The organism is Pseudomonadota bacterium (assembly GCA_039818985.1).
Taxonomy (GTDB): domain Bacteria; phylum Pseudomonadota; class Alphaproteobacteria; order Sphingomonadales; family Sphingomonadaceae; genus Alterisphingorhabdus.
This window is the reverse complement of record JBCBSU010000002.1, coordinates 1-57,671: the sequence shown is the minus strand read 5'-3', so window position 1 is coordinate 57,671 and position 57,671 is coordinate 1. Positions and strand designations below refer to the sequence as shown.

Here is a 57,671-nt window from a genome sequence, read left to right as displayed (position 1 = left end):
CGCTGCCGTCCAGATTGACCAGCCACACATGCGCCAGTGTGCGATCGGTCATGATGTCGTTGAACCGGCGCAGATATAGCGCCTGCTGCCCATCCGGCGAAATCCGGGGATCGTCGGCCCATTCCAGTTCGAACACATCCTCCGACGTAAACAGGCGTGGCGCCTCCTGAGCTTTTGCAGCGGCAACAAGGCCCATAAACAGAATGGCGAAGGTCAAAAGTCGTTGCATGGGAAACCCCGAAATTACCGATATGGTTTTCGGAGATTGTGCGATAACATGCCGCTTTGCAACGGAAACTATGCAAGCGATCTTGCGAAAGGTCTGGCGCTGTTACTGTCCGCGCACCGTCAGCACATCGGTAAGTGCCGGATCGAGCGGGCGCTGGTAAGAACGGGAAAATCAGGCTGTGTCCGAAATGTCTGCTCGCTCAGTCCTTTGCTCTCAAAGAGGCTGGTGTAACAGGAAAGACAGTTTGACATGCAACACTTTCATTGCATAATGTAATCCATGACTGTTCCCTTCGATCCGAAGCTGAGTCGCGTTTTTCGCGCGCTCGGTGATGATACGCGCCTACTCATTCTCGATGAGCTGAGAAAGCGCAATGACCAGACTCTGTTTGAGCTGTGCGCAAGACTCTTCGAGGAGCATGCGATCACTCTAAGTCGTCAAGCCATTACGCGGCATCTCAACACTCTGGAGCGAGCTGAACTTATCCAGACCTCGTGGCGTGGCAGGTCGAAGGTCCATTCTTTTACCGCATCGTCAGTGACCGACGCGGTCCACCCCTGGTTAGAGCCATTTTTTGAAGGAGGCCCAGAATGAGAATGTACGCCAAAAGTGTTGCTGTTGACGATCAGGCCAAAGCTCTTGATTTCTACACCGGCGCGCTGGGTTTTGTGCTCAAGCATGACATTCCCGTCGGCGAGCACCGCTGGATTACTGTTGTTTCGGCTGAGGAACCCGAAGGGGTGGAACTCTGTCTGGAACCAAATGCGCATCCTGCCACGCGTGAATACCAGAAGGCTCTTATGGCTGACGGCATTCCGTTTACGGCATTTCAGGTGGACGATGTTTCTGCGGAAGTGGAGCGTCTTGAGGAACAAGGCGTCAGATTTACCCAGCCGCCTCTAAAGGCCGGTGGTGCGAAAATTGCGGTATTCGATGATACCTGTGGCAACCTAATCCAGCTCATGGAGCTGCTATGATCGTGTTGTATGATTCAACATCCCGCGCTTCAAACTTTGGCGCTTCATAGACGTCCGGGGAGCTGCTTTACCAGGAGTGTAAACGAATGAAAGATATCCCGGGAATCGACGAAGACGGCAATCCCAAAAATGGCCCGTTTGAGCTCTACTTCAAGAACGGCCATGTTTCTTGTCAGGGTGAGTTCGACGGCGGAAAGAAATCAGGTACGTGGAAATACTTCCTCAATAATGGCCAGATGCAGTCTTCTGGCAGCTACAAGGACGGAAGGATTGTTGGCCAATGGCAATGGTTTTACAAAACCGGTGAACCACGCGCGACGGGTGGTTTCGACGATGAAGAACAAAAGCACGGTGCATGGAAGCGTTATCATCCCAATGGTCAGCTCTGGGACGAAGGCCGGTTCGAGCACGGAAAAAAGAAAGGCACGTGGAGAGTTTATGATGAGGACGGCGCGCTTCTAAAGACGCAAGAGTTCAGTTAATGACGGCTGCAAACTGAACATGCCTGCTGCTCCGGGTTCACGATATTTTCTGGATGAACCCCGGGTGCATATTCCGTCTTTTCCCTGACCCGGTTCGGATATCAATATCAGAAAGCGGCCGGGAGCCTGTCACTTCCCGCGAACCATCAGCACATCGGTTGGTGCCCAACCCAGCATCTCGCTGGCGCGACTGCCGATAGTGGCCTGGGTGAAGCCCGAGCGACCATGGGTACCGAGCACCAGCAGGTCCATATCCTCGCCCAGCAGCATGTCGTAAATGCTCTGATGCAGATTACCCTCGAGCACGGCGGAGGTGATGCGCGCCCGGTCGGTCTCGGTCAGCTCGAGATCGTCCAGAAACTGCTGCATCTCGCGCTCGGCATCGCCGCGCATCTCATCGGAAACGCCGTCGGATTTGAGCCAGGCCGAATAGGCAACATGAAAGGCATGGGCGAGGGTGATATGCGCCTTGGGGAACAGGGTGAGTGCGGTTTGCACCGCGTTTTTCGATGATTCGGAAAAGTCCACCGCGACCATGATCTTGCGGTAGGTGTGATGCGCCCGTTCCTTGACTACCAGCACCGGTGCCTCGGCGCGGCGCACGACATAGTCGACTGCGGTACCGAGAAAGAAATCGGTGACATTATTATGCCGCGCCGCGCCGACAACGATGATATCGGCATCGAGGCCCCTGGCAGTCTTGGCGATGGTCTCGGGAACCTTGCCATGGGCCACCACCACCGAACAGGCATCCATGTCGGCGCCATAGCTGCGCTTGAGCTGTTTCTCGACACTGTCCTGGTCGACGCGTGACTTGTCGGCATTGGCGAACAGCACAGCGCGCTGCGCGTCCCATTCCTCCGCCAGCATGGCGGCGCGCAGGAATGGTCGGTCGCTGCGCGCGGTCAGATCGGATGCTATCAGGATTGTCTTCGCCATTTTGTCCTCCACAGCGCCCCGGCAGCTGCCTGGCGCCTTGCCCGGATGACGGGAAGCGCGCCTGTGCTGACACCCGCTTCTGTCATCATTGGCTGACATGTGTAATCGGCTGCGCCCGATTTTGTAACCCGAAAATCAACGCAATAGATGCAATCTATCCGCTAGCCGCATGGTGCTTGAAAAACATGGCTGTCAGTAGCGGGGAACGGATATTCCATTGCCATAAATGGGTCTTAAGAACCTTGCAGGATCGTCGCCCCTATTGTGTGTGCGGCGTAATGTGTATGACGGCTCGCCAATGAGGAAAATGTCCGGATAGTCCATGCATATCGAGTTACTGGATTCGCTGATGGTCAAGATCGCGCTGATCGGCGCGCTCGGCATAGGCGCGCAATGGGTGGCGTGGCGTACCGGCCGCCCGGCTATCGCGCTGATGCTGATTGTCGGCATCGTTGCCGGGCCGGTGCTGGGCATTATCAATCCGGAAAATGATTTCGGCGCGCTGCTCGATCCCATTGTCAAGCTGGCGGTTGCGGTGATCCTGTTCGAGGGCGGGCTCAGCCTCAATTTCCGGGATTTGCGCATCGCCGGATGGGCGGTGTCGCGGCTGGTGCTGGTCGGAGTGCCTGTCGGTTGGGCGCTGGGCACAGCGGCGGCCTATTATATTGCCGGGCTGTCCTTGCCGGTGGCGGCGCTGTTTGGCGGTATATTGGTGGTCACCGGGCCAACGGTGATCGGGCCGATGCTGCGCAATTTGCGTGTCGGCGCCCGGGTGCGCGACATCCTCAAATGGGAGGGCATCGTCAACGATCCGATCGGCGCGCTGCTCGCCGTCGGCATCTATGCCTATATCACCTATGACAAGGGCGGCGGCGCGGCCAATGTCGCCTTTGACGTGCTCGGTGCCAGCTTTCTCGCCGGGGTGATTGGCGGGGTGCTGGGCTATGGCATGACCTGGCTGTTCCCACGCGGCTATGTGCCGGAATATCTCAAGGCGCCGATCCTGCTGATCGTGGTGATTCTCGGCTTTGTCCTCGCCGACCTGATCATGCACGAGACCGGGCTGATCACTGTCACCATCATGGGCGTGGTGATGGCCAATCGGCCCTATTATGCCAGCCGCGCACTGCACCGATTCAAGGAGGACCTGTCGGTGCTGCTGATCTCCGGTGTGTTCATCCTGCTGTCGGCGCAACTCGACTGGGAGACGCTGCAGAAATTCCAGCTGCAGTTCATCCTCTTCCTGCTGGTGCTGTTGTTCGTTGTGCGGCCGCTGACCGTGTTCACCAGCCTGTTGTTCAGCTCTGTGCCGTTGCGTGAACAGGCCTTTATCGGCTGGATCGCGCCGCGCGGCATTGTCGCGGTGGCAATTACCGGGCTGTTCGCCAAGCGACTGGTCAATAGCGGTTATGAAGATGCCGAGGCGCTGGTGGCGCTCAGCTTCGCCGTGGTCATCGTCACCATCTTTGCGCATGGCTTTTCCGCCCGCTGGGTGGCGCAGCGGCTGGGCATAGAAGAGGGCGATGGCAAGGCGGTGATGCTGGTCGGTGCCAATCGCTGGACGCTCGAACTGGGCGCCTTCCTCAAATCGCTCGATATTCCGGTGACCATCTCCGACACCAGCCGCTTTGCCCTGCGCGGGGCGCGTCAGCGTGAACTCGACATCCATGATGGCGATATTCTCGACGAGGCGCTCGACGACAGCATCGATATCGGTGCCTATCAGCATCTCATCGTTGCCACCGATAATGACAGCTATAACCAGCTGCTCAGCTCCGACCTCGGTCCCGAGGTTGGCTATGACCGGATCAGCGCGGTCAGCGTTGACAGCAATGCGCCCGATGAAAGCGGCGAGCGCGCCATGCGCGGACGAATATTGCTCGAGAACGGCACCAGCTATGCCGATCTGGTTGATCGGGCGCGCGCCGGCTGGGTGTTCAGCCGCACCCGGCTGACCGAGAAGTTCAGCTATGATGATTTCCGTGCCAATCTGGGCGAAGGCGAGGAACCGGTGGCGATTCTCAAGCCCAATCAGAAGCTGTTATTCTTTTCGGCCCAGGCGCGTCCGGTGATTGAGCAGGGTGACCAGATCATCAGCTTCGTCAAACCCGACAGCCCCGAAGAGATCAAGGCGTCACGCGAGCAGGAGAAGGGCAGCAAGCCCGAAGAGCAGGGGTGATCGCTCAGCCTCGGCGCGGACCAAATAGCGCACTGCCCACCCGCAAATATGTCGCGCCTATTTCGGTGGCGGTGACATAATCGCCCGACATGCCCATTGAGCGTTGGGCGAGGCCATGATCATCGGCCAGCTTGTCGAGCAGTGCAAAATAGGGTGCCGGTTCGCGGCCGGCAGGCGGGATACACATCAGCCCGATAACCGGGATATCATGGCCCCGGGCCGTATCCAGAAGCGCGGCGATGTCACTGACTGCGCAGCCGCCCTTCTGGTCCTCATCGCCGATATTGACCTGGATCAGGCAGGGGACATGTTTCTGCTGTTCCGCCATCGCTTTGCCCAGCGCCTTCGCCAGAGAAGGCCGGTCGAGCGAATGGATCATGTCGAACAGGCGCACCGCATCGCCAGCCTTGTTCGATTGCAACTGGCCGATCATGTGCAGCCTGATATCGGGATGCTGCTCACGCAGAGCGGGCCATTTTCCCGCCGCTTCCTGCACCCGGTTCTCACCGAAATCCTTATGGCCCTGGGCGATCAGCGGGGTGATCGCCTCGGCAGGATGGGTTTTGCTGACCGCGATCAGCATGGGCGGGTTGTCGGCACGATTGGCGCGCTGGCATGCTGCGGCAATATCTGCCTGCACCGAGGCAAGGCGCTCTGCGGCGCTGTCGCTGCTATTGTCTTCGCTCATGCTGCCACCCTATAAGCACGACCATGCCGGCTTTCCAGTCACCTTTGCCGACTCGTGGTGAAGACCTGCCCTGGCTATGGCTGTTTACCGATGCGCGCGCGCAGGCCAGGCTGGATGGCGCTATTACCGCCTTGCCCCCCGGCAGCGGCATTGTGTTTCGTCATTACCATCTGCCCGAGGCCGAGCGCCGTGCCTTGTTCACCAATTTGATGCAGCGCCATGCCGCTGCGGACCGGATATGGCTGTGGTCGGGGAACGCTAGGACAGCACAGGCATTGGACGCCGATGGTGTTTACGCCCCGGCACATGGGCCACAGGCCGGCCCGGTCGCGCTGCGGCGCGGCCTATGGCTGGCTGCGGTGCATGATCTTGCCGAACTGGCGATGGCGGCGCGTCGCGGCGCCGATGCCGTATTTATCTCGCCGGTCTATCCGACACGCAGCCATCCGGGTGCCGCGACACTGGGGCCGATGCGCTTTGCCGCGATTGCGCGCCTCGCCCGCTGCCCGGTCTATGCGCTGGGCGGCGTAACCCATGCCAACCATGCACGGCTGGCACGTTTCAGCAGCGGCTGGGGGGCTATAGATGGATTGTCAGAGAGAGGCGGCTAGCAAAAAGCCGAGGTCAGAAGCGGAACTGGGTTCCGACATAAACGGCTTGGCTGTCGGTCTGCTTGCCGGTCAGCGGTGCCAGCCGGTCACGTTCATCGCGCAGGCGCACACCTGCGGTGACGTTGAGATTGCCGCTGACGCGATAGCTGCCGCCGACATCGACCGAATAAGCGGTGTCGCCTTCAAATGTGCGCGGGCTGCTGCCGACCTGGGTCGAGGAGTCGAGCTCAATGCGCGGATTGAAGCGGCTCTTCTTGCCGCTATCGCCGCGCCCCGGTGCGCTGCCCAGTTCCGAAAGATCGGGAACATCGATTTTCTTGACCGTGTCGGGAAGGGCAAAAGTCTGCCAGCCCTTGGCGACGCCGAGGCTGTAGCTGGTCGGGGTGATCTTCACCGGTGCGACACCTGCACCGACTTCGGCAGCGGCTTCGCGGATCGCCACGGCTTCGCTTGCCTCGCTGAGGACACGTGCGGCAACGGTTACGGCGCGTTTGCCGGTGCCGTCTTCGGCGGCGGGTGTGAAGCGGAAATTGCTGCTGACCTTGAGGTCGGCAAGTTTCAGCGATGATACCAGTGTGTCATCGATAGAAGCCGGAGTGAAGGAGCCGATGCCGCCGCGTGCGCTGAGCGGGATGGGTTCGGCGTTGAAGCCATTGCCCGAAGCGAAGCTGACCGAGGGCATGGCAGCAAACACGCCAACAGCCAGCGCGCCTCCCATAAATGCCGTTCTCAGTCTGTAGGACACCTTGTCAATCTCCTTGATCCCGCCATATGGCAATGCGCCTGCAAATGCATCCGCATATTACTGCATTTCGGCGATTCATCACGATATGTTGCAATTCCTCCACAAATTTTGCGCAGTTTTGCGTCATCCGGTGATTCGGCCTTGCCATGCGGCATTAAACCATCATGGCTTACATGATGATGAATGATATGGCATCACTGCCGGGCGATAGGTTCAGGCTATCGATTATGGTAAATCGCGGCGTAATATTCGTTGCCTTAAAGCAACGCGGACAAGGTTCAGGATAAAGCCATGTTGACGCTTGTGATTGGCCGGTGCTGATCGTAAAGCGATGCCGTGGGACAGACAGTGAAGAGAGGGAATTTCATGTCGCAGCCAAAAGCGATCAGGCGGGGTATCGGCAGAACAGCGATGGTGCTGGGTTGTTCGATGGCGCTGCTCACCGCATGCGGTGGCGGCAATGATGACCGCCCGGAGGCCAGCATCGCGCCGTCGCAGGTGACCACCATCGGGGTGAACAGCTATTTGTGGCGCGCTTCGCTCGATACGGTTTCCTTCGCGCCGCTGGTCCAGGCCGACAGCGCTGGCGGCGTGATCGTGACCGACTGGTATTCGACCCCCACCAACCCCAATGAGCGGGTAAAGATCACCATTTCGATTCTCGATCAGGATTTGCGCGCCGATGCTCTGCGTGTTGCCGCTTCGCGCCAGGTCGCGCAGCAGGGTGGCTGGATCAATGCGCCGATCCAGGCGGCGACGGTGCAGAAGCTCGAACAGATCATCCTGACCAAGGCGCGCGATCTGCGTCGCACCGCCCTTTACGACGAGTAACCCGGCCCCGCGGCAAGGATCCGAGCCAATGACAGAGATGGACAAGCGGTTCAATCCGCTGGTGGCGGATGGCAAGTGGCAAAAGGCCTGGGACGAAGCCCAGACCTTCCGCGCCGACAGCGCCAGTGACAAACCCAAGCGCTATATATTGGAGATGTTCCCCTATCCTTCGGGGCGCATCCATATGGGCCATGTGCGCAACTACACCATGGGTGATGTGCTGGCGCGTTTTGAGCGGATGCGCGGGCATGAGGTGCTGCATCCCATGGGTTGGGATGCCTTTGGCATGCCGGCAGAAAATGCGGCGATGGAAAAGGGCGTGCATCCCGGCGGCTGGACGCGGCAGAATATTGCCACCATGCGCGACCAGCTGAAGCGTCTGGGCTTTGCCTTTGACTGGAGTCGCGAATTGGCGACGTGTGAGCCGGACTATTATGGCCATGAACAGGCGCTGTTCCTCGATATGATGGAAGCCGGGCTGGTCTATCGCAAGGAAAGTGCGGTCAACTGGGATCCGGTCGACATGACCGTGCTCGCCAATGAGCAGGTGATTGACGGTCGCGGCTGGCGCTCGGGCGCGCTGGTGGAAAAACGCAAGCTCAACCAGTGGTTCTTGAAGATCACCGACTTTGCCGAAGACTTGCTTTCCGGGCTGGATAGCCTGGATGGCTGGCCCGAAAAGGTCCGCACGATGCAGGAAAACTGGATCGGCAAGTCACAGGGACTGACCTTTGATTTTGCGGTCAAAAAGCCCTCTCCCCTTCAGGGGAGAGGGAAGAGCCGCGAAGCGGCGAAGGGAGAGGGGGAGTCTGACTTAGGCACTGCACAAGCGGATAGCCCCCTCCCCCCGACCCCCTCCCCTAAAGGAGAGGGGGAGAAAATAACCGTCTTCTCGACCCGGCCCGACACTATCTATGGCGCCAGCTTTGTCGCCATTGCCGCTGACCATCCGCTGTCGCTGAAACTGGCGCAGGGCAATGCAGCGCTGCACGAATTTGCCGAGGAATGCCGCCGCTCCGGCACCGCTGCGGCCGAGATCGAGACGCAGGAAAAGCGCGGTTTTGATACCGGGCTGAAAGCTACCCATCCGCTTGATACGCAATGGAAACTGCCGGTCTATGTCGCCAATTTCGTGCTGATGGACTATGGCACGGGCGCGGTTTTCGGCGTGCCGGCGCATGACCAGCGTGACCTTGATTTCGCCCGCAAATATGCCCTGCCGGTCAAGCGCGTGGTCAGCGATGGCGACAAGACGGACCCGCATTTCGAAGGCGATGAAGCCTATGCCGGCGCTGGCACTATCGTAAACTCCGATTTCCTCAATGACATGTCGATAGAAGACGCCAAGGCCGCAGTCATTACCCGCGCCGAGGCGGAAGGGTGGGGCAAAGGCTCCACCGTTTGGCGGCTGCGTGACTGGGGCGTCTCGCGCCAGCGCTATTGGGGTACGCCGATACCGATCATTCATAGTCCCGATCACGGCCCGGTGCCTGTCCCCAGAGACCAGTTGCCGGTGACACTGCCCGAGGATATCGATTTCGACACCCCCGGCAATCCGCTCGAGCGACACCCGACATGGAAGCACACAAGCTGCCCGATCAGCGGCAAGCCTGCGCTGCGCGAGACCGACACGCTCGACACCTTTGCCGATTCCAGCTGGTATTTTCTGCGCTTTGCCAGTCAGCCCGATGACAAGCCGTTCGACGCGGAGGAAGTCGCGAAATGGCTGCCGGTGGGGCAATATATTGGCGGCATCGAGCATGCGATCCTGCACCTGCTCTATGCCCGTTTCTGGACCCGTGCGCTCAAGCAGATCGGTCTGATCGATGTGGATGAGCCTTTTGCCAGCCTGTTCACCCAAGGCATGGTGACGCATGAGACTTATCAAATGGGTGATGGCAGCTGGCTGTCGCCCGATGAAGTGCGCCAGGACGGCAGCGACTGGATCCATATCGAGAGTGGTGCGCCGGTTGAGGCCGGACGTGTGGTCAAAATGTCCAAGTCGAAAAAGAACGTCATCGATCCCGAACCGATTGTCGACCAATATGGTGCCGATGCGGTGCGCTGGTTCATGCTGTCGGACAGCCCGCCCGAACGCGATCTGCCCTGGTCCGAGGCCGGGATTGAAGGCAGTTGGCGTTTTGTCCAGCGCGTCTGGCGCATTGCTCAGATGGCGGATAATGCGGCTCCCGGTGAAGCAGGCGCTGATAAAGCGCTGCTGCGCGTCCTGCACCAGACGATTGCCGGTGTGACCGAGGATATCGGTCAGCTTGGCTTTAACAAGGCGGTGGCCAAGCTCTATACTTTGGCAGCGGCGATTGAAAAGGCGCAGCCTTCGCCGGATCGCAATGAGGCTATACGCGCGCTGGTGCTGATGGTTGGCCCGATGACGCCGCATCTGGCTGAAGAAGCATGGGCACTGCTCGGCGGCGAAGGCCTGATCGCCAATGCTGCATGGCCGGTTGCTGATATGGCGCTGGCGGTGGATGATGAAGTCACCATCGCGGTGCAGGTCAAGGGCAAGCTGCGCGATACCGTCACTGTCGCCAAGGGTCTGGGCAAGGAAGAGATGGAGACGCTTGCACTCGCCAGCGAGAAGGTGCAGCGTAGCATCGATGGTGCCGAGATACGCAAGGTGATTGTGGTGCCCGACCGGCTGGTGAATATCGTGATATGATGCGGCGTCATCGCGCCGCTTTCTCCACTTCGTCATGCTGAACCTGTTTCAGCATCTGCGGGCAAATACGGTCCATGACGAATGAGATCCTGAAACAGGTTCAGGATGACGAGTGAATGTTATGGCGACAGGATAAATGATCGACATGTTTCGCGCTTATGCTTTTCTTCTGCTGCCATTGCTGCTTACCGCCTGTGGTCTCCAGCCGCTTTATTCGGGTGGCACCCAGGGTGCGGTGGCGCAGAATCTCGGCCAGGTCACGATCGCGCCGATCGAGGGCGATGCCGGCTGGCTGGTGCGCAACCAGCTGACCGACCAGCTTGCACCGGTCGAGGGTGATGTTGCCCGCTATCAGCTGGTGGTGCGGCTTGATGATCAGATTGAAGGTTTCGGCCTGCTCGCCAATGATCAGATTACCCGCCAGCGCCGGACGCTGCGCGCGCGCTATCAATTGATCGAAATCGCCACCGGCAAGACAGTGATCGACGCCACCGCCGGGTCCGATGCCGGTATCGATGTCGTCAGCAGCGAATATGCCACCATTGCGGCGGAGAATACCGCGCTGGAGAATCTGTCGCGCGAAGTCGCCAGCCAGATCGTCACCCGGCTCTCGCTGTTCGCCAGAGACCAGTAAGGGGCGCGTGCGGTCATGGCCAAGGTCAAGTCCGACAATTTCCTTTCAGCGCTGCGCAGCGCGTCGCCCGATATCCGCCTGTTCCTGTTTTACGGCCCCGATGAATCGGGGTCCGCCGCGTTGGTCGAAAAAACCTGTCAGCATATTGCCAGCGATGCCGAGAAGGTCGAACTGACCGGGCCGCAGCTCAAGGAAGACCCGGCGCTGCTGGCGCAGGAAGCGGCTTCGCTGTCGCTGTTCGGCGATGCTAGGGTGATTTTGGTACGCGGTCAGGGTGAAGACTGCTTCGCTGCCATCCAGGGTTTGCTCGAGGCTGAAATCGTGGCCAATATCTGCATTGCCCAGATTGGCGGCATCACCGACCGTTCGCGCACCGCCAAGCTGGTTGCCGACGATGACCGCGCGCTTGGCTGCATCAGCTATATCCCCAATCTTGCCAATGTCGCCGCCACGGTGCGTGAAATGGCCGAGGCGCGCGGGCTGGCCATGCCGCGTGAAATTGCCGAGAAGATTGCCGGCTATACCCGGCTCGACCGGCGGCTGGCGGCGATGGAGGTGGAGAAGATTGCGCTCTATCTCGATGCCCAGCCAGGCCAGCGGGCCAGTGTCGACATGCTGGTGATGGAACAGCTTGCCGCCGAGACCGAGGACGACGCGCTGGCGCCGGCGATCCAGACCATATTGTCCGGGCGCATGGCCCAGCTTGGCCATGAGCTCGACCGGCTGTCCGATGGCACGTTACAGCCGGTGCTGCTGATCCGGGCGCTCGAGGCGCGCTGTGTCCAGCTTGCCAGGGTTCACCGGCTGATCGCCGATGGCAAGGATGCGAAATCCGCGATGCGCAGCGCAGGGATTTTCTGGAAAGAGGAAGGCATGACCCAGCACCAGTTGCGCTGCTGGCCGCCGCCAGCGCTCGAACGGTTGGCCGAACGGCTTCTCGGCGTGCATGCGCAGGTGATGCGCAACAGCCAGGATGCGGTGCGGCTGCTGATGCAGGAATGCACGATGATTGCGATGGCTGCGGCGCGCAGTCGCTAGAACCGCCTATTCATATTCCGCAGTGATCGGGATGCGGCCGCGATAATTGCCGCCAATACCGCCTGTGACTTTCAATGTTCCGGCGAAGGCAAAGGTCAGCGTGCCGTCTGGCCCGATACGCGGGCGCGGCGAAAGATCGGTTTCCAGCGATACCAGCTCGGCGACGCCGCCGGTCTGGCTTGTCAGACGGATGCGGTGCGGCATATCGACCCGCACCGTACGACCGGGCTCGCCAGTGATCCGCGCCGAGCCGCTCAGCGCCAGCCCGCCAAGATCGACCAGCCCGCCATGGATATTGGTGGTGCCGCTATTCGGATCGATCCGCGCCTCGCCGCTGCTGCCGCCGGAAAAGGCGAGGCGGCTGAACTCGATATCGGCCTCGATGGTGATCCGCAGTGGGATTTGCCGCTGGTCCTGCACGCTTGTTTGCCGCTGGTCCTGCGGGCAAAGCCGACATTGCGCCGCAACCGGTTGTGGCACAGCCGAGGCCAGCAACAGCACAGTCAAAAGGGCAGTTAAAGATCGCGTTTTCAGCATCATGCCTTGCATTAGCGGCCATCGGCAAAAATAGGGTTAATGCGGCCTAAACCATGCACAAGCGCGGGGACAGTTTGGTCGCTGCGGCTTGCACTTTGCCGTCCTGCGCATAGGGTGGGCGGAGGGGATGACAACAAGGCATCGGTTTTGACGGTTTTTTCAGCAGGCCAAGGCGCTTCCATCGTCCAGCTTGGCATTTTTGCCGCGATCATGGTGCTGCTTGCGGGCATTACATGGTGGCATGTGCGCGGGCATCATGCCGGGGTCGATGGTGATTCCAGGGATGTATTCCTCGCCGGTGGCGGTCTCAACTGGGTGTTTGTTGCCGGGGCGATAACCCTCACCAACCTTTCCACCGACCAGCTTGTGGGCATGAACGGCAACCAGATGCTGCTGGTGGCGTGGTGGGAAATGGCCGGCTTTGCCGGGCTGCTGATCCTCGCCTTTGTCTTTGTGCCGATCTATTATCGCAACAACTGCACCACCGTGACCGAGCTGCTCGAGCAGCGTTATCGCCAGCGTAATATACGCACCGTCATTTCGGCGATGTTCCTGTTCGGCAATCTGCTGATCTATCTGCCTGCGGTGATCTATTCCGGTGCCCTGTTCCTGCGTTCCTTGTTCGGCTTTGCCGATGATGCGCTGATCCCGATCGCGGCGGCGTTGGCGGTCGTCGGCGGCGCTTATGCCATATTGGGCGGTCTGCGCGGTGTTGCCGTGCTGGATACCTATAGCGGCATCGGCATATTGGGCATGGCGCTGGTGGTGGTGTTTCTGGCGCTGCAGGCAGTGGGCTTCGATTTAACCGATGTTCCCGCCGAACGGCTGACGCTGATCGGCGACAATGACTCGCCAATTCCCTTCCACACCCTTTTCACTGGTATGGTATTCATCCAGATATTCTACTGGAGCACCAACCAGAATATCACCCAGAAGGCACTGGCTGCACCGACGGTGCGCGAGGCGCAAAAGGGGGTGATGGCGGCTGCTGCCATCCGGCTGGCCATCGTCCCCGCCATTGTCGTGGTGCCGGGCGTAGTGGCATTCAAGCTGTTCGGCGATCAGGATGACAAGGCCTATGGTCTGCTGGTGGCGCAAATCCTGCCCGACTGGACCAGCGGTATCTTTGCCGCGATGATTGCGGCGGCGGTGCTGACGACATTCTCCGCCGTGCTCAACGCCACATCGACGCTCTATTATGTCGACTTCCACAAGCCGTTTATCAACGACAGGGCCAAGGCGGGACGCCTCAACTGGATTGTCGGAACAGCCGCCACGGCGCTGGCGATAGCGCTGGTCCCGGTTTATGCCGGCGCCAAGAGCATCCTCAATCTGTTGCAGGAACTGAACGGCCTGCTGTCGATGCCCATCCTCTCGGTCTTTGCCGTGGGCCTGCTGTTCCGCAATGTCGACGCACGCGCCGCGATCATCGGCCTGATCTGGGGTCTGGCGCTCTATGCGTTGCACACATTTCTGCTGTATACAGACAGCATCGCCCTGGGTAGCCAGCAATATATCCTGTGGGGCGGTAAGACATTCTATCGCATGCTGGGCCTCGACTGGGTCCATTATATCGATGTCATGGTGGTGGTATTGTTCAGTTCCATAGCCGTGGCGTTGCTTGTCAACCGGCTGGTGTTTGGCAACTGTGCCATACCGTTCTGGAAAGTCACCACAGGAGAAAAGGAGGTGCACCCGGCATGAGCGAGACGATATTGGTGATCGACGAGGGCACGACCTCGACCCGGGCGATGCGCTTTGGCGTTGATGGCCGCTGTCTTGGCAGCAGCCAGCAGCCGCTGACCCAGCATTATCCGCAATCCGGCGAAGTCGAGCATGATGCCGCCGAGATCTGGCAGCATAGTCTGGCGGTAACGCGCGCCGAGATAGAGGCCGCGGGTGGGGCGGAGAATATCAGTGCGATAGGCATTACCAACCAGCGCGAGACGATTGTCTTCTGGGACAGGCGAACCAGCGAACCACTGGCCCCGGCCATAGTCTGGCAGGACCGGCGCACAGCATCGATGTGCCAGGCGTTGCGCGATGCCGGGCATGAGCCGCTGGTGCAGCGCAAGACAGGACTGCTTCTCGACCCCTATTTTTCCGGCAGCAAGATTGGCTGGGCGCTGCAAAACTGGCCCCAGCTTGAAGAGGCGGGTGAGCATCTCGCCGTCGGCACGGTAGAGAGCTATCTGATCTTCCGCCTTACCGGCGGGCTGCACATCACCGATGCCAGCAATGCGGCACGCACCGCGCTGATGGATATCCATAGCGGCGAGTGGGATGAGGAATTGCTGGCGTTGTTCGGGGTGCCGCGTGCCATCCTGCCGGATATTGTCGATTGCGCTGGGGATTTCGGCCGCACCGATGCAACGCTGTTCGGCGCGCCGATTGCGATTTGCGGCATGGCCGGTGACCAACAGGCGGCGACCATCGGCCAGGGTTGTTTCACCCTCGGCGACACCAAGGCGACCTTCGGTACCGGTGCCTTTGTGCTGTCCTATGCCGGGATCGAAGCTCCGCTGTCGGCGCACCGCATCCTCACCACCATAGGCTGGCAGGTCGATGGCCAGCGCCATTATGCGCTTGAAGGCTCGGTCTTTGTCGCTGGCAGCCTGATCCAGTGGCTTCGCGATCAGCTGGGCATGATTGTCGAAGCAGGTGAGAGCGAGGCGCTGGCGCGCTCGGTAGCGGATAATGGCGGTGTCACCATTGTCCCCGCGCTCAGCGGCCTTGGCGCACCGCATTGGCGGGCCGATGCGCGCGCCGCCATTACCGACCTCAGCTTTGCCAGCACCAAGGCGCATATTGTCCGTGCCGGGCTGGAGGCGATGGCGCATCAGATGGCCGATCTCAAGGCTGCCTTTGCCGCCGATGGTGTCGACTGGTCACGGCTGCGCATCGATGGCGGCATGGTTGCCAATGACTGGATGGCGCAGGATCTGGCCGACATATTGGCGCTCGAGGTTGATCGCCCGGCCTTTATCGAGACCACGGCTTTGGGCGCGGCGATGCTGGCGGCGACCGGTGCCGGTCTCTATCCCGACCTCGAGGCTGCAGCGGCAATGCGCCATTCGGGCAGTGTCTTCACCCCGGCCATGAATGATGCCGATCGCACGGCAAGGCTGGCGCAATGGCAGACGGCGCTCAAATCCGTTCTGGGAAGGGGCAACGCATAATGCGCTGGGCGGTGCTGCTGGTGGCGCTGATTGCACTTGGTGCGATGGCGTTGGTGATGATGTTCCTGCCCTATCCCAATGCCCGGGCGCGGGCGACCAATGGCATCGAGCACAACCTTGCCCGCGATGGCCGCAGCATTGCCTATTTCACTCAGGGCCAGGGGCCGGCGGTAGTGCTGGTCGCCAGTGCCGGGCGCGAGGCGAGCGATTTCAATGAACTGGCGGCACAACTGGTAGCCAATGGCTATCGTACCATCGCCATAGAGCCGCCCGGTATCGGCAATTCAGCCTTGCCTGATACGGATCTGACGCTTTTCGACCTCGCCGATGATGTCCGCACGGTGCTCGATGCCGAGCTTGCCGACGGCAAAAGCGCGACTGTGCTGGGCCATGCTTTTGGCAACCGGGTGGCGCGGGCTACGGCAGCGCGGCACGGCGATCGTGTCACCGGGGTGATATTGCTGGCGGCAGGTGGCAAGAAGCCGATACCGCCACGCGCCGAACGTGCGCTCAAGGGCAGTTTCAGCCCATTGCTGACCAGTTCGAAGCGGCTGGGCAATATCCGCTATGGCTTTTTTGCCCGTGACAACAGGGTGCCGGAGCACTGGCTGCGCGGCTGGCATATCGCTACGGCGCAGCTGCAGGCCCGGGCGGTGATACTTACCGATGCGGCGGATTGGTGGCTCGCGGGTGATGAACCGATATTGGTGGTACAGGCCAAGGCCGATACCATTGCGCCCATCGAAGATGCCGGCCAGGCGCTTGTCGACGATGCGGCAGGGCGCGCGGAAATGGTGATTATCGAGCGCGCCGGCCATGCGCTGCTGCCCGAACAGCCCGATGCAGTCGCCGGCGCGGTGCTGGAATTTCTCGCGAAACTCGAGGACCGCTAAGCCATGATGGTGATTTGCCGGGACATATTCCCGGTCAGCGCTACCTTTGCCGGTTCAGCGTCTTGACCTTGACCTTTTCATCATCGAGCGAGACGCGCACCGTCTCCCCCGAATTGCCCGGGAAATCGGCAAACATAGCCTCGACCAGATTGGGGACGAGATAGGTCAGATTGTTGCTGCGCGACTGTGCCTGGGCGCGGCCTTCAAAGACGCGCAGATTATCGGCCACACGGTCGATCTTCAGGTCAAGCTCGGAATTATATACGGTGTAGCTGCGGACATCGGTGAAGCCACCGCCAAAACCGCCAAAGCCGCCCCATGGGCCGAACCCGCCCCAGCCGAAGCGGTTAAACCGGCCAAAGCCAAAACCGCCAAATCCCGGTCCGAAAGCGCCAAATCCCGGTCCGAAGCCGGGCGTGGAGCGAATGCGTTCACGACCGCCATCGACAATATAATCAAAGCTGACGACCAGATCGGCGGCGGCCGGGTCCGTAGCGGGAGCATAGCCGCGCCGCTGCAGCTCGCTGGCGACGATACTGGCATATTGACCGAATTCAATGCTGCCGACCAGGCTGGGATCGGCGGGAACCACGGTGAAGCTCTGTCCCTGTGGCGGTGGTAATTGCTGGAACCGGGCCACATCGGCCTTGAACGGGGTGGTGCAACCGGCCAGCGCCAGAGCGGTCGCGGGGATGATGATGCGTAATGTGATTTTCGCCTTGGTCATGATGCTTTCCTGTTCGTGCCGTTTGCTGGGTCGCATTCTCCCATGGATGCCGGTGGCATTCCATCGATAATATTATGATGTCGCATGGCGGTACGATCATCATGTATTTCGTCGACGATAATGCAGCCTTCGTCCTGAATGTCTATTGAATGATACGCATAAAGCCCAGCCTTGGTTGCCTGATTTTGATGCAAAACCTTGCAACGGAATGATAGACTGAAACTATTGCGCTGCCGTAATTTCCGATATGATGACAATCACGCTCAGTCTATTTGCAAGCCAAGGGCGCGATAGGCAGCGGCCAGAGTCGGGGCAGCGCGTTCGCGTGCCGTGGCCGCGCCGCGCTGTAAAATCTCGTCGATTGCCGCCGGATCATGTTTGAGCGCGACGAAACGTTCGCGGATCGGTCGCAATGTCTCGACCACCACTTCCGCAAGCGCCGGTTTGAACGCGCCAAAGCCCTGTCCTGCAAAATCGGCAAGCACCGCCTCCGGGCTTTGGTCGGTCAGGGCCGCCATGATGCCGATCAGATTGGTCGCTTCGGAGCGTCCTTCCAGCCCGTCCATGCTGTCAGGAAGCGGTTCGGGGTCTGTCTTCGCCTTTTTGACCTTCTTGACGATAGCGTCATCCTCATCGGTCAGGTTGATCCGGCTCATATCCGACGGGTCGGACTTGGACATTTTGGCCGAACCGTCGCGCAGGCTCATCACCCGGGTCGCTGGCCCCTCGATAATCGGATCGGGAAGGGTGAACAGCTCGGTATCGAAGTCGGTATTGAACTTGGTGGCGATATCACGCGCCAGTTCAAGATGCTGCTTCTGGTCTTCGCCCACCGGCACATGGGTGGCGCCGTAGATCAGCACATCGGCTGCCTGCAGCACCGGATAGGCAAAAAGCCCAACACTGGAACCCTCGCGATTCTTGCCCGACTTTTCCTTGAACTGGGTCATCCTGTTGAGCCAGCCGATCCGCGCGGTGCAGAATAATAGCCAGGCCAGCTCGGCATGACCGGGTACCCGCGCCTGATTGAACAGCACCGCCCGTTCTGGGTCGACGCCACAGGCGACCAGCGCCGCCGCCATTTCGCGGCTATTCTCGGCCAGTGTCTGCGGCTCGTTATAGACAGTGATCGCGTGCAGATCGGCAAGGAAAAACAGGCATTCCATCTGGTCCTGCATCGCCACCCATTTTTTGATCGCGCCAAGATAGTTGCCAAGGTGCAGATTGCCTGTCGGCTGAATGCCTGAAACCACGCGCATGTAAGATCAATCCCTGTTCTGTTATTCGGTTGTGGCGCTGTCGTCGGCGGCCTTGCGGCTGGTCAGCAGCCTGATCCGGTCGCGGTCGACCGCACCGCCAAACCATGCGGCGAGGCCATAGACGATCAACCCGGTCAGTACCAGTACCGCGAGCGAGACAATCCGCTCTATCGTCGATCCGGTGAAAAACACCGTGCCATAGGGCATTACCGCGATCATCACCCCGGCCATCACCGCCGCCGCCAGCGCGATACGCAGCAGCCGCAGCACCAGCACCAGTGGCAGCCGGTAATGGCCGCGCCAATGCAGTACGCCATAGAGCATCAGCGTGTTGCACCAGGCGCTGATCGCTCCGGCCAGCGCCAGGCCGATAATCCCCAATATCGGGATCAGCAGCAGGTTGAGCGAGATGTTGATGATCAGCGAGATACCTGCGGTGACAACCGGGGTACGGGTGTCCTTGCGGGCGAAAAAGCCGGGCACCAGCACCTTGACCAAAACATAGGCAGGAAGGCCTATGACCAGCGCGGAAATGACATTGGCGGTGGTTGCGCCATCCTCCTGGGTGAAATTGCCGCCGACATAGAATGCACCAGCCACCGGCCATGACGCGACATAAAGGGCAAAGGCGGCGGGAATGGTGAGCAGCATCGACAGCTCGATGGCATTGGTCTGCAACCGGCTTGCGCCGTCCGGATTGTCGCTGGCGATCAGCCGCGACAGCGCCGGCAGGATCGCGGTACCCAGCGCAATACCGATAATCCCCAGCGGCAGCTGGTTGAGCCGGTCGGCCATGGCGAGATAGGTGAGCGAACCCTCGGGCAGGCGGGCGACGAAGAACAGGTCGACAAAGCGGCTGATCTGGTAGATGCCGGCACCGAAAATGGCGGGAAAGATCAGCACGCCCAGTTCGCGCACATTGCTGTTGAGTCGCGGGCGATCGAGGCAGATGGCAAAACCGCTTTTGCGCACCCAATAGCCCAGCCACAGCATCTGGAGCAGCCCCGACACCGATACCGCAAAAGCGAGATAATAGGCGGTGCGCACCGTCATTGCCTCACCCGCACCGGAGAGTGCGCCGGCGACCAGCGCGGTAATCAGGCAGATGTTGAGCAATATCGGTGCTGCCGCGGCGGCGGCAAAGCGCGACAGGCTGTTCAAAATCCCCGCCAGCAATGTCGTCAGGCTCATAAAGGCGAGATAGGGAAAGGCGATCCGCGCCAATATGGTGCTGAGCTCTGCCTTGCGCACGGCATCGTCACCGCCGGAAAAATCTCCGGCGATCAGCCAGATCACGCCGGGCATGGCAACCATGAACAGCGCGGAGAACAGGATCAGCGTCGGTACCAGCACCGAGACGATATCGGTGACGAATTGCTGGGCGGCGACGCGATCCGGTGCGCTATCATCCGCATCGTCTGCGCCGGCATCGCCCTGTTTGCCATGCATGCGGCGGTTGAACAGCGGCACAAAGGCGGCGGAAAAGGCCCCTTCGGCGAACAGTCGCCGGAAGATGTTGGGCATCTGGAAGGCCAGCTGCCAGGCATCGGCGGCAAGCCCGGCGCCGAGTATTCGTGCCAGCAATATGTCGCGGACGAAACCGAACAGGCGGCTGACCATGGTCAGTCCGCCTATAGTTCCGGTGGCCCGAAGCAGATTCATCCTGGCCTCAGCCTCTCACCCTGTCCGGCGAAAAGCATGGGCCGCTGTCAGGCATTGCCCGTCGGCTGCTCGCCGGCTTGCTGCTGCTCATGTGCGGCGCGCTGTTGCAGATACAGTGCGTTGAAATCGATTGGCTCGAGCATCAGCGGCGGGAAACCGGCATCGCGCACCGCATCGGCGAGAATACGGCGAGCAAAGGGGAAGATAATCCGCGGCGCTTCGGCAAACAGGAAGGGCTGGACCTGATCCTCAGGCACATTGCGCATGCCGATCAGCGCGGCATAGGCCAGCTCGACGATGAATGCGGTGCCCTGATCGCCCTTGGCTGTCGCGGTGATCTTGAGTTCGATCTCATGCACCTCGTCATTGAGCTTGCGCGAGCCGATGTTGAACTGGACGTCGATCTGCGGCTGGGTGGTCCATTGCATCGAGTCCGGCGCATTCGGATTTTCTACCGACATGTCTTTGACATATTGCGAGATGATACCGACAGCCGGTGCGGTGTCATTGCCATTGGCGGTCAGGTTTTCGGATGTGATGGTGCCTTCATCTTCGGCCATATTGCTACTTTCCGTCTGTAAAATCTGGTTCCAGGGTGATTGCGATCTGCACAAGCCGGTACAGTCGCCGGGTTGCGGTTCGCTCCGCGCCTAGCAGGCCCGCCAGAGCAGGGCAATATCCCAGCATCCGCCGTCCGTCACCGCCAGCGCCGGGCAGCGACAGCGCGATGGCCATTGATGAGACATTGCGCGAGCATCTGGTCGCAGCCCGGCCCCGGCTGGCTGTTTTCATCGCCAGAATAACCGTCAGAGGCATTTGCAAATGGCGGAAATTTGCCTATCTAGTCCTTAAGCAATGATTTGCGCCTTTCGGCGTGGAATGATTTGTGCGCATAATGGGCCTTGTTCCGGCTATGGTGCCGGGCACAGACAGACGGGTAAAATAATCGTGTCACCGGAAATCATCATTCTTGCCATGATCGCAGCTTTTCTGGGCCTGCGCCTGTATTCCGTGCTTGGTAAACGCACCGGTCATGAACAGGAACAGCCTTCGCGTGGTCGGCTTGACCGCTCGATGCCCGAGCGCACGGTGCCCGAAAATGCCCCCAATGATCGCGAACCGCAGCCGGTTACGGGCCAGGATGCGCAAAATGTGACCGAATTCAACCCGGCTGTGGAAACCGCTGCCGAAGACGGGTTGCGCAAGATTGCCAATGCCGATCGCCAGTTCAATCCGGTGCGTTTCCTTGCCGGTGCCAAGACCGCTTATGGCATGATTCTCGATGCCTTCTGGACCGGCAACAAGGATGACCTTGAGTCGCTTACCGATGAAGATGTCTATGCCAGCTTTGCCCAGGTCATCGATGATCGCGAAGCGCGCGGCGAGACTTTGGAAAACCGGCTGGTGCGGATCGAAAAGGCGGTCATCGCCGATGCCGAGCTGGATGGCCGGATTGCCCGGATCACGGTACGCATCGATGCCGATATCGCCTCGGTGGTGCGTGATCGCGATGGCGAGATGATCGCCGGTTCGCTCACCGATGCGGTGGAAACGCATGATATCTGGACCTTTGCCCGCGATATCCGCAGCGATGAACCCAATTGGGTGCTGGTCGAAACCGACGAAGCCTGACCCGGCTATTGCGCAGAAGCTCTATGCGCACTTCCCGTAACCGCACAGCAAAAGGCCGCAATCTGGCCATCGGCCTGTGCGCCATTCTGGTGGCGGCAATATCGGTTTCTGCCTGTGCCGGACTGATCCCTGCGGGCGTGGCCTCGACGCAGACCCCGGACGATATGACTGGTGACCGTGCCGCCGTGCCGCAAAAGGCGCCGCCGATCATCACAGCCGCTGCGGGCGAGGCAATCACTGCCGAAGTTGAAATACCAGTGCGTGCGCGCGATTTGCCGCTGCAGCTCGGGCCATCACTGTTCGAACTGCCGATCACCGCTGATGATGCGCGCGGCGCGTTGAATGCCTTTCGCACCAGCTGCCCGTCTTTGCTCAACCGGGAGGATCGCTCGGGTCTGACCCGGCGCGCCGACTGGTCGGATGCCTGCGCCGCCGCCAATGGCTGGCGTGAGGATGATGCCGCAAGCTTCTTCCAGATCCATTTCGAGACGATACAGGTCAGCGATGGCAGCGCCTTTGCCACCGGTTATTTCGAGCCGGAAATAGCAGGATCGCGCACCCGGCGTCCGGGTTACGACGTGCCGGTTTATGCCCGTCCCGCTGATCTGGTCGAGGTTGATCTCGGTCAGTTTGTCGACGACTGGAAGGGCAAGCGGGTGCGCGGGCGCGTCGAACAGGGCAAGCTGGTGCGCTATGCCGACCGCGCGATGATCGAGGATGGCGCGCTGGACGGGCGCGATCTGGAAATCGCTTGGGCCGCTGATCCGGTGGAATTCTTCTTCCTGCAGATTCAGGGCTCTGGCCGTTTGGTGACGCCCGAAGGCGAGATTATCCGCATCGGCTATAACGGCCAGAACGGCCATGATTATCTTGGCATTGGACGGGTGTTGCGTGAGGAAGGGCGGCTCGAGCCAGGGCAGGCCAGCCTGCAGGGTATCCAGCAATGGTTGCGCGACAATCCGGAGGAGGGCCGGGTGCTGATGCGGCGCAATGCCAGCTATATTTTCTTCCGTGAACTGAAAGGGCCGGGTCCGCTCGGTTCGCTGGGCTGGCCGGTCAGGGGCGAGGACAGCGCCGCCGTCGATCCGGCCTATGTGCCGATGGGGGCACCTGTGTTTCTGTCAATGGACCGGGGTGAGCCCAATGGCCTATGGGTGGCGCAGGATACCGGCGGTGCGATCAGGGGCGCGAACCGTTTCGATACTTTCTGGGGCGCGGGCAGCCGTGCCCGTGCCATAGCCGGCGGCATGGCGGCGCGCGGTCGGGCGCTGATATTGGTGCCGCTGGGAACATTTGACCGGCTGCGCCAGGAAAGCGGGACCGGGGCAGCGGCGCCATGACCAGCCGGCCGCTTTCTCCAGAAGAAGCGGCGCTGTGGCAACGGCTGATCGCAACGGTGAAGCCGCTCGATGACGGCTCCCGCGCTAGGGTTGCGACGCAGAACCGGCCACATCGCCAGGTAAAGCTGTCGCGTCATGTCCAGCCATCCGACCCCGAGCATTCGCATTTGGGGGATACCCCCGAAGCCAGGCCATTGGCGCCGACACAGCAGGATTTTGCCCGACTGCTCGATGCGCCGCGCCGTTCGTCCGCGATGGGCAAGCCAGTGCCGGTGATCCAGCAGCGCGGTTACAGCTTCCAGCCTGCATCCCAGCCATCGCGCGGCAATCTTGACGGCCATTGGGAGCGGCGCCTCGGCAAGGGGTTGGTGACGCCGGATATGACCGTTGACCTGCATGAACATTCACTCGCCGATGCCTATGCCCGGATGGACCGGGCGCTTGCCGATGCCCAGGCGCGCGGGGCGCGGGTATTGCTGCTGATCACCGGCAAGGCGCGACCCGCCGCGCATGATGACGGCCATCATGGCCGCCCGCGCGGGGCCATTCGCCGTGCAATGCAGGACTGGTTGATGGCGTCGCGCCATGCCGGGGATATCGCCGCAGTGCGCAACGCCCATCCGCGCCATGGCGCGGATGGGGCGCTTTATATCATTCTGAAAAAACGGCGGCGATAATCCGTTTGTAGATTCGCGTCAGCGTTTCGAGATCGGCAATCGCCACGGCTTCATCGACCTTGTGCATCGTCGCGTTGACCAAACCGAATTCGACCACCGGACACAGCCGCGACAGGAAGCGCGCATCCGATGTACCGCCGCTGGTCGAAAGCTCGGCTTCGAGGCCGGTTTCGGCTCTGATCGCGGCACCAATGATATCGGACAATTCGCCCGGCGGTGTCAGGAAGCTTTCGCCCGAAATGATCGGTTTGACCGATGCGCCAAAAGGCTCGACCGTGGCGCGCACGGTGTCGATGATGTCCTGCCCGCTGTGCAGGTCGTTGAAGCGGCAGCTGATCCGTGCCTCGGCACTGGCGGGGATGACATTATGTGCCGGATTGCCGACATGCAGGTCGGTAATTTCGATATTGCTTGCCTGGAACCATTTCGATCCGGTGTCGAGGATCACCCCGTCGAGCGCGTGCAGCGCGTGGATCAGGCGTGGCAGCGGATTATCCGCCATATGCGGATAGGCGACATGGCCTTGGGTGCCGTCGGTGGTGATCCACATATTGACCGAGCCGCGCCGACCGATCTTCATCATGTCGCCAAGCTGGTTGACCGAGGTCGGCTCACCGACAAGGCAGAGATCAGGCACGGTTCCCCTGGCCTGCATATGGTCGATCAATGCCCTTGTGCCATGCACTGCCGGGCCTTCCTCGTCGCCGGTGATGATCAGACTGATGGTACCCTGATCAGCGGGCGTGTCTTCCAGCGCTGCGACAAAGGCGGCAATGCTGCCCTTCATGTCGACGGCACCACGGCCGAAGAGCAGCTCGCCGCGAATTTCGGGGCTATAGGCGTCGCTGTGCCAGCCAGACCCCTCGGGCACGACATCGAGATGCCCGGCAAAGGCGAAATGGCGACCGCCATTGTTGCGGATGGCAAACAGATTCTCTACCGGCCCGCCATTGTCCGGGTTGCTGTCACCCTCGCCCGCGACAAAACGCTCGACCGCAAAACCGAGCGGCACCAGCATCGCCTCCAGCTCGTCAAATACCTGGCCCCGCGCCGGGGTGACGCTCTTGGCGGCGATCAGGCGCTGGGCAATGGGCAGGGCAGAGGGTTCGGTCATGGCGGGCTGCTCAGTTGGCGATGGCATCGAAACGCTCGATTGACCAGTCTTCAGTCACGGCGGCGGCGCACCATTGCTGCATCCAGTCATGCTCCAATATCGCCTCGCTATAGGCCTCGGCAAAGCCGGGCAGGGTGAAGCCATAGGTGCGGAAGCGGGTAACCACCGGGGCATATAGAATATCGGCAGCGCCAAAGGTACCGAAGAGGAACGGCCCCTGCTTGCCGAAGCGGGCGCGAGCCTCTGCCCAGAGCGACAATATCCGTACCGCATCGGCCTGGCATTCGGCGCTGATCGCCTTGTCTTCGAGCCGCAGCCGGATGTTCATCGGCAGCTCCTGGCGCACTGCCAGAAAGCTCGAATGCATTTCCGCTGCCATCGACCGGGCCATGCCGCGCGCGGTTTCATCCTTGGGCCAGAACCGGTCGCGGTGGGTCTTGTCCGCGAGCCAGTCGATAATTGCCAGCGAATCCCAGATCACGGTCTCGCCATCCCACAATATCGGCACCTTGCCATGCGAGGGCGCGAAATCATCGCCCAGCTTGGTCCGGTCCCATTCCTCGCCATAGAGCGGCACCGTTATCTCTTCAAAAGGCAGGCCCGATTGCTTACACGCCAGCCAGCCGCGCAGCGACCAGCTGGAATAATTCTTGTTGCCGATAATCAGTTTCATCATGCTGACCCTAGCTTTCAATCGATGACAGCACAAATTGGCGCAGGTCATCAATCCCCATACGTTTTTCCGACGAGGTGGTGAAGACTTCCGGATAGGCAGCCGGGCGCCTGCGCACCGCTTCCAGTGTCGCCTGCTGCACCTTGTCCAGATCGCTGGCCTTGCCCTTGTCGCCCTTGGTCAGCACCACCGCATAACTCACCGCTGCCTCATCAAGCATATCCAATATGTCATGATCGACCGGCTTTATGCCGTGGCGGCTGTCGATCAGTACCAGCGCGCGTTTGAGCACCGTGCGTCCACGCAGATAGTCGTTGATCAGAAAGCGCCATTTCCGGACGATATTTTTCGGTGCCTTGGCATAGCCATAGCCGGGCATGTCGACGAGGCGGAAGAGTGTTGGTTCGCCAATCTCGAAAAAGTTGAGTTCCTGTGTCCGCCCCGGCGTCACAGAGGTGCGGGCAATGGCGCGGCGTCCGGTGAGTGCGTTGATCAGCGATGACTTGCCGACATTGGATCGCCCGGCAAAGGCGATCTCGGGCACGGTCGGCTCGGGCAGGAACTCCAGTGCCGGTGCGGATTTGAGAAATTCGACCCGGCCGGAGAACAGCCTTGATGCGGCTTCGCTGGCAGGATCGCTCACTTTTCCGCCGCTTCCAGTTCCTTTTTGCGCGCTTTCTCCGCCGCTTCGGCAGCCATCTGCTCTTTCAGCTGCGGATGGCGCGAATAGAACCATTTCTGCTGGGCAATGGTGAGGAAGTTGGAGACCACCCAGTAAAGCTGCAGACCGGCAGCGAACGGCGCCATCACGAACATCAGGATCCACGGCATGATGCCGAAGACTTGCGCCTGGACCGGATCGGCGGGGGCCGGATTGAGCTTGAACTGCAGCCACATCGAAATGCCGAGCAGGATCGGCAGCACGCCGATGGCGAGGAAGCTGACCGGCTCGAACGGTATCAGGCCGAACAGATTGACCGGAGTCAGCGGGTCGGGGGCGGACAGGTCCTTGATCCACAGCGCAAAGGGCTGATGGCGCATCTCGACGGTGAGCAGCAGCACCTTGTACAGCGCGAAGAAGATCGGGATTTGCAGAAAGATCGGCAGGCAGCCGCCGAGTGGATTGACCTTCTCCTTCTTGTAGAGCGCCATCACTTCCTGCTGCATCTTGGTCTTGTCGTCGGCATATTTTTCCTGAATTGCCTTCATCTTCGGCTGGATCGCGCGCATCGCCGCCATTGAGGCGAATTGCCGCTGGGCGATGGGGAACATCGCGCCACGGATGATGACCACCAGCAGGATGATCGCGACGCCGAAATTGCCGACGGCATCGAACAGCCATTTCAGCAGGTAGAAAATCGGCTTTTCGAACCAGTAAAACCAGCCCCAGTCGACGGCGCGGTCGAGCAGGGTAATACCCTGTTCGTCGGTATATTGATCGAGAATCTCGACATTCTTGGCGCCGGCATAGAGGCGAGTGCTGGTTTCCAGCGATGCGCCCGGCGCAACGATCTGGGCATCATAGACGAGGTCGCTACGGAACAGATTGCCGCTGCTGTTGACGAAACGGCCTTCGACATCGCTGCCATTGCCGGCAATCAGTGCCGACAGCCAGTAGATATCGGAAAAGCCGAGCCAGGAAACCTTGCCTTCGGGGGTGGCGGTCTTGTTCGGCGCTTCTGCTACCTCGTCATAGTCCCAGTCGAAATTGGCCGCGTCGTCAAAGACACCGATCGGACCGGTGCGGATGATGAAGGTCGCCGGATCGGCATTTTCGCTGGTGCGGCTGACATAGCTGATCGGCTGCAGGGTGATCGGTGCCTCGCCGGCATTGGTGACATTCTGTGTCGCGGTGATGAGATAATTGTCGTCGATACTGTAGCGGATGGTGAAGGTCTGACCGGTGTCATTATTCCAGGTCAGTGTCACCGGTGTTTCGGGTGACAGCGTATCGCCATCGGCGCTCCACAGAGTTGCGCTGGTCGGGCGGCTCACGCCCTCGCCAAGCCAGCCAAATTGGGCATAATATTGTGCATCGGTGCCCTCGGGCGCGAACAGCCGGACAGGCTCGCTGTCACTGTCGATAGTCTTGCGGTGTTCGGTCAGCGTCAGATCGTCAATGCGGCCGCCGATCAGGTTGATCGAGCCCTTGAGCAACGGATTGGCAATGGTGACGCGCTGGCCTGCTTTGAGTGCGGAATTGACGGTGACCGTATTGGCCTGGGTTGCAGCGCGATTGCCGGAACTGCCGAGAATATCACCGTCCGTTATGGTCTGCGCCGGGGCGCCACTGGCAGAGGGCTGGGTGGTCTGGGTCGTCTCTACCGCCGGTGCCGGATAGAAATATTCGATCAGATATTGCGACCCGAAAAGCACCAGCGCGGTCAGGACCACCGCCAGGATGATATTACGCTGATTTTCCACCACTATCGTCCTTAAATTCCGTTATTTCATCTGGCTTGCAGCAGGCTGGTGGTACGGGGTCATATCCGAACCCGCCCCATGGATGGCAGCGCAATAGCCGCTTGATGGCCAGCCAGCCACCTTTAATTGTGCCGTGGCGCTGCAATGCCTCGATCGCATATTGCGAGCAGCTGGGCGTGTAGCGGCATGTCGGCGGCAAAATGCGCGACGGACCCCATTGCCACAGCTTTGCGATCAGGATGAAAATATACCGCATCGCCTATTTATGGGGGCCGTTGCGCGCTTTGCCATGTTTCTTTCCACGGCGTTTCGACGAACCATGCGAATCCTTGCCATCGGCGAAGCGTTTGAGGCCCCGGACGAGATCGGTGCTGAGATCATCCCAATTGTGATCGACTGCGGCGCGACGGGCGATAAAGATATGATCGGCACCGCTGATCCCGTGATTGGGGAGCAATTCCTGCACCAGTGCACGCAGGCGGCGCTTAATGCGATTGCGCACCACGGCATTGCCGATCTTTTTGGTGACGGTATAGCCGGCGCGGCTGGCCGCGTCGCTATCATTGCGGTTGTGGATGATCAGGACAAAGCCGGGACAGGCGAATCGCCAGCCGCGATTCGCGGCAAGAAACTCGCTGCGCTTCTTCAGCGTAGCAATGCGTCGGGACTTTTGCCCCGATGGTGTCGGGACAGGCATGTCGGTCTGGCCCGGACGCTGGTCGTGCAGGGGATCAGGCAGACAGCGACTTGCGGCCACGGGCACGGCGGGCGCGCAGGATCTTGCGGCCGGCGGCGGTGGCCATGCGGCTGCGGAAACCGTGGCGACGCTTGCGCACGAGGTTGCTGGGCTGAAATGTGCGCTTCATGGCGGCACTCCTTATTGTAGCGGCGGCATGACGGCCGCATATCTGTCATAATGTCCGGTTTTCTCGAACGGCAATTGCGGCAACAGCTATGAGGCGCAGCGTTCTTCAAAGCGCAGCCCATTATCGTTCACGGGCCTGACTGTCAAGCGCCAAGCCCGGAAAACAGCGAGCTTGCCCGATGACAGCCTTGCGTGTCTGCCCCCGGTCCTTTCCAGTAAATCGTACCTCGACTCCTGTGGCAAAAATGCGTAACCATAGAGGAGAACAAAAGGGGAGCAAAATGGTCGCGACGGTAATGACCACGGCCTATCTCGGCCTCGAAGCGCGCAGTGTCGAGGTCCAGGTGCAGATCGGTGCCGGGCTGCCCGCCTTTATCGTTGTCGGCCTGCCCGACAAGGCTGTGGCGGAGAGCCGCGAACGGGTGCGCGCCGCGCTGGCTTCGCTCGGCCTGTCGCTGCCACCCAAGCGCATCACCGTTAATCTGTCGCCTGCCGACCTGCCCAAGGAAGGGTCGCATTATGACCTGCCCATTGCGTTGGGGCTGCTTGCGGCAATGGGGTTGATCGATGCCGAGGCGCTGTCGGGCTATGTTGCGGTCGGTGAGTTGGCGCTGGACGGACGCATTGCCGGGTCGCCCGGTGTGCTGCTGGCGGCGATGCATGCCCTGGGCCAGGAGCGCGGGCTGATCTGTCCCGCAGTGCAGGGCAGCGAGGCCGCCTGGGCCGGGGAGCTTGAAGTGCTGGCATCGCCCGACCTGTTATCGCTGCTCAACCATTTCAAGGGCAGCAACCGCCTGCTGCCGCCCCAGCCGGGCAAGGTGATTGAGGAAAGCAGTGGCACTGATCTCGCAGAAGTAAAGGGCCAGGAAACCGCGCGCCGGGCTTTGGAGATTGCCGCAGCCGGCGGGCACAATCTGTTGATGTCGGGGCCACCCGGTGCGGGCAAATCGCTACTCGCCTCGTGCCTGCCGAGCATATTGCCGCCGCTTGAGGCCGAGGAAGCGCTCGAGGTCTCGATGGTCGCCAGCGTTGCCGGGACGCTCGAACAGGGCCAGTTGAGCCGGATCCGGCCCTATCGCGCACCGCATCACAGCGCTTCTATGGCCGCTCTGGTTGGCGGTGGATTGAAGGTACGCCCCGGCGAGGTCAGCCTCGCGCATCTTGGCGTATTGTTCCTCGATGAGCTACCGGAATTTCAGCGCGCGGTGCTGGATTCGCTGCGCCAACCGATTGAGGCGGGCGAGGTCAGCGTCGCGCGCGCCAATGCTCATGTCACCTTTCCGGCGCGATTCCAGCTGGTCGCGGCGATGAACCCCTGCCGCTGTGGCTATCTTGGTGATCCGGCGCGCGCCTGTTCACGCGCGCCGAAATGCGCTGCCGACTATCAGGCCCGGATTTCCGGGCCGCTGCTCGATCGCATCGACCTGCATGTCGATGTCGAGCCGGTGCTCGCCAGCGATCTGGTGCGGCCATCACGGGCCGAGGGTTCCGATACAGTACGGACACGGGTGATGGCAGCGCGTCAGCGTCAGACCGACCGCGCTGACGAAAGCGGTGCGCGTACCAATGCCGAACTGTCCGCAGCTATGATCGAGCGCTTTGCCACGCCTGATGCACCGGGCCAGACTTTGCTGGCACAGGCTGCCGATTCCATGCGGCTGACAGCGCGCAGTTATATGCGTGTATTGAAGGTTGCCCGAACCATTGCCGATCTGTCGGGTTGTGAAGATGTCGCGCGGATACACATTGCCGAAGCGCTCAGCTACAGGCGGCAATTTGCGCGAAGCTAGAGGATGGGAGGGGCTGTCTTAAGAGAATGTATTGGTGAAACCATAAGCCATATCGGTCGCCACAGTTGACATATTTTCCACTGCGTCCAACCCATTGCTGTGTTCCTGTAGCGCGGGAGTTACTCAGGGCTTTTTCGCGCCTTCTGTCTCCTTGTTCCCAGCCATATTCCGTCTTCTCACCCTGGCGCGCATCAGAGAGGTGAAACGACGGCCTTGGTTATCACGATACCGTGGGATTTTTTTCTCGCTGCCGTGCGTGGCGATCTTGCCAGAACATTCTCACTTCGGGACATCACCGCATGTTATGCATATGCCGCCCGTAATTTCCCGGGCGGTCGGCAACGCTTTTCTCGACAGTCAATTGGTTTGTCACTTTACGTATCATCTTTGTTATAGTGTATATTCGGTTTTTCTGTGCCGGGGGCGCCATGGAAGAAGAGGCTGCAGACAAATCGGGACAAGGTTCCGACAGTCAGAAAACATTCAGTGCTTTTATAAGCTACAGCCATGCGAATGCGGCTGCGGTTCGCAAGCTGCACGCGCAGATAGAGGCATATCGCCTGCCCGAAGGCCTGGGCACAGTCCGTGCGCTTAACGGTCAGAAAGGCCGATTGGGACAGATATTCCGTGACCGGGAAGATCTTTCGGCTGCGCAGGACTTGTCGAGTGCCATCAAAAATGCCCTTGATCGCTCGCATGTCTTGCTGGTGGCGTGTTCCCCCGCGGCAAAAGCATCTCCCTGGGTCAATCAGGAGATCGCCTATTTCAGGCAGCATAGCCCTGGCCGACCGATCCTAGCCGCCATTCTCGATGGCGAACCGGCAGAGGCATTTCCGGAGGCCCTGACAGAGGGCGGTAGCGAACCGCTCGCGGCGGACTTGCGCAAACAGGGCGATGGCTGGCGACTGGGCTTCCTCAAGCTGGTCGCGGGCATTGCCGACGTCCCGCTCGACGCGCTGGTGCAGCGCGACAGCCAAAGACAATTGCGCCGCGTGATGGCGGTCACGGGCATGGTTGCGCTGTTTGCCATAGCCATGAGCGTTATGACGATGGTTGCACTTCAGGCCCGCAATGAAGCACAATCCTTGCGCAGGAACTCGGACATATTTGTCGAGAGACAGCTTACCGAGGGACGCCGGGACCTGAAAGCGGTCGGCCGGCTCGATATCCTGCAGAAATTCAATAACCGGACGCTGGAATTTTATGCCCAGCAGGGCGAGATTGCGGACCTGCCTGCGGATAGCCTCGAGATATGGGCTCGCCTGTTACACGCAATCGGGGAGGATTATGAGGCAACGGGAGATCTCGATGCTGCGCTGGAAAACTTCACCCGATCCCATGGCGTAACCGAAGAACTTCTGCAGCGCGAACCCGATAATCCAGATCGCATTTTTGCGCATGCGCAGAGTCAATATTGGATTGGACGGATCGACGAACTGAATGGGAATTTTGATGCTGCTGCTGTCTGGTACAAGGCTTATCAGAAAACCATATTGCGGCTGCAAGAGGTTGAGGCCGATACTGAAAGAACCGTATCCGAACTTGCATATGCAGCGAACAATCTTGGCATATTGGCGCTGAATAAAAAGGACTTTCAGGCAGCAAAGAGGTTTTTTGTTGAGGCAATCGCTCATTTCTCGTCGGCACTGGAGCTTTCCGGTGGCGATCTGGAGATGGCTGCGGAACGGGCAAATGCCCGCGCATGGCTGGCATCAGCATATTATCAATCAGGTGCTCTGACGGCTTCACGCGCGGAAAGAGTACGGCAACTTGCCGAGCTTAATGAGATTCTGGCCCAAGACCCTGAAAATCGCGCATTCCAGTACAAGAAAATAGTCTGCGAATATGCAATTCTCAAAATTGACGAGAGGCTCGGGAACGCAGGCTTGGCTAAAAGAAAATCGGATCTTCTAGAACGGATATCGGCGCTGCGGCGTATCGAACCGGAGGACCGGGACTGGTTGGAAATGGAAGAGAAAATTCGAAGTGTGGTAATTTAAATTGAGGATATAGCCATGGGTGAAGAATTAGAAAGTACGAATGATCCACAGAAAAAGAAATTTGTCAGGCATGAATTTGATGCACCGGCACAAGTTCCAGGAAAGATAATTTCCAATGAGCAGTCAATAAATAGAATCATTGCTATTAGAGAAAATAATATCAATTACGCAATTGGCAGGAGTGAAGATGAAAGGAGCTTACTCAGTAAAAGTAGTAATCTGGAAATAAGCTTTGAAGAAGATAGTGTGCCTCGATGCAGATCATATGCTGCTGAAGACATATATGAATCAATAGAGAAGCCGGGAGATAACCACCCAAAAGTATTGTTTCTATATTATATATACATGGATGAATTCAATAATATGATAGTGAGGCACTTCATTTTTGATGAGGGTCGCCCAATAGCACCGGGGTATGATCTCGATAAGTGCATTGATTTTACTGTTATTTCAGCGGAAAATGCTATTTTTCACCCAGATGATCCTTTACTGGATGGTGTGTTTGCTTCCAGAGAGGTGAATTTTGAGAACATAGTATTTAAAGAGAAATGCTATGTTGCATTGGTTCTTGGGAACCCAAATTGGCGATTCCACTCGGAACTTAACGGAAAGTCAGCAATCAAATTTGTGTATGAGGATGAGCTCGGAAACTTTTACGGCCCCAATAACCATTTTCGTGATGGCAAGGACATTCTCGTCGATCTCTCCCAGCATGGAGCAGGTGACTATCGTAGCGGTTTTTGCATGATAAATCATATAGTTGATGGGCCAGGCCCGATATCGAAGTTCAAGTTTGATATTTTTGTCAATATATTGTTCGGCGTTGGTGGCAAGGGATCGGCAGAAAAGACGATAATCATCGATCCGACTGGAGAAAATCAGGGCCCACCTCCTTCCTGAGAATATGGTCGATAGGGTTGAAAATTGATTCCAAGTCATATCAGGCTTCTCCGCATTGCCCGTGCCGGAAACCCGGCGCGGGCTTTGCGTATCTTTGTCGACCAGGAACTGGACACGGTCGTTGACGACCCCAAAGTCCTTACGCTGAAAGGCCGGCTGCTCAAGGATCAAGCCGAGCATTGTTCGGGTGCCGAACGGACCGCACTCTATATCCGGGCATCGGAGGCGTATCTTGCGGCCTTTGATCTGGAGGCGACAAGCTATGCGCTGATCAATGCGGCCACCTTGGCCCTTTTGGCCGGTGACGTTGCGCGATCGCGCGAACTGGCGCAGCAGGTTCTCGACCTTCTTGATGCCAGTCCGGAAGAGGGCGAGACACCTTATTGGCGCGAAGCAACGCGAGCCGAGGCTCTGCTGCTATTGGGCCGGTTGCAACCAGCCAGGCTTGCGCTGGATGAGGCGATCGCTCTGCTGCCACTTGCCCATGAAGACCGGGCCGCGACCATGGGACAGTTTGAACGTATCATCGCGGCACAAGGCGGTGATGCCGAATGGCTCGGCAGCTATCGCCCGCCTGCCTCTATCCATTTCAGCGGCCTTATCGGACTCGATCCGAAGGCACCCGTCCTGCACGACGACATCGCCAAAACTATCGGTCGCATACAGCCTGGCTATGCTTTTGGGGCGTTGGCTGCGGGTGCCGATATCATGATCGCCGAGGCAGCGGTTTCAGCAGGAGCCCAATTGCATGTGACGCTGCCATGGACGATAAATGAATTCCGCGCCCGTTCTGTCGAACCTTATGGCGATGACTGGTGCGCCCGCTTCGATAGCCTGCTGCAACAGGCAGAGAGCATATATGAGCCTGCGCCAAGCGAAACCGAAACCAGCCTGTCCTATGCCCGGAGCATAGAGATTGCGAGCCTGGTCGCGCTTGGCCGGAATCTGCGTCAGGCAGACATACTGAAAAGCCGTGCCTGTGCCGTGACGATTGTGGCGCCGGGAGAAGTGGACCGGCCGCATATTGAACATTGGGAACGCAATATTGGCCCGACCGAACGCATCAAGACCAGGCGCGCCTTTTCCGCAGCCTATTCCCACCATTCCGCAGCAGAGGATGCACCCGCATACCCCTTGGCGGCGGTCATGTGGATCGACGCCGCTGATCCTTCCGCATTGGGCGATCTGGCGACCGGGTATGATCTCGCGTTTCGAGCCCGTCACGATGGTGGCCTGCTGGCCGGTACCCCGACTGCCTGTCTTGCCGCTGCGAGAAAGTTTTCGCAGGCAGAATCGGGCGGCTCAGCGGGCCTTGTGATCAATGCCTTTGATGCAGCTCGGCCACCCCATGGGCTGGTCGAACGATGCCGGCTGCTCGCCCGTAGCGAAGATGGCGGGCAGATCAAAACCGACCGCCAATCGGCGTTGATTGCGCGTGTGCTTTCTCCGGACACGGGGATTGAGGAATTGGGGGAACTTTCCTCTTTGAGCGGACCGATTTCCCTCTGGTCGCTGAAATGAGTGGCGTGTCAGGCGACCAGCTCTTCCAATATCCGCCTCGAGACGATGGTCAGGCAGTCGCTGTCTCTGGTTATTATGCCGCGGCGTTCAAGACTGTTGATGGCCCGCGACCCGGTTTCGCGGGTTGTCTGGGCGGAGAGCGCCAGCGCCGCAACAATGGGCGGCGGTGAGATTGAGTCTGATGACCCCGCCATTCGCAGCAATTCACGATAGCATCGGCCAAATGCGGACAGTGTCACCCGCACTGCCAATCGGTCCAGCACGGTGTGCAGTTGCCCCGCATATATTCGTGACAGGCCAGCACCCAATTCTGGCCAATCGCTGATCAATTGCTGCAGCTCTACAGCATGGATTTCGAGTGCTGCAACCGCACCCAAAGCGCGCATCTCATAACTGCTTTTCTGGTCTGCCGCATAGCCCCCAACCAGCTCACCGGGGCCAAATGCGGAAAGCACGGTCAACTGCCCCTCGGTGGATATTGCCTGCAACTGGACTGTTCCGGCGATGATCAGCCATAGCTGCGTGCTGTCGTCACCCTGATGGCAGAGATAATCCCGTGAAGAAAACTCGCGCAGACGCATCGCGTCTGCCAGCGCCTTCGCAGATTGTGCGGAACAATCGAGAAAGACCGAGAGCATTTCTGCGCGTTGGGCAATTTCCATCACATCGTTCCCGGCTGGCATTCAGTAAACAGGACCGGTGGGATTGGCATAGCGTGTTCGGCCATGTGAAAGCCGATCCTGTGGAAGGAAACGCCAGCTGTAGTTGCTGTAAATATCGTTGACCCCCTGTCGCTGTTACAGGCGAATATCCTGCGTTTCAGAAATCATAATCTGCCATACATTTGCCGCTGATCAAGTTTTTCAACACAATCGATCCCGCAAATCTAGTGCGGGCCCGTATCCGAGGCCATGGCCAGAAAACTTCCTTCGGCAAAATCTGCAGGACATAAAAATCTGCGAGACATAAAGGAAGTTGCGTCACCGCATCTTTGGGTTAAGATCATCAGCTGATCTGACAGGCTAAAGACAGGTAGGCTCATGAAAGACCTTGGCAAACGCGTATATCGGGCAATTATTGTTTGTGCCGTGACATTGGGTCTGGGCATGGCTTCTGCCGCCTCTGCCCAATCCGAAGCCGAGAAAAAGGAACAGAGCGCGCTTGCGTCATTGCCGTTGCGGCAGATTGGGCCAGCCTATCCTTCGGGCAGAATCTCAGACTTCGCGTTTTTCTCGGATGGGCCGCATCATTATCTGGCCGCGACCGCCTCGGGCGGCCTTTGGGTCACGAAGAATTCGGGCATATCCTGGGAACCGCTTTTTGATCGGCAAGGCGTCTATGCCATCGGCGTGGTGGAGATTGCGCCTTCCGACGAGAAGGTCATCTGGGTCGGAACTGGTGAAAATAATGCCCAACGCTCGGTGGCCTTTGGCGATGGCGTCTACAAGTCCACCGATGGCGGCAAGACCTGGAGCAATATGGGGCTGAAAAACTCAGGCCATATCAGCCAGATCTGGATCAACCCCGAAGATGCCAATAGCGTGCTGGTGGCAGCACAAGGGCCACTATGGTCATCCGGCGGTGACCGCGGCCTTTACAAGACCACCGATGGCGGCGCCACATGGGAGCGGATTCTGGCGGTGGATGAAAATACCGGGATCAATGAATTTGTCGTTCACCCGGACAATTTTGATATGATTGTTGCCTCCTCCTATCAGCGTCGACGGCACGTCTGGGTGTTGATCAATGGTGGGCCGGGGTCAGGCATTCACCGTACCAGCGATGGCGGTGAGAACTGGAAGCAAGTGAAAACCGGTCTGCCCAAAGACGATATGGGGCGCATTGGCCTCGCCATGGCGCCGTCCAACCCGAATATGGTCTATGCCATTATCGAAGGGCAGCCCAAGGAACAGGGTGTCTATCGCTCAAGCGATTTCGGGCAGAACTGGACAAAGCGTTCGGGGCATATGACCACCAGCCCGCAATATTATAATGAGATCGTCGTTGATCCGGTCGATGAGAATATTCTCTATTCACTCGATACCTTCACCAAGCGCTCCAAAGATGGCGGCAAGACCTTTACCAATCTCAGCGCGGCCAGCCGCCATGTCGATGACCATGCGCTTTGGATCAACAAGGACAATACCGATCATCTGCTGATCGGCGGTGATGGCGGTATTTATGAAAGCTGGGATGGCGGCACGCTGTGGCGGCATATGCAAAATCTTCCGATTGTACAGTTTTATCGCATCCAGCCGGACAATGCCGCGCCCTTCTACAATGTCTGCGGTGGTACGCAGGACAATAATTCGCTCTGCGGACCATCGCGTACGACCCTGTCGCATGGCATCACCAATTCGGACTGGCACATTGTACTGGGCGGTGATGGCTATAAGCCGCAGATCGATCCGCGCGATCCCAATATCGTTTATGCGCAATATCAATATGGCGGTCTTGCACGGCATGACCGGCGGACGCAGGAACGGGTTTTCCTGACGCCGCAGCCGCAGTCCGGCGAACCTGCCTATAAATGGAACTGGAATACGCCGCTCTTGATCAGCCCGCACAATCCTGACCGGATTTACTATGCGGCGGAATATCTTTTTGCCTCCAATGACCGCGGCAACTCATGGCAGAAGATCAGCCCCGACCTGACACGCCGGATCGACCGCAACGCGCTGGAGGTGATGGGCCGTGTGTGGAGCGTGGATGCCATTGCCAAGAATGATTCCACCTCGATCTACGGCGCGGCCATTGCGCTCAGCGAAAGCCCGATAGCCCAGGGCCTGATCTATGTCGGCACCGATGATGGCGTGATTTCGGTCACCGAGGATAATGGCGCGAACTGGCGCCGCCTGGAGCGGGTCAGCGGTGTGCCGGATATGACGCTGGTCGAAGATATCATCGCGTCGCATCATAATCCTGAAGTTGCTTATGCTGTGTTTGACAATCACAAGCGTGGCGACAACAGGGCCTATGTCTATCGCAGCGATGATCGCGGCCGGTCCTGGCGGTCAATTGCCGGCAATCTGCCCAATACGGGTGCCGTGCACACTATCGCGGAAGACCATGTCGATCCGAACCTGCTCTTTGTCGGCACGGAATTCGGCCTGTTCTACACCCAAAATGGTGGCGCAAGCTGGCAGCAGCTCAAGACCAAATTTCCGACCATATCGGTGCGTGATCTCGAGATTCAGCGCCGCGAAAACGATCTGGTTGTGGGCACGTTCGGCCGCGGCATCTATGTCCTTGACGACTATTCGCCGCTGCGCACCAGCGCCGGGAGCGTCGCCGGATCGGAAGCCACGCTTTTCCTTGTCCGTGATCCATGGCTATATGTCGAAGGCGATCTATGGGGCGGTGGCAACAACGGGAAAGGCTCCAATGGCGACAACTTCTGGCGCGCCGAAAACCCGCCCTTTGGCGCAGTTTTCACCTATGTCCTGCGCGATGGCCTGAAATCGAGCGCCGATGCTCGCCGGGAGGCCGAAAGGAAGATCGAGAAAGACGGAGGCGACACGCCCTATCCTTCATGGGACAGGCTGCGGGCGGAAGACCGTGAAGATGATCCTGCGATCCTGTTCACCATCACCGATAGCGCGGGCAAAGTTGTGCGGCGGATGACGGCGCCACATAATAAGGGGCTGCATCGCGTCGCCTGGGACCTGCGTTATGACGCGCCCGATCCGACACGGCTCACACCGCCAGAAAACCCGTATTTTGGCGGACCGCCGGTTGGACCGATGGTATTGCCAGGCCGCTATACTGCAACATTGGCCAAGCGCATCAATGGCGTTGTGACACCGCTTGCCGGTCCGCAGAGCTTTACCGTCAAAGCGCTCGAAAACAGCGAAGAGATTGCCGGGGATCGGGCAGCCGTGCTGGCGTTCCAGCAGGAGACAGCGGATCTTTCCCGTGCGGTTTCCGGTGCTGGTGCAGCGTCGCGTGAACTGCGCAATCGTCTGGCGCACCTGAAGGTTGCTGTCGAAACGCTGCAGTCTCCCAATGACAGCCAGCGCATGTCGATCCAGCAGATCGAGACCATTCTCGACGACACTGACAGGGCGTTGTTTGGAGATCGTACGATCAGCAGCCGCAACGAACCGGCGCCGCGCTCAATTGCCGCGCGTATTGGTCAAATCCGTGGCTGGGGCTGGTCGCATCAGTCGCCGGTCACCGGCTCGGACAAGCAGGCACTGGCCATTGCCAAGCAGGAATTCGGCACCGCACTTGCGCAACTTCGCAATGTCGAGACCCGCATTCAGGCGCTGGAGAAGGAACTGGAAGGTCTCGGCGCGCCCTATACACCTGGCAGTGGTGTGCCGACCTGGCCATAACAGCCATTAGCCGGCACGCCATTTCCAGCTCCCAGAGCGGGGCATAACCCGCTAGGGTGTTGGCGGGATTCGCAGTGTTATTATTATCATTCAACCGCCGCTATTTGCCGGGCCTCGCTGTTGCCGGGGCTCCATGAGGGTTGCCGGTCTATCAGCAGCATTGGCGGCGGCACAGATATTCTGGATCGCGCCCGCATCGGCGATGTCGGATGCGGCGGACGCCATGGCGAATGATGACGCCGATGAAATTGTGGTGACCGGGACGCGGTCCGAAAGGGCGCTCGATGCAGAGCCTTATTCGATCGAGGTGATCAATCGCGAGCAGCTGGAACGCGAACTGCCCCGTACGGTGCCCGAAGCCCTGGATACCTTGCCGGGTGTACTGGTGCAAAAAACGGCATCGGGCCATGGCTCGCCCTATATTCGCGGTTTCACCGGCAACCGCACATTGCTGGTCATCGATGGCATACGTTATAACAACGCCACCTATCGCGATGGCGCGAACGAATATTTCGCCCAGATCGATAATTTCACCCTGTCGCAAATCGAGCTTATCGCAGGCCCGTCTTCGGCACTTTATGGTAGTGAGGCTGTAGGCGGAACTCTTAGCCTGGCGACCCGGTCCTCGGGTATTTTCGACCATCAGGGCAGCTTCATAAATGGCCAGCAGATTCTCCGCGCATCGACAGGCGATGGCAGCTTTGTGTCCCGCTCGGCGCTTGATCTGGGGCAGGGCGGCAGCTGGGGTTTGCGTGGCGGAGTAACGGTGCGCGACTATGGCAATGTCCGCGCGGCTGATCTGGGGCGCTTGCCCAATACCGGCTATAGCGAGCGCGCCTTCGATGCCCGGCTGGATGTGGCGCTGTCACACCGCTGGACGGCCACGCTGGCGCATCAAAGCCTGTGGCAGGATGATGTGCCACGCACCCATTCGACCATTTTCTCGGTGCCCTTTGCCGGGACGCAAATCGGCACCGACCTGCAGCGCGACAAGGATCATCAGCGCGGCCTGACCTATCTGAAACTGAACGGTGACACCGATCTCGACTGGATGCAGTCGCTCGATGTCACTGTCTCCTACCAGTCGCGCACCGAGGAAGAAGCCCGGATACGCGGTGATGCACTGAGGATAGACGAGTCCTTCACCTCTGACCTGTTCGGCCTGAGCGCTGTCGGCTCGGCAGAGTTTGGCAGCGTCGCGCTAACCTATGGTTTCGATTTCAGCCATGAGATCATCGACAGCGCTCGCACCGATACCAACCCCGATGGCAGCGTGACGGTTCGCCTGCAGGGGCCGGTCGGCACCGATGCGCGCTATGATCAGGCCGGGTTGTTCCTGCGCAGCATCACCAGTGTCACTGAGGGTCTGACGCTAGAGGCGGGTCTGCGCGCATCCTTTGTCGATACGTCCATCGGCCAGTTTGCCGATCCGGTGACCGATCAGGCGCGGTCATTCTCCGATGACTGGTCCGATCTCTCCGGCTCCGTAAGAGCACTTTATCGCCATAGGGGTCACAGCGTCTGGGGCGGTTATAGCCGGTCTTTCCGGGCGCCCAATATCGCCGATATCAGCCGCTTTGGCCGCAGCCGGTCAAGCGAGATCGAGGTCGCCAGTCTGGACCTGACGCCTGAGCGGTTCGATACATTCGAGCTGGCCTATAGCTATGACAATCAACAAATCGCATTCGGCCTCACAGCCTACACAACCGAGTTGCACGACTATATCGCAACCGTCCCAACGGGAAATATCCGCGAGGGCCTGATCGAGGTGGCCAAGCGCAATGCGGCCTCCGGGCGGATATCGGGTGTAGAAGCGTTTTTCCGCGCCAATCTGGGCAGTGGTTTTGCCTTTAACAGCAATGCGACCTGGCTGCGCGGCCGGCTGACCACGCCGACGGTCAACGGCCTGTTGCGCGAACCGATAAGCCGTATCCAGCCGATAACCGGCAATTTCACCCTGACATGGGAGCGCGATGACCATTGGGCGCTGGCCGAGCTGACTCTGACCGACCGCGCCGATGAACTGAGCAGCGGCGACCTGCTCGATGTCGAGCGTATCCCGCCCGGCGGCACCCCCGGCTATGCCCTGCTCAACATTCGCGGCGGCACGCAGATCGCCAAAGGCGTTGCGCTGACCCTAGCACTGAACAACCTGTTCGACGAAACCTATCGCGCCCATGGCTCGGGCAATAATGAGCCGGGCAGGCATCTGGTGGCCGGTATGAATGTAAAATTCTGACGACCAGGGCTGATAGCTTTCAGCGACTATCCGGCAGCGGCGCGCTTCAACTCGTCCGGCTTTGGATCGGATCCGGAAGTCACCTTTTCCAGACGCCGTCCCTCGGCATTCTCGACGCGGTCCCGGCCGCTCTCCTTGGCTTTGTAGAGCGCGGCATCGGCGCGTGCGAACAGCTGCTCATAGCTCTCGCCTTGCTGCGCTGTAGCCACGCCAAAACTTGCGGTCAGGCGGATATCGTCATTCAGGCCGGAATGGCTGAGGCCTGCAAAGGCCTGTCTGATCCGTTCGGCCAGCCGATAGGCCGCCTCATTCTCGCAATTCCAGATTGCGATGCAGAATTCCTCTCCGCCGATGCGGCCCGCCGTGTCGGATCCCCGCACCATCTTGCCGATCAGTGCGCCAATGCCTGCAATCGCCTGGTCGCCGGCCTGGTGCCCCCAAATGTCGTTCACCTGTTTGAAGTGGTCGATATCAGCCACCACCAGGCTTAGCGGGCGTCCCTCTGTCTGTGCACGCAGCAAGAGCTTTTGCGTCGATTGTTCGAACGAACCGCGGTTACGCAACCCGCTAAGAGCATCGCGCTCGCTGCTTTCGCGCAGCGCGATAGCCCATTCGGCGATCGTCGCACCGATCAGGACCATCGCTGTGGTCACGCCTTTCACCCCGAGAACGAGCCCGATCAGCGAATAGTAGATCGAGTCCCGATAGACCTCTGCCGGGATCGACTGCTCGAACAACAGGGTCAGGGTCGGCCTGACGAGGAAATCGGCGGCCTGCAACGCCATGACCGCGATGACCGCAAGGTCGATGATGTCGCGCCGCTTTGCCACGAGCAGCGTTGTCACACCCATGGCCGCCATCACGCCATAGCCCATATTGGCGATGACCAGCCGGGGGCCGACATCGTTGGAGAAGCTTATTGTCACAGCCAGCACCAATGCGCTGATCACATAAACAATTGCGAAGCTTCCCAGGTGGAGCCGCTGCCCCACACGCTCACAGACCGATGCCAGCATCACTGTCGAGGCGAGGCTGTAGAAGAATTGCGCCGCGTGAAAGGTGTATATGGCGTTGCTGGGCAGGATATGGGTGATCAGGAAACCGACGGCCGACAGCGCATAGGCGATGCCAAAGCCGAGCACATGGCGCCGCATGCGCCCGACCCGCCAGAACACGATAAAGGTCGCCGCAAAAAACAGCGCCATCAGCGGCGTCACCAGTCCCAGAATTTGCGTTTGCATCGACCCGCAGCGCCCCCGTCCCTCACAGAATTAGGTGAATAAGGTTAAAGGGGTCTTACGGGGGACAGCTGTTACTAAGGGTGCCGTGCTTATGTTTCAGGCGGTAATGCGCCGGAAAGACATCTGGTTGCAGTGGGGAATGTGCAGCTTTGACTTTCAATAGGAGATTGTCTGCTTCCGACCCTGTTGCGGACATTGCGGCGCCAACGTAACATCAAACAATGCCGACAGAGAAACGCGACCTACTGCTTCGCCAGTTTGAAACAGCATCCACGCTCTTTCATTTCCATTTTGACGATCTGACATTCGCTGAAGTGATGTGGCGACCTGCGCGCATTGCTATGCACGTCAAACCGGGTGAAGATGGCGACTGGACTGCTGATTGGCCTGAGAGTGAAGCCTATGAAGTTGGACCGCCCAGCGCGGCGTGGATTATCTGGCACATCACCTATTGGTGGACCATGGTCTTGGACCACAGCTTTGGCGCTGGTACCGCGTCGCGCGAGAATATCGCTTGGTCGGGCGAAGGTTTTCAAACTCAGATCAGGGAGCTTGAGCAAGGTTGGCTGGGCGCACTTGAGGGCCTCGACGACACCGCTCTGGACTCGAACAGGTTAGCCGTTTGGCCAATGTCAGGGCGTCCGTTCGCCGACGTGGTAGGGTGGGTTAACATCGAACTTACCAAGAATTCGGCGGAACTAGGTCTGCTCCGTTTTCTCTATGCGGTCCGAGAGGATTAGCGCCACGGCCGCTTTCACCCCCAGAAGTTGCCGTTAGGCGCACTGAGATTACTACCTAAAGCAGCCGTAGGACTATAATTGCCCAGACTGTCTCCCACGCCAGACCAAACCAACTTTGAAGCGCCCACTACCAAATCACGGCAGCTTGCCACCCGGCACCCATGGTGCGCCTGCGGCCAGTAGTTCTGCCTCAAAGGCCGGGATGGTGTTTTCCGTCAGCGTCCTCAGACGGTTGCGGATGGCATCGAACTCGCTCCGGGCATAGCCAAGCTGGTCGCGATGGGTTTGCGTCGGGCCCTGGGTCGAGGCGAACAGGCCGGTCATGACGATGCCCAGCCGGCTGCGTACGGTAGGCAGCTGTCGCTCGTTGAGCTCGTTGCGTGCCTTGTTGCCGTTGAGCAGGGCTTCCAGCGCATAGACCTCGTTGCGGATCGCCTGCAATCGATTGTCGAGCACGACCGGGTCGCCGCCCTGGGCACGCTCGGTCGCGACGGCCAGCAGGCCGACCTTCTTCTCCAGCGAAGACAGGGTGGCTGCGGTGGCGCTTACCGACCGGTCAAACTGCGCGATCTCGGCCCAGAATTCGGCGGCATCCGGCTTGGCGGGCAGCGCACCGTCGCGCAGGCGGGCTACAGTAAACGGCTTGGGGCCGACCAGTTCGGTCGTCTGCCCACGAACCCGCTTTGACAGCGACACGGTATATTGGCCGGGTGAAACGAGGAAACCGGTCGGCTCGTCCTCATCGGGACCGGTTTTCGCTGCCACCGACATATCGGGGTAACGCAGATCCCAGTTAACACGGTGGAAGCCTTTCTTGGCGGGGCCTTTCAGCCGGCGCACGATATTGCCGTCGCTGTCACGCACTGTCAGCCATATCGCAGGGGCGGTTTCCTGAAGCTCTGAGGTAATGGCATCAAAGCCCGGAAATGGCGTATCCTTGCCTTCCTTGGCGAGCGGTTTCTCACGCTTCTGGCGCGCCTCTTTGAGCGAAGGCACATCTTCTGCGAGATAATAGGTGAAGTTCGCACCAAAAGGCGGGTTGGGCGCGCGGTAATAGCCATGGCCCTGTGCCCCGCCCTCGGAGAAGGCCAGCGGGTGCTGTTCGATATACCAATGCGCCTTGCGACCGGGGAACAGCATTGCTTCCTGGTTGAGGCTGGCTTCGCTCAATGTCCGCAGTGGCGAAATGTCATCGACGATGAAGAAGCCACGGCCAAAGCTGGCACCGACCAGATCATCCTCGCGGCGCTGAATGGTGATATCGCGGAACGAGATGGTTGGCGCATCCCCGGTCAGCTTTACCCATTTGCGTCCGGCATCAAGGGTGAAGAACATGCCGAATTCGGTCGCCGAGAATAGCAGGCTCGGATTGACATGATCCTGGACCACGCGCCAGATCAGGTGACGATCCGGCATGTCGCCGGTTATGCTGGTCCAGCTTCTGCCGCGGTTGGTGCTCTTCAGCAAATAGGGCTTATAGTCGCCATATTTGTGGTTATCGAGTGCGACATAGACGGTATTCGCATCGAACAGGTCGGCGCGGATATCGTTGACAAAAGCGGTCGCGGGCACGCCGGGCAGGCTGCCGACTTCGATTGTTCTCCAGCTGGCACCGCCATTTTCGCTGACCTGGATCAGGCCATCATCGGTGCCGGCATAGAGCACATTCTCGTCGATCGGCGATTCTCCCAGCGAGGTGATGGTGTTGTATTGCGACATGGCGAGCAGGTCCCATCCTGCTTCCCAGCTCCATTTGCGGCCCTGAACCGGCAGCTGCAGCCGGTCCTGATCACGGGTAAGGTCGCCCGAAATCGCGGTCCAGCTGTCACCGCGATCATCCGAACGCCAGACGCGTTGTGAGGCGAAATAAAGCCGTGTCGGCTGGTGCTGGCTGACAAGGATCGGGCTGTCCCAGTTCCACCGTTCGATTGGATCGCCCGGCGCAGGCTGCGGCTGAATGTGCACCACCTCGCCGGTGATGCGGTCGACGCGGGCCAGATTGCCCTGCTGCCATTCGGCATACATGATGTTCGGGTTGCCCGGCTCGGTGGCGGACTGATGGCCATCGGCAAACAGCGTGATGAACCAGTCGTCATTGCGGATACCGTGGCGATTGTCCGTACGCGACGGGCCGCCTTGCGAGTTATTGTCCTGGGTTCCGCCATAGACAAAATAGAAAGGTTCGGCATCGTCCACCGCGACCTTGTAGAATTGGGTTATCGGCAGATTGTCGATGAACCGCCATGTCTTGGTGTGGTCATAGCTTTCATACAAGCCGCCATCGGAACCGAACAGGATATAGTCCGGATCGTCCGGGCGGAAGGCAATGGCGTGGTCGTCGACATGCTTGTACTCATTGTTGAGGCTGGCCCATGTCTTGCCGCCATCATTGGAAATCTTGCTGGTGTTGGATACCAGATAGATGCGGTCGAAGACGTGCGGGCTGGCATAGAGTTCCTGATAATAATGCGGGCCGGTGCCCGAACCGACCTCGTCCGACATTTTTGTCCAGCTTGCGCCGCGATTGGTGGATTTCCAGACACCGCCGGTGCGCCTGTCTTCTTCAATGGCGGCATAGACGACATCGGGTCGTATCGGCGAGAGTGCCAGACCGATCTTGCCCATATTGCCCTGCGGCAGGCCGGTTTTCAGCTCGGTCCAGGTTTCGCCGCCATCTTCGGATTTCCACAACCCGCTTTCCGGGCCGCCGCCGACATAGGTCGCCACCGTGCGCTGATGCTGCCACATAGCGGCATAGAGGCGATCAGGGTCACGCGGATCGATCAGCAGGTCGGTCGCACCGGTATAGGGGCCGGAGGAGAGCGTCTTCTCCCACGTCTTGCCGCCATCTGTGGTCTTGAAGACGCCGCGCTCGCCGCCTGGTGACCAGAGCGGTCCCTGCGCCGCGACCCAGACAGTGTTGGAGTCTTCGGGGTGCACAATAATTTTCGAGATATGCTCGGACTTTTCCAGACCCAGCTTCTCCCATGTCTTGCCGCCATCGTTCGAGCGGTAAATGCCGTCGCCAAAGCCGATATGGCGTCCGCCATTATTCTCACCGGTACCGACCCAGATACGGTTGGGGTCGGAAGGGTCGAGACCGAGGGCGCCGATGGAATAGGAGCTCTGACCGTCGAAAAGGGAAACCCAGGTCGTGCCGGCATTTTCGGTCTTCCAGACACCACCGGAACCGACAGCAACATACCAGGTGGCAGGATCGTCCTGCACAATAGCGATATCGGCGATGCGCCCGGACATGAAAGCAGGGCCGATGCCGCGCAGCTTGAAGGCTTCGAATGTCTTGCTGGAAAGCGGGGGCTGATCGGCTTTCTCATCGGTCTGCGCAGTAGCGATGCCGGCAGCAAAAAGGGCGGCAAGGCACCAGATCCAGAGATGAAGTATACGCATTTTGACAGCCCCTCTATGTCAGATCCTGATGGCGGGTTTGAACTCCGCTCTGGCAGGAAGACGATGAAATAAAATGATGTAAATCCTAGGACTGCGCAAAGGCAATGCAAGCCCTTTCGTGGCCGATGAAATGACGTTGGTAGAATTTTTGGCCTCACAGCTTCATCCGTCAGTCGATGATTGCTTTTGCCGCGACCGCATGCTGAAACTGGCATCGAAGAAACAAGGACATCTCTAAGGATATTTCTATGCGCATTGCTGCCCGGATCTTTTTCGGCACCGCCATTCTGCTGATCGTCGCGCTTGTTGCTGCCTGGCTGCTGCTGCCGCGCGTCAATGACCGCCAGACGAGCGGTGAGTTGGTGCTGTCGGCACTCGACGCGCCGGTCCGTATTGTACGCGACGCCAATGCGGTGCCGTACATCTATGCCGAGAGCATGGACGACGCATTGCGTGCCCAGGGCTTTGTTGCTGGCCAGGACCGCCTTTTCCAGCTTGAGGCGGCGAAGCGCGCAGCGACCGGGCGTCTTTCCGAAGTTCTGGGACCGGGCGATGGTGATGTTATTCTCAACCTTGACCGTGAATCCCGCGTCATCGGCTTTCATCGCATTGCCGCGCGCCAGGAAGCCATTTTGACACCCGCATCGCGCAATGCCCTGAAAAGCTATCTCGAAGGGCTTAACGCCTATATCGAGTCGCGCTCGGACAGTCATCCAATGGAATTTGGTCTTGCCGGTTTCGTCCCGGAGATCTGGAGCGAGACTGATCTTCTGGCGGTTGCCTATTTCCTCGGCTGGGGCAGTGCCGCGAATTTCGATGCCGAGCTGATCGCGCACCGCGTCATACAAGCGGTGGGTGAAGAGCGGTTCGAGGAGATTGCGCCGCTGGTTGTCAATCCCGACGATATTGCGGAACCATCCGATGCTGCGGCAACAACAGCGGGTTTATCGCGCTGGGCCGGGCCAACCGCAGAACCCGCCGGCTGGACCCATCGTGGCTGGCGCGAAAACGGGCATGGCGGCAGCAACAATTGGGCGATGAGCGGCAGCAAGAGCGGAAACAGGGCGGCCATCGTTACCAACGACCCGCATCTCGACAGCCGCTTGTTGCCGGGGCCATGGCACCCTGTTGGCCTGATAACGCCGGAGATGCGTGTCGTCGGGGTCAGTGCCGGCCTGCCGGGCGTCGTCATTGGCCGCAATGCGCATCTCGCCTTTGGTGTCACCAATGCCTATGCCGATGCCATCGACCTCTATGTCGAGACGGTCGATCCCGACAATCCTGACAATTATCTGGAAGGCGATACGTCGATTCCCTTTACGGTCATGACCGAGACAATCAGGATCAAGGATGAAGCGGCACCGAATGGCATAAGAGAGGAGCAGCTTGTCGTCCGGGCGACCCGCCGTGGGCCGGTCATTACCGATCGGGAAGAAGCGTCCTTGGATGATGCCGTGCTTTCGGTGCGTTGGGCTGCTGCCGAATATATGGACGGCGATCTCGGTCTCGACAGGCTGATGCTGGCTGAGACCATCGAGCAGGCGCTGGCGGCGGTGGAAAGCACCCGGCTGGTCTGTCTCAATTTCGTGGTGGGTGATGTCACCGGCCGCGTTGCCCGGCGCGCCAGCGGTGTCGCCCCGATCCGCCTGAGCGGCGATGGCATGGCGCCGTTTCGCGTGGTCGATGATATCGACAATTGGGGCGGTCGCATTCCGGCGGCGCAAATGCCCGGAGAAATCGATCCCGAACGCGGCTGGACGGGGACCGCCAATCATATGACGGCACCCGATAGCTATCCCTATCTCTATACGCGCTATACCTCTCCCAGCTTTCGCTATCGCAGGATGCGCGAACTGTTTGCCGCGCCCAAGGTGACCGCCGAAGATGCATGGCTGGCGCAATATGACACGCTGAATGTGTTTGCGCGTGATATTGCACCGATCTTCGCCAAGGCGCTGAGTACGGCCGAAGATGACAGTCTCGTCGAAATGGGCACGACCCTCGAAAGCTGGGACCATCGCGATGATCGTGATGCACTGGCGCCGACATTGTTTCAGGAGACTGTCCTCCAGCTCGCGCGATTGACTTTTGAGGACGAACTCGGCTCCGAGGCGACTGAGGCGTATCTTTCCAACTGGTATGTCTGGCAGGAGCGGTTCAATGCCATGCTGCTGTCTGGCGACTCACCGTGGTTCGACGACAGCCGGACCGCCGAAACGGAAGATCTCGCCGCGATGATCCGCCGCGCCGCCAAGGCAGCGCTTGAGCGGCTGGAGACCGCCTATGGCAGTGATCGTGCAAACTGGGTCTGGGGCGACGTGCACCAGATTCGTTTCCAGGGACCGCTGCGTCAGACGGGTTGGGCCGGATGGCTGACCGGAAACCGGGCAGTGCGCATGTCAGGTTCGGGCGAGACACTGTTGCGCGCACTTTATCCTCGTGATGACCGGTTCGATTCCCGATGGTTTGCCTCGCTGCGCATGACAGCTGACCTGAACGATCCGGAAAAGGTGCGCGCGGTGCTGCCGGGCGGTGCAGTCGGCAGGACGTTTCATCCGCATCTGGCCGACCAGAATGATGACTGGGCGTCGGAAGATGCCACGCTCTACTGGTGGTTCTCCGATGATGCGATCGAGCAGCATGGCGAGGCCAGCCTCGCACTGGTCCCGTCGGCATAACCGGTTCCCCTGGTGACAGGGTTCAGAGATCCAGGCCCACCCGGACATTGAGATGCGGGCTGCGGTCCCGGCTCTGGTTGCGGTCGCGGTTCAGCGGCACCGCACCCTCAAGCTCGAAATTGACCGGTCCGGCATTGCCGCGCAGCCCCAGACCACTGGAAATCAATGTGCCGCCGCCTCTGAGTAGCTGCAGATCATCGACATAGCCGCCATCGATAAAGCCATAGGGCTGGAGCCGGTCGATCCAGTCCGTCGGCTTGCGGAAGGTATAGTTGATCTCGGCAATGGCGGCAAAGCCGTTATCACCCGCCAGTTCAGCGAAATCAAAGCCGCGCACGCTGAACGGACCGCCGATATTGAATTCCTGCGCCGCCAGGAGCGGTCGGTTGGCGATCTGGCCTTCAACCCCGAGGAGCATGCCCCAATTGCCGCCCAGCCTGCCGCGCCAATTGGCGTAGAAATTGCCGGCGGTGAAGACCGCGTCACCGTCGAAGCGCGAGGCAAAGCGGCTGCCTTCGCGTGTGGCGTTGAGCACATCCAGGCCCTGGATCAGCGTTGCCCCGGTGCGCAGGCGACCGGAGAGGAATTTTACATTGGAGGACAGACCGACAGAAAACGTCACCTGATTGTCCTGGCGCAGCAGCCCGACTACGTCGTCCTGTTCGACCGACAGATAGGCCAGGCTGGCATTAACCCACAGGCTGGCATCGCGCGACCGGGTGATCGGATGGTTGGCAAAGACCTCGACAAATTCGGTATCGCCCTCGACATTGACGAAGCCGCCACCAGGCTGGTTGGTGCCGATGGAAGCGGCGACGCCGACCCTTGTGCCCTGATTGCCGATGCCGACCGAATAGGACGCGCTGGCAAAGGCAAATTCCTCGGGGTCGAGCGGATTGCTTCTCACGCTGACGGTGCCGCGGTCGCTGCCATCGAGAAAACCGCGAAAGTCATAGCTCAGCCGGGCGCGGGTCGGGCCGATACGCTGCGAGCCATAATTGTCGATGGCGGCGCGGATGCGATCCCTGTTCTCGCTGACCCGGACTTCGAGAATGTTCCGGCCATCCTTTTTGAGGAAGCGGGTCTTGCGAATGCGTATTTCGGGCAGGTCTCCGGCGAGCAGGATGCGGCGTTCAACCGTCTCGCGATGGGCGATGCTACCCTCCAGCGGCGCGAGGAAACGACGCAGCGCGGCGTTGTCCGAACCTTTTATCCGCACCTCGTCGATACGCCCCTCATCCAGTTCGATGGTCAATATGCCATGTTCGACCGACTGTTCGGGCAGCCTTGCGGTGGCGAAGACATAGCCGCGATCACGGGCGATTCCCGCCACTTCAGAGACGACCCGGCGCAGATCCTCATCTTCCATCACCTCGCCGATATTGGCCTCTACAACGGTGGCAAAGCTGTCTGCCCCCAGCTCTTCATTGCCTTCAATGGCGATGGAGCCGATCAGCAGGCCATCGTCTCCGTCGCTGCTTTGACCGGGGTCTCCCGCTGGCTGGGCCGGAGCCATGGCCAGCTGCACGGCACCGCCTGGCGGCGCTGCTGCCGTTTCGCCCTGACTGGTCTCGCCCGGCTGCGATTCGTTCTGTGCCAGCGCCGCATGAGGCACGCACAACAGCGCCAGCGCCGATGCGCCGGCACTTAGAGAAGCAAGGCCGGGAGAAGGTCTTCGAGACATGCCGGCGTTTATGGACAACGGGCGATTAAGGATACCCTCGGCATCATGGTTACTCGAGGTTTAACCAATGTTTTCAACGTGGTGGCTTAACCTAATGTGTAGATGACCGTTCTTATCCAGATCATATGGACAATTCTGCATTAAGCATTTCACGACGGGATCCCGGACAATGTTGAAGAAGATAATCGCCACTGCCTTGCTGGTTTTCGGCCTTTTCTGCGGTAGCGCGGCAATGGCCAATAGCGGCCCCTGGACGGTCACCGAATCGCGCGGTCAGGTCACGATTGTCGAGAGCGGTGTTACCAGGGTCGCGGTTAAGGGCGGTCAGGTAAAGGTAGGCGATGCGGTACGGACTGGACGCAATGGGCGCGCTGTTCTGACCCGTGGCGAGCAATATATTGTCGTCTCTCCGAACAGCCACCTCAAAATGGCGGAAGAGAAGTCCGATGGCCTGCTGACCCGGGTGATCCAGTATTTCGGCAACTCGCTGTTCAAGGTCGACAAGCGCAAGGAACAGCATTTCGGTGTCGAGACCCCCTATATGGCGGCTGTGGTCAAGGGGACGACCTTCAGCGTCAATGTTTCCGAAGGTGCCGCCACGGTGCAGGTTACCGAAGGTGCGGTCGAAGTCGCGACGCTCGATGGCGGCGCAACGGAATTGCTGCTGCCGGGCAATATCGGCCTGGTTGAGCGTGACGACCCCTATACGCTGATGATCCGCGGCGATGTCGACCGCCGGATTGAATCGCCGCAGCGGCGCGAGGCACCGGTGGCGTCCGCGACGCCGGTAGCGGCCGCGCCTGCACCGGCGCCTGCGGCCGCTGCGCCGGCTATTGCCGTTGCCTCGGCTGCTCCCATGGCATCGGCTCCTCCGGTGGTGCGTGAGATGTCCAATGCGCCGGTGGATCTTGCCTATGTCACCGATGGCCTGATTTCCGGGCGTCTGGTCGGTGAGGCGTCAGAAAGCGAAGAAGTTGACAATAGCGACCGCGCACCGGTGGTGGAGGTTGAGGCGGTATCCGGCGCGGACGGCAGCGGCGAAGTCGCGCCGGAAGAGGATGCCGGTTCCGCCGATGCGGCCGATGATGCAGATAATAGCCGCGATGAGGGTGATGATGCCAATATCGACCAGCCCGCCACTGATGAAGGTCCGGCGGATGATGGTGTTGCTGACGAAACTGGTTCGGACGATGGCGCGCCTGTAGAAGACGATGGTGCGCTCGACGATGGCATCTCAGATGACGGTGCACCTGCTGAAGATAATGCTGGTGACCGCAGCAATGGCACCGACGACGCTGTTGGCAATGATGATGGCGATTCCTCAGGCGATCAACCCGGTGATGATGCAGGTCTGGTTGATGATGGAGCGCTGGATGACAGCGCTTCCGATGACGGTGCGGCGATAGAAGACAATGGCGATAGCGGAGATGAAGCTACCGATTCCGGCACCGGCAACGAGGTCATTGGCGATGATAATGCCGGAGATACCGGAACCAGTGACGAGAGTGGCGATGCCGTTGATAATGGTAGCGCTGGCGATAGTGGTGATGGCTATGTAGACGAGAGCGATCCGGTCAATGGGCCGGATGGCGATCAGAGCGATGGCGCTGTCGAAGACTATGCTGACCCGGATCCTGATTACGATAACCCGGACTATGATGATCCCGGCAATGGCGGAAACGGTGATGACACATATGGTGATGACGCCGGAGAAGGTGGCAGTGAAGGCGATGATTGCCTTACCCTGGGTGTGCTTGACTTCTGCTACAATGGCGGTCGCGACAACGATGGCGGTGACGAAAGCGATGGCAGCGACGCTGGCGGCGAGAATGCCGGAGAAGGCGACGAGTACGCCGATAACGGCCCGGACGCGGGTAGTGACGGCGTCGATGGCGGTGATGAAAGTGATGGCTGCCTTACGCTGGGTGCCCTCGACATATGCTATAATGGCGGTCGCGATGGTGACACCAATGACCGCGAAGTTGCCGGCGGTGACGATGGTGCCGCTGATGATGGCAATAATGGCCATGGTAATGACGCTGACGGCGTAGACGAAGGCAATCCGGGCAATGGTAACGGCCAGGGTAATGGCAATGGCCGAGGCAACGGTAATGGTCGGGGCAATGGCAATGGCGGAGGCTTCGCTGATGATGATCAGGGAAATCTGGTCTATGTCGACATCAATGATGACGGAGAGGTCGTTTATGATGGTGATACCGGTTCGGGTGCGGCGGCTGAAGCTGATCAGGAACCGGTTGCCGAAGAAAGCAACGGTAACGCCGAAAGCGATGTTGCCGACGGTCTGAGCAGCGGCGAGCAGGGCAATCTGGTCTATGTCGAGATCGATGATGACGGAGAAGTCGTTTATGACGGTGATACTGCGCCAGTCGCGCCGGATGATGGCGGTGACGGGGTCATGGTCGCCGAAAACCGCAATGGCAGCTCCGAAGTCGAGATTGGCGATGGCAACGATACTGTGATCGACACCCTCGCTGGCGGTGAAGAACAGAATCTCGTCTATGTCGATATCAATGATGGCGCGCCCTATGGAGACCAGGGCGCTGAGACTTCCGACGAAGGCTATGCATCCGATCAGCCCGAACAGGGCGATTTTGAAATGCAGTCCGAGGAAAGCTCCTATGAGGCGGAGGCTGTGATTGATTACGGCGCGGATGAGAGCGCCGGCGTGGTCGAGATTGGCACCGGCCCTGGCGGTGCGAGCAGCGATAGCGGCCAGCGTGTCTTCGTCTATGTCGACGATGAAACATCCTTTGGCGGCCAGGATGCTGGCGGTTACGGGGATGGCTATGAGCCTGACCTGCCGGGCCAGGGTGGTTATGAGATGCGCGCCGAAGAGGGCACACCCGGCGGCCGTGGCTTTGGTCGCGGCCGTGGCGGTTCGCCTTTCTGATGCACAAGCCGCACCACCATATGTTTAACCCGGTATTAGGATGAACCGATTATCACTATCTGATTGGATAATCAGGGAATAAATCTGTGCGGTTTAATCCACAATCGGCATTTCTGATGGACAGCTATCTGCAGCGGGCCATAGCGGTCTGCGTGGCGATCCTGCTGTCCATCGCCCTGATCATCGCAAGCGGCGGCACAGCATTGAATCGCAGCGTCGACAGCGCCCGCAATGTTCTGGCGCAAAAGACCGCGTCTGATGATCTGGTGATCGTCGAGATCGATGCCCATTCACTGCAGGAAATCGGCCGCTGGCCATGGTCGCGCGATATTCACGCCCGGCTGATCGATCAGCTTTCCAAAGATGGCGCACGGCAGATAGCCTTTGATGTCGATTTTTCCGCCGCTTCGCAGCCACAGGTGGATGACCGGCTGGCGCAAGCCATCGTCGACAGCGATGCCAATGTGGTATTGGCTACCTTTCGCCAGAAACAGGGCGCAAACAAATCGAACAACATCGAAAACCTGCCTTTGCCGATATTCCGCGAAAATGCGCTGCTGGCGTCGGTCAATGTTCACCCCAATCGTGCCGGACAGGTCGAGCATTATGGCTATGGCGAGATCACCGGCGGCACTGTGCGGCCCGCCCTGGGTGCGCTGATCGCCGCCAGCGATGGCGCCATCGGCAAGAATTTCCGCATCGACCAGGCGATCGACATTGCCAGCTTTGACAGTGTCAGCGCCATTGATGTGCTGCGAGGCAATGTTGCCCCCGCATCGATTGCAGGCCGCACTGCACTTATCGGTTCGACCGCCATCGAGCTTGGTGACCATTATGCATCACCCGGCTATGGCGTCATTCCCGGCGTATACATCCATGCCCTGGCATCCGAGACGCTGAGGAACGGAAACGACATGCCCCAGGCCAGCGGCTGGCTGGCCTTTGCCGCGACATTGCTGATTCTGGCAACCATGTTGCTGCGCAAGAGCCGCAGGACAAGGGTTCGGGACACGGCGATTATACCGTCCGTCCTGGTTGCGGCGCTTATCCTTGGCCATCTTGCCGCCTATCATCTTTCGCTGGCCTATATTCCGGTCGGCAATGCGCTGCTGCTGTGTTTCAGTTATCTCTTTGTCCGCATGGTGCAAACTGCGGTTCGTAACATGCAGCAGGCGCGTCATCATGACAGTCTGACAGCTTTGCCCAATGCGCAGAATCTGCAGGTTTCGGACCAGCCTCACCATGTCGCTGTGCTGCATATCGCCAACTATACCGACCTTGTTGCCGATTGCAGCCAGGAGGAGCTCAAGGCGGTTTTGTGCGGTGTGGCGCAGCGGCTTTCGCTGATGGCGGACGAGGGCAGAATATACCGCACCGGCGATGACCAGCTCGCCTGGATCGTTGGTAAGGACAATCTCGACAGTCTTGCCGACTATTTCGAGACGATCTCTGCCTTTTTTCTGCAACCCGTCCACACCGCGGAGCGCAAGCTGCGGATCAATGCGGTTTGCGGCTATAATCAGGGTGAGGATATCGAGTGGATCCAGCTGCTCGCCGGCGCCAATGTTGCCGCGACCAAGGCGATTGAGCTGGGCTATCGCTGGCTGGCCTATAGCAGCGACCTCAACGCGATGGTGCATGAGAAGCTCAAGATATTGAACGATCTCGAACAGGCGATGGAACACGGGCATATCCATGCCGTCTATCAGCCGAAAATGGATATCCAATCGGAGGCCATTGCCTCCGCCGAAGCACTGGCCCGCTGGCGTCATCCTGAACTTGGTAATATCGGTCCCGATCGCTTCATTCCGCTGCTCGAAAAGGAAGGTCGCATCGCCGATCTTACACTCTATATTCTCAAGGCGGCATTGACCGATATCGAGAGCTGGTTGCGTCAGGGGAATGCGATCAACTGCTCGATCAATGTTTCGGTAGGCCTGTTGGAGGATGAGGGCTTTATCCGTGATGCCCTGGCTGTCATTGCCGCGTCGTCAGTCGACAAGACCTTGCTGACATTCGAGGTGACCGAGACCGCATCCATTCAGGATCTCGAGGCGGCCGGCCGCGTCCTGGCCCAGCTGCGTGGCCAGGGCATCCGGATATCGATCGATGATTACGGAACCGGCCAGTCAACACTGTCCTATCTGCGCGACTTCCCGGCAGACGAAATCAAGATCGACCAGACTTTTGTCCGCCCCATGGTTACCAGCGAAGCCGACCGGGTCATGGTCGGCGCGACGATAGCCATGGCGCACAAGATGCGGTTCAAGGTCGTCGCAGAAGGCGTTGAGGATGCGGAGACGCTGGCGCTGCTGAGAAGCTTTGGCTGCGATACGGTGCAAGGCTGGCATATCGGCAAGCCGGTCGATGCCGATGCATTCGGGCAGTATCTGCATCCCTCCGATATGTCCGCCCGGGCCGCAGGCTGAACGCCAGCCATAATTGCCATCATTTCGCTTCGCCGGCCTCGTGCGGGCAGGATATGGTCTGATCCACGATAGCCCCATCTTTGCGCCGCACGCCGCCCTTTGAAGTTAAGGAGGTGGATCAGCGGCGATACGCATTGCATAAACGGTTCTTCCGGCCAGGAACAGCCGGACCCGATGCACAAAAGGATCGTCACGATGACACAGGAACAAACCCGCCCCCCATTGCCACCATTCACCACCGAGACGGCCATCGAGAAAGTTCGCCTTGCCGAAGATGGCTGGAATAGCCGTGATCCGGCCAGGGTGGCCCTTGCCTACACCCCTGATACGCAATGGCGGAACCGTGCGGAATTCATCACCGGACGCACAGAAGTCGAGGCGTTTCTGGCGCGCAAATGGGCGAAAGAGCTGGACTATCGGCTGATCAAGGAACTCTGGGCGTATCGCGGCAACCGTATCGCGGTTCGCTACGCCTATGAATATCATGATGACAGCGGCTACTGGTTCCGTGCCTATGGCAATGAAAATTGGGAATTTGATGAAAACGGTCTGATGGCGCACCGCCATTCCAGCATCAATGAGCATCCGATCAGCGGGGATGAGCGCAAGTTCCATTGGCCGCTCGGCCGCCGTCCCGACGATCATCCCGGCCTCAGCGATTTCGGGTTCTGACACCGGCCAGCGCCCTGGTGCTTGCCAGACGGCAACACATGGTATCGACAACGGGGTATCGACAACGGGGTATCGGCAAGGGGGTATCGGCAAAGGGGAGCCACCTGTT

General features: G+C 59.4%; 45 protein-coding genes and 1 pseudogene (1 of these 46 running past the window's edge). 26 read left to right on the top strand and 20 right to left on the bottom strand.

Annotation, left to right across the window (positions count from 1 at the left end):
* Nucleotides 1–229, bottom strand: partial view of a S9 family peptidase gene (locus AAFX04_11945; protein ID MEO1046143.1) — the 5' end (the start) only. It extends 1,817 nt beyond the left edge of the window; only the first 229 of its 2,046 coding nucleotides appear in the window; the start codon lies at nt 227–229; its stop codon lies beyond the left edge, outside the window.
* 279 nt (nt 230–508) lie between these two features.
* On the opposite strand from AAFX04_11945, the gene AAFX04_11940 reads away from it, so the two are divergent.
* The 3 genes from AAFX04_11940 to AAFX04_11930 all read left to right on the top strand — a co-directional run bounded on the left by AAFX04_11940 (nt 509) and on the right by AAFX04_11930 (nt 1,688).
* Nucleotides 509–823 (top strand): winged helix-turn-helix domain-containing protein, encoded by a 315-nt coding sequence (locus tag AAFX04_11940; GenBank protein ID MEO1046142.1) that lies wholly within the window; start codon nt 509–511, stop codon nt 821–823.
* Complete coding sequence (locus tag AAFX04_11935; protein ID MEO1046141.1) at nt 820–1,206, top strand: VOC family protein; 387 nt, start codon at nt 820–822, stop codon at nt 1,204–1,206. Before AAFX04_11940 ends, AAFX04_11935 begins: the two co-directional genes overlap by 4 nt.
* 86 nt (nt 1,207–1,292) lie before the next feature.
* Nucleotides 1,293–1,688 (top strand): hypothetical protein, encoded by a 396-nt coding sequence (locus tag AAFX04_11930; protein MEO1046140.1) that lies wholly within the window; start codon nt 1,293–1,295, stop codon nt 1,686–1,688.
* A gap of 129 nt (nt 1,689–1,817) precedes the next feature.
* Here the strand turns inward: AAFX04_11930 and AAFX04_11925 are convergent, their stop codons facing one another.
* Nucleotides 1,818–2,627 (bottom strand): universal stress protein, encoded by an 810-nt coding sequence (locus tag AAFX04_11925; protein ID MEO1046139.1) that lies wholly within the window; start codon nt 2,625–2,627, stop codon nt 1,818–1,820.
* 322 nt (nt 2,628–2,949) lie between these two features.
* On the opposite strand from AAFX04_11925, the gene AAFX04_11920 reads away from it, so the two are divergent.
* Nucleotides 2,950–4,806 carry a sodium:proton antiporter gene (locus AAFX04_11920; protein ID MEO1046138.1) on the top strand — a complete coding sequence of 619 codons (1,857 nt, stop codon included), beginning with the start codon at nt 2,950–2,952 and terminating at the stop codon, nt 4,804–4,806.
* A gap of 4 nt (nt 4,807–4,810) precedes the next feature.
* Here AAFX04_11920 and AAFX04_11915 read toward each other — a convergent pair whose 3' ends face one another.
* Nucleotides 4,811–5,494 (bottom strand): YggS family pyridoxal phosphate-dependent enzyme, encoded by a 684-nt coding sequence (locus tag AAFX04_11915; protein MEO1046137.1) that lies wholly within the window; start codon nt 5,492–5,494, stop codon nt 4,811–4,813.
* A gap of 23 nt (nt 5,495–5,517) precedes the next feature.
* Here AAFX04_11915 and AAFX04_11910 point away from each other — a divergent pair, with 23 nt between their 5' ends.
* Nucleotides 5,518–6,105, top strand: a complete 588-nt coding sequence (locus AAFX04_11910; GenBank protein MEO1046136.1) for a thiamine phosphate synthase — start codon at nt 5,518–5,520, stop codon at nt 6,103–6,105.
* Nucleotides 6,106–6,118: 13 nt separating this feature from the next.
* On the opposite strand, the gene AAFX04_11905 is transcribed toward AAFX04_11910, so the two are convergent.
* Nucleotides 6,119–6,823, bottom strand: a complete 705-nt coding sequence (locus AAFX04_11905) for a hypothetical protein (protein ID MEO1046135.1) — start codon at nt 6,821–6,823, stop codon at nt 6,119–6,121.
* Nucleotides 6,824–7,216: 393 nt separating this feature from the next.
* On the opposite strand from AAFX04_11905, the gene AAFX04_11900 reads away from it, so the two are divergent.
* From AAFX04_11900 to holA, 4 genes are all read left to right on the top strand, one after another.
* Nucleotides 7,217–7,681, top strand: coding sequence for a DUF3576 domain-containing protein (locus AAFX04_11900; protein ID MEO1046134.1), 465 nt, complete (start codon nt 7,217–7,219; stop codon nt 7,679–7,681).
* A 37-nt stretch (nt 7,682–7,718) separates the two neighbouring features.
* Nucleotides 7,719–10,358, top strand: a complete 2,640-nt coding sequence (gene leuS, locus AAFX04_11895; protein MEO1046133.1) for a leucine--tRNA ligase — start codon at nt 7,719–7,721, stop codon at nt 10,356–10,358.
* A 145-nt stretch (nt 10,359–10,503) separates the two neighbouring features.
* Nucleotides 10,504–10,992, top strand: coding sequence for an LPS assembly lipoprotein LptE (lptE, locus tag AAFX04_11890; protein ID MEO1046132.1), 489 nt, complete (start codon nt 10,504–10,506; stop codon nt 10,990–10,992).
* 15 nt (nt 10,993–11,007) lie between these two features.
* Nucleotides 11,008–12,030: a DNA polymerase III subunit delta gene (gene holA, locus AAFX04_11885; protein MEO1046131.1), complete on the top strand. Its 1,023-nt coding sequence runs from the start codon at nt 11,008–11,010 to the stop codon at nt 12,028–12,030.
* Between the two features lie 6 nt (nt 12,031–12,036).
* Here holA and AAFX04_11880 read toward each other — a convergent pair whose 3' ends face one another.
* Nucleotides 12,037–12,570: a DUF4402 domain-containing protein gene (locus AAFX04_11880; GenBank protein ID MEO1046130.1), complete on the bottom strand. Its 534-nt coding sequence runs from the start codon at nt 12,568–12,570 to the stop codon at nt 12,037–12,039.
* Between the two features lie 144 nt (nt 12,571–12,714).
* Between AAFX04_11880 and AAFX04_11875 the strand changes: the two genes are divergently transcribed.
* Genes AAFX04_11875 through AAFX04_11865 form a run of 3 tightly spaced genes read left to right on the top strand, consistent with a single transcriptional unit; the run spans nt 12,715 to nt 16,639 of the window.
* Nucleotides 12,715–14,271: a sodium/solute symporter gene (locus AAFX04_11875; GenBank protein ID MEO1046129.1), complete on the top strand. Its 1,557-nt coding sequence runs from the start codon at nt 12,715–12,717 to the stop codon at nt 14,269–14,271.
* Nucleotides 14,268–15,746, top strand: a complete 1,479-nt coding sequence (locus AAFX04_11870) for a glycerol kinase (GenBank protein ID MEO1046128.1) — start codon at nt 14,268–14,270, stop codon at nt 15,744–15,746. Before AAFX04_11875 ends, AAFX04_11870 begins: the two co-directional genes overlap by 4 nt.
* On the top strand, nt 15,746–16,639 hold the full coding sequence (locus AAFX04_11865; GenBank protein ID MEO1046127.1) for an alpha/beta hydrolase: 894 nt from the start codon (nt 15,746–15,748) through the stop codon (nt 16,637–16,639). Before AAFX04_11870 ends, AAFX04_11865 begins: the two co-directional genes overlap by 1 nt.
* 40 nt (nt 16,640–16,679) lie before the next feature.
* Here the strand turns inward: AAFX04_11865 and AAFX04_11860 are convergent, their stop codons facing one another.
* The 4 genes from AAFX04_11860 to secB form a co-directional block, all read right to left on the bottom strand.
* A complete protein-coding gene (locus AAFX04_11860; protein MEO1046126.1) occupies nt 16,680–17,366 on the bottom strand; it encodes a DUF4136 domain-containing protein in 687 nt (228 codons plus the stop codon).
* A 263-nt stretch (nt 17,367–17,629) separates the two neighbouring features.
* Nucleotides 17,630–18,625, bottom strand: a complete 996-nt coding sequence (gene trpS, locus AAFX04_11855) for a tryptophan--tRNA ligase (protein ID MEO1046125.1) — start codon at nt 18,623–18,625, stop codon at nt 17,630–17,632.
* A gap of 21 nt (nt 18,626–18,646) precedes the next feature.
* Entirely contained in the window at nt 18,647–20,287 is a 1,641-nt protein-coding gene (murJ, locus tag AAFX04_11850) for a murein biosynthesis integral membrane protein MurJ (protein MEO1046124.1), read from the bottom strand.
* 47 nt (nt 20,288–20,334) lie between these two features.
* Nucleotides 20,335–20,847: a protein-export chaperone SecB gene (secB, locus tag AAFX04_11845; GenBank protein ID MEO1046123.1), complete on the bottom strand. Its 513-nt coding sequence runs from the start codon at nt 20,845–20,847 to the stop codon at nt 20,335–20,337.
* A 388-nt stretch (nt 20,848–21,235) separates the two neighbouring features.
* Between secB and AAFX04_11840 the strand changes: the two genes are divergently transcribed.
* Genes AAFX04_11840 through AAFX04_11830 form a run of 3 tightly spaced genes read left to right on the top strand, consistent with a single transcriptional unit; the run spans nt 21,236 to nt 23,936 of the window.
* Nucleotides 21,236–21,919, top strand: coding sequence for a Tim44/TimA family putative adaptor protein (locus tag AAFX04_11840; GenBank protein MEO1046122.1), 684 nt, complete (start codon nt 21,236–21,238; stop codon nt 21,917–21,919).
* A gap of 23 nt (nt 21,920–21,942) precedes the next feature.
* Nucleotides 21,943–23,259: a murein transglycosylase A gene (locus AAFX04_11835; protein ID MEO1046121.1), complete on the top strand. Its 1,317-nt coding sequence runs from the start codon at nt 21,943–21,945 to the stop codon at nt 23,257–23,259.
* Nucleotides 23,256–23,936 (top strand): Smr/MutS family protein, encoded by a 681-nt coding sequence (locus AAFX04_11830; GenBank protein ID MEO1046120.1) that lies wholly within the window; start codon nt 23,256–23,258, stop codon nt 23,934–23,936. The genes AAFX04_11835 and AAFX04_11830 overlap by 4 nt, the downstream gene beginning before the upstream one ends.
* Here the strand turns inward: AAFX04_11830 and dapE are convergent.
* The 7 genes and pseudogenes from dapE to rpmH form a co-directional block, all read right to left on the bottom strand.
* A complete protein-coding gene (dapE, locus tag AAFX04_11825) occupies nt 23,911–25,050 on the bottom strand; it encodes a succinyl-diaminopimelate desuccinylase (protein MEO1046119.1) in 1,140 nt (379 codons plus the stop codon). The genes AAFX04_11830 and dapE overlap by 26 nt on opposite strands.
* Nucleotides 25,051–25,060: 10 nt before the next feature.
* Nucleotides 25,061–25,723, bottom strand: a complete 663-nt coding sequence (locus AAFX04_11820; protein MEO1046118.1) for a glutathione S-transferase family protein — start codon at nt 25,721–25,723, stop codon at nt 25,061–25,063.
* Nucleotides 25,724–25,733: 10 nt separating this feature from the next.
* The gene (yihA, locus tag AAFX04_11815; protein MEO1046117.1) at nt 25,734–26,366 is read right to left on the bottom strand and encodes a ribosome biogenesis GTP-binding protein YihA/YsxC; all 633 of its coding nucleotides are present in this window, start codon (nt 26,364–26,366) and stop codon (nt 25,734–25,736) included.
* Complete coding sequence (yidC, locus tag AAFX04_11810; GenBank protein MEO1046116.1) at nt 26,363–28,147, bottom strand: membrane protein insertase YidC; 1,785 nt, start codon at nt 28,145–28,147, stop codon at nt 26,363–26,365. Before yidC ends, yihA begins: the two co-directional genes overlap by 4 nt.
* A 49-nt stretch (nt 28,148–28,196) precedes the next feature.
* Nucleotides 28,197–28,403 (bottom strand): annotated as a pseudogene (gene yidD, locus AAFX04_11805) (membrane protein insertion efficiency factor YidD).
* 3 nt (nt 28,404–28,406) lie between these two features.
* Nucleotides 28,407–28,844: a ribonuclease P protein component gene (rnpA, locus tag AAFX04_11800; protein MEO1046115.1), complete on the bottom strand. Its 438-nt coding sequence runs from the start codon at nt 28,842–28,844 to the stop codon at nt 28,407–28,409.
* A gap of 34 nt (nt 28,845–28,878) precedes the next feature.
* Nucleotides 28,879–29,013, bottom strand: a complete 135-nt coding sequence (rpmH, locus tag AAFX04_11795; GenBank protein ID MEO1046114.1) for a 50S ribosomal protein L34 — start codon at nt 29,011–29,013, stop codon at nt 28,879–28,881.
* 280 nt (nt 29,014–29,293) lie between these two features.
* Here rpmH and AAFX04_11790 point away from each other — a divergent pair, with 280 nt between their 5' ends.
* The 4 genes from AAFX04_11790 to AAFX04_11775 all read left to right on the top strand — a co-directional run bounded on the left by AAFX04_11790 (nt 29,294) and on the right by AAFX04_11775 (nt 35,223).
* Nucleotides 29,294–30,802 carry a YifB family Mg chelatase-like AAA ATPase gene (locus AAFX04_11790; GenBank protein ID MEO1046113.1) on the top strand — a complete coding sequence of 503 codons (1,509 nt, stop codon included), beginning with the start codon at nt 29,294–29,296 and terminating at the stop codon, nt 30,800–30,802.
* A gap of 428 nt (nt 30,803–31,230) precedes the next feature.
* A complete protein-coding gene (locus AAFX04_11785) occupies nt 31,231–32,802 on the top strand; it encodes a toll/interleukin-1 receptor domain-containing protein (protein MEO1046112.1) in 1,572 nt (523 codons plus the stop codon).
* Nucleotides 32,803–32,817: 15 nt separating this feature from the next.
* Nucleotides 32,818–33,702: a hypothetical protein gene (locus AAFX04_11780; GenBank protein MEO1046111.1), complete on the top strand. Its 885-nt coding sequence runs from the start codon at nt 32,818–32,820 to the stop codon at nt 33,700–33,702.
* Nucleotides 33,703–33,726: 24 nt separating this feature from the next.
* Nucleotides 33,727–35,223, top strand: a complete 1,497-nt coding sequence (locus AAFX04_11775) for a TRAFs-binding domain-containing protein (GenBank protein ID MEO1046110.1) — start codon at nt 33,727–33,729, stop codon at nt 35,221–35,223.
* Between the two features lie 8 nt (nt 35,224–35,231).
* On the opposite strand, the gene AAFX04_11770 is transcribed toward AAFX04_11775, so the two are convergent.
* Entirely contained in the window at nt 35,232–35,885 is a 654-nt protein-coding gene (locus AAFX04_11770; GenBank protein MEO1046109.1) for a Crp/Fnr family transcriptional regulator, read from the bottom strand.
* Nucleotides 35,886–36,329: 444 nt separating this feature from the next.
* On the opposite strand from AAFX04_11770, the gene AAFX04_11765 reads away from it, so the two are divergent.
* Nucleotides 36,330–39,560: a glycosyl hydrolase gene (locus AAFX04_11765; protein MEO1046108.1), complete on the top strand. Its 3,231-nt coding sequence runs from the start codon at nt 36,330–36,332 to the stop codon at nt 39,558–39,560.
* Between the two features lie 133 nt (nt 39,561–39,693).
* On the top strand, nt 39,694–41,799 hold the full coding sequence (locus tag AAFX04_11760; protein MEO1046107.1) for a TonB-dependent receptor: 2,106 nt from the start codon (nt 39,694–39,696) through the stop codon (nt 41,797–41,799).
* 26 nt (nt 41,800–41,825) lie between these two features.
* On the opposite strand, the gene AAFX04_11755 is transcribed toward AAFX04_11760, so the two are convergent.
* Nucleotides 41,826–43,040, bottom strand: a complete 1,215-nt coding sequence (locus tag AAFX04_11755; GenBank protein ID MEO1046106.1) for a GGDEF domain-containing protein — start codon at nt 43,038–43,040, stop codon at nt 41,826–41,828.
* A gap of 221 nt (nt 43,041–43,261) precedes the next feature.
* Between AAFX04_11755 and AAFX04_11750 the strand changes: the two genes are divergently transcribed.
* Nucleotides 43,262–43,780, top strand: a complete 519-nt coding sequence (locus tag AAFX04_11750) for a DinB family protein (GenBank protein ID MEO1046105.1) — start codon at nt 43,262–43,264, stop codon at nt 43,778–43,780.
* Nucleotides 43,781–43,915: 135 nt separating this feature from the next.
* On the opposite strand, the gene AAFX04_11745 is transcribed toward AAFX04_11750, so the two are convergent.
* Nucleotides 43,916–47,188 carry a glycosyl hydrolase gene (locus AAFX04_11745; protein MEO1046104.1) on the bottom strand — a complete coding sequence of 1,091 codons (3,273 nt, stop codon included), beginning with the start codon at nt 47,186–47,188 and terminating at the stop codon, nt 43,916–43,918.
* Between the two features lie 248 nt (nt 47,189–47,436).
* Between AAFX04_11745 and AAFX04_11740 the strand changes: the two genes are divergently transcribed.
* Nucleotides 47,437–49,866: a penicillin acylase family protein gene (locus AAFX04_11740; protein MEO1046103.1), complete on the top strand. Its 2,430-nt coding sequence runs from the start codon at nt 47,437–47,439 to the stop codon at nt 49,864–49,866.
* Between the two features lie 22 nt (nt 49,867–49,888).
* Here AAFX04_11740 and AAFX04_11735 read toward each other — a convergent pair whose 3' ends face one another.
* The gene (locus AAFX04_11735; protein MEO1046102.1) at nt 49,889–51,550 is read right to left on the bottom strand and encodes a ShlB/FhaC/HecB family hemolysin secretion/activation protein; all 1,662 of its coding nucleotides are present in this window, start codon (nt 51,548–51,550) and stop codon (nt 49,889–49,891) included.
* 169 nt (nt 51,551–51,719) lie between these two features.
* Here AAFX04_11735 and AAFX04_11730 point away from each other — a divergent pair, with 169 nt between their 5' ends.
* The 3 genes from AAFX04_11730 (at nt 51,720) to AAFX04_11720 (ending at nt 57,562) form a co-directional block, all read left to right on the top strand.
* Complete coding sequence (locus tag AAFX04_11730; GenBank protein ID MEO1046101.1) at nt 51,720–54,461, top strand: FecR domain-containing protein; 2,742 nt, start codon at nt 51,720–51,722, stop codon at nt 54,459–54,461.
* 86 nt (nt 54,462–54,547) lie between these two features.
* Nucleotides 54,548–56,890 carry an EAL domain-containing protein gene (locus AAFX04_11725; GenBank protein MEO1046100.1) on the top strand — a complete coding sequence of 781 codons (2,343 nt, stop codon included), beginning with the start codon at nt 54,548–54,550 and terminating at the stop codon, nt 56,888–56,890.
* A gap of 195 nt (nt 56,891–57,085) precedes the next feature.
* A complete protein-coding gene (locus tag AAFX04_11720) occupies nt 57,086–57,562 on the top strand; it encodes a nuclear transport factor 2 family protein (GenBank protein MEO1046099.1) in 477 nt (158 codons plus the stop codon).
* Nucleotides 57,563–57,671: the final 109 nt, after the last annotated feature.

Bases quoted from the DNA above. Each gene is read 5' to 3' on its own strand.
- AAFX04_11940 (MEO1046142.1), top strand. From the start codon at position 509: ATGACTGTTCCCTTCGATCCGAAGCTGAGTCGCGTTTTTCGCGCGCTC.
- AAFX04_11935 (MEO1046141.1), top strand. From the start codon at position 820: ATGAGAATGTACGCCAAAAGTGTTGCTGTTGACGATCAGGCCAAAGCT.
- AAFX04_11930 (MEO1046140.1), top strand. From the start codon at position 1,293: ATGAAAGATATCCCGGGAATCGACGAAGACGGCAATCCCAAAAATGGC.
- AAFX04_11925 (MEO1046139.1), bottom strand. From the start codon at position 2,627: ATGGCGAAGACAATCCTGATAGCATCCGATCTGACCGCGCGCAGCGAC.
- AAFX04_11920 (MEO1046138.1), top strand. From the start codon at position 2,950: ATGCATATCGAGTTACTGGATTCGCTGATGGTCAAGATCGCGCTGATC.
- AAFX04_11915 (MEO1046137.1), bottom strand. From the start codon at position 5,494: ATGAGCGAAGACAATAGCAGCGACAGCGCCGCAGAGCGCCTTGCCTCG.
- AAFX04_11910 (MEO1046136.1), top strand. From the start codon at position 5,518: ATGCCGGCTTTCCAGTCACCTTTGCCGACTCGTGGTGAAGACCTGCCC.
- AAFX04_11905 (MEO1046135.1), bottom strand. From the start codon at position 6,823: ATGGGAGGCGCGCTGGCTGTTGGCGTGTTTGCTGCCATGCCCTCGGTC.
- AAFX04_11900 (MEO1046134.1), top strand. From the start codon at position 7,217: ATGTCGCAGCCAAAAGCGATCAGGCGGGGTATCGGCAGAACAGCGATG.
- leuS (MEO1046133.1), top strand. From the start codon at position 7,719: ATGGACAAGCGGTTCAATCCGCTGGTGGCGGATGGCAAGTGGCAAAAG.
- lptE (MEO1046132.1), top strand. From the start codon at position 10,504: ATGTTTCGCGCTTATGCTTTTCTTCTGCTGCCATTGCTGCTTACCGCC.
- holA (MEO1046131.1), top strand. From the start codon at position 11,008: ATGGCCAAGGTCAAGTCCGACAATTTCCTTTCAGCGCTGCGCAGCGCG.
- AAFX04_11880 (MEO1046130.1), bottom strand. From the start codon at position 12,570: ATGATGCTGAAAACGCGATCTTTAACTGCCCTTTTGACTGTGCTGTTG.
- AAFX04_11870 (MEO1046128.1), top strand. From the start codon at position 14,268: ATGAGCGAGACGATATTGGTGATCGACGAGGGCACGACCTCGACCCGG.
- AAFX04_11865 (MEO1046127.1), top strand. From the start codon at position 15,746: ATGCGCTGGGCGGTGCTGCTGGTGGCGCTGATTGCACTTGGTGCGATG.
- AAFX04_11860 (MEO1046126.1), bottom strand. From the start codon at position 17,366: ATGACCAAGGCGAAAATCACATTACGCATCATCATCCCCGCGACCGCT.
- trpS (MEO1046125.1), bottom strand. From the start codon at position 18,625: ATGCGCGTGGTTTCAGGCATTCAGCCGACAGGCAATCTGCACCTTGGC.
- murJ (MEO1046124.1), bottom strand. From the start codon at position 20,287: ATGAATCTGCTTCGGGCCACCGGAACTATAGGCGGACTGACCATGGTC.
- secB (MEO1046123.1), bottom strand. From the start codon at position 20,847: ATGGCCGAAGATGAAGGCACCATCACATCCGAAAACCTGACCGCCAAT.
- AAFX04_11835 (MEO1046121.1), top strand. From the start codon at position 21,943: ATGCGCACTTCCCGTAACCGCACAGCAAAAGGCCGCAATCTGGCCATC.
- AAFX04_11830 (MEO1046120.1), top strand. From the start codon at position 23,256: ATGACCAGCCGGCCGCTTTCTCCAGAAGAAGCGGCGCTGTGGCAACGG.
- dapE (MEO1046119.1), bottom strand. From the start codon at position 25,050: ATGACCGAACCCTCTGCCCTGCCCATTGCCCAGCGCCTGATCGCCGCC.
- AAFX04_11820 (MEO1046118.1), bottom strand. From the start codon at position 25,723: ATGAAACTGATTATCGGCAACAAGAATTATTCCAGCTGGTCGCTGCGC.
- rnpA (MEO1046115.1), bottom strand. From the start codon at position 28,844: ATGCCTGTCCCGACACCATCGGGGCAAAAGTCCCGACGCATTGCTACG.
- rpmH (MEO1046114.1), bottom strand. From the start codon at position 29,013: ATGAAGCGCACATTTCAGCCCAGCAACCTCGTGCGCAAGCGTCGCCAC.
- AAFX04_11790 (MEO1046113.1), top strand. From the start codon at position 29,294: ATGGTCGCGACGGTAATGACCACGGCCTATCTCGGCCTCGAAGCGCGC.
- AAFX04_11785 (MEO1046112.1), top strand. From the start codon at position 31,231: ATGGAAGAAGAGGCTGCAGACAAATCGGGACAAGGTTCCGACAGTCAG.
- AAFX04_11780 (MEO1046111.1), top strand. From the start codon at position 32,818: ATGGGTGAAGAATTAGAAAGTACGAATGATCCACAGAAAAAGAAATTT.
- AAFX04_11770 (MEO1046109.1), bottom strand. From the start codon at position 35,885: ATGGAAATTGCCCAACGCGCAGAAATGCTCTCGGTCTTTCTCGATTGT.
- AAFX04_11765 (MEO1046108.1), top strand. From the start codon at position 36,330: ATGGCTTCTGCCGCCTCTGCCCAATCCGAAGCCGAGAAAAAGGAACAG.
- AAFX04_11760 (MEO1046107.1), top strand. From the start codon at position 39,694: ATGAGGGTTGCCGGTCTATCAGCAGCATTGGCGGCGGCACAGATATTC.
- AAFX04_11755 (MEO1046106.1), bottom strand. From the start codon at position 43,040: ATGCAAACGCAAATTCTGGGACTGGTGACGCCGCTGATGGCGCTGTTT.
- AAFX04_11750 (MEO1046105.1), top strand. From the start codon at position 43,262: ATGCCGACAGAGAAACGCGACCTACTGCTTCGCCAGTTTGAAACAGCA.
- AAFX04_11745 (MEO1046104.1), bottom strand. From the start codon at position 47,188: ATGCGTATACTTCATCTCTGGATCTGGTGCCTTGCCGCCCTTTTTGCT.
- AAFX04_11740 (MEO1046103.1), top strand. From the start codon at position 47,437: ATGCGCATTGCTGCCCGGATCTTTTTCGGCACCGCCATTCTGCTGATC.
- AAFX04_11735 (MEO1046102.1), bottom strand. From the start codon at position 51,550: ATGTCTCGAAGACCTTCTCCCGGCCTTGCTTCTCTAAGTGCCGGCGCA.
- AAFX04_11730 (MEO1046101.1), top strand. From the start codon at position 51,720: ATGTTGAAGAAGATAATCGCCACTGCCTTGCTGGTTTTCGGCCTTTTC.
- AAFX04_11720 (MEO1046099.1), top strand. From the start codon at position 57,086: ATGACACAGGAACAAACCCGCCCCCCATTGCCACCATTCACCACCGAG.